Source organism: Tahibacter sp. (genome assembly GCF_032229445.1).
In the GTDB taxonomy this organism is placed as follows: Bacteria; Pseudomonadota; Gammaproteobacteria; order Xanthomonadales; family Rhodanobacteraceae; genus Tahibacter.
Map to the genome: position 1 here is coordinate 36,368 of NZ_JAVTWC010000005.1, position 54,173 is coordinate 90,540.

Below are 54,173 nucleotides of genomic sequence, written 5' to 3' on the forward strand. Positions count from 1 at the left end.
TTTCAGTGCCATGGGGGCCGGTCGGCCCGCAGCCACCGGCAAGGCGCCGGTAGCCGCGGGCCGCGGGTATCACTTCATTTCGACGAAGCGGTAGGTCGCACCGGAAGCGGCAAGCGCTTCCTGGACGCGCGCCTGGTCGGCGGCGGCGCCGACGAACAGCACGATCACGTCCTTGAACGCGCCGGCCTTGGCATCCTTGAACGAATCGACGATGAGATCGCCCGTGAGCTTGGAGTCTGGACCGCCGAAGGCCAGCATGTTGCCCGGCAGCACGGTGCGCGCGACGACGGTGCGTACGTTCTCGAGCTGGTTGATGCGCTCGTCCTGCGCGGCCTGGTCTTCACCGGCCGGCACGAAATACATGTAGGGACGGCTCGAGGTCACGCCGGCCATGTTGCGCTTGACCACGTCGACGAGATAGGCCTTCCAGCCGGCCCGATCGCCCGCGGTCGTCGGCATCTTCACTTCGACCGCAACCGGTGCGGCTGCTTCTTCTTCCTTCTTGTCGCAGGCGGACAGGACCAGGACGGAAAGGAGCCCGAGAAGGGCGGCTTGCATCAACTTGCGCATGAGGATCACCTGCGTGGGAAAGAAGGAACGGTCAATTGCTGCGCCAGCGTTGGCGCAATGCCTGCTGCACGGCCGGATGCACGAAGCCCGAGACGTCGCCGCCGAGCCGCGCGATCTCGCGGACCAGCGAAGACGAAATGAAGCTGTACTGCTCCGCCGGTGTAAGGAACAAGGTTTCCGCCTCGGGTATCAGATGCCGGTTCATGCTCGCGAGCTGAAACTCGTACTCGAAATCCGATACCGCGCGGAGTCCGCGCAGGATCACGCCGGCACCGATCTCGCGCACGAAATCGGCTAGCAGCACCGAAAAGCCGCGCACTTCGACGTTGGGCAGGCCTGCCAGCGCCAGGCGCGCCAGACCGATGCGCTCGTCGAGGCTGAAGCAGGGCCCCTTGCTGGTGCTGTCGGCCACGCCGACGACGATCCGCTCGAACAGCGGCGCCGCGCGGCTGACAAGGTCGATATGACCGTTGGTGATGGGATCGAAGGTGCCGGGATAAACCGCAACGCGGGCCATCGCAAAGATACCGTCTGGGCTGGGATTTAACCGCCCAAGCTTAAGCCAAGCCCGCGTCGCGGCGATAGAGCGCGGCGTGTACGTCACCGGCGCGCGTCTCGCGGTGCAATACCCAATTCGACGGCAGCGCCGGCGCGGCCCCCGACGGCGCTTCGACGTAGACCAGGCCGGTCGTTGCCAGCAGACTGCGTCGCTCCAGCAGTTCCGCCGCAGCGCTCCACAATCCGGCGGCGAACGGCGGATCGAGAAAGACCAGATCGAAGCTCGGATCCTGCGCGTCGAGTGCGCCCAGCGCATCGTCGTTGATCACCCGGCTGCGCCCGTCCTGCTTGAGCCGCAGCAGGTTGGCGCGCAACGCCGCCACGAGCCCTGCGTCGCGTTCGCAGAACACCGCTTCGCGCGCACCGCGCGATAGCGCTTCCAGACCGAGCGCGCCGGTGCCAGCGAACAGGTCCAGCACACGCGCGCCGCCGACGTGGGCCGCCAGCCAATTGAACAGGGTTTCGCGTACGCGTTGTGGAGTCGGGCGCAAGCCCGGCCGATCCGGCACATCGATGCGGGAATTGCGCAAGTGGCCGCCGATGATACGGATCTTGCCGGGCGCTGCTGGCACGTTGGGGGATTCCGGTCGCCGCCGCGGCGGGAGGCGCCGCGGGTCGGTGGTAGCATGGCCGGATATTCTCGATGAATTCCCTTGCCTCATGTTCAAGTTCTGGAAGAAGACGCCCAAGCCGGCCCAACCGCCGGTGCCGGCGGAGCCGGATGCAGTTGCCGACGCGAACGCCATCGATCAGTTGCCGGGCACTGCACCGGCCGGCCCGGCCGAAACTGCACCGGCCGTGCTCGAAGCCATCGACATGGCGCCTACAGTCGCCGAGCTTGCAGTTGCTGAGCTTGCAGCACCGGCCGCTGCGACCGAATCGCTGCTCGCCGAGCCTGTCGCCGAAGCCGCCGCAATCGCCGCCAGCGCTCCCGCGAAAAAGACCTGGCGCGAACGCCTCTCCGCCAGTTCCTTCGCGCGCAACCTCGGCAGCCTGTTCTCGCGCAAGCCCAAGCTCGACGAAGCGCTGCTAGAAGAACTCGAAACCGCGCTGATCACCGCCGACGTCGGCGTCGCCGCCAGTACCGAACTCGTCGAGAACCTGCGCAAGCGCCTAAACAAACGTGAATTCGCCGATGCCGACCAGTTGCTCGCCGCGTTGCGTCAGGCGCTGATCGATCTGGTCACGCCGATCGCGAAACCGCTCGTCGTCGATACCGCGCACAAGCCCTTCGTCGTGTTGACCGTTGGTGTCAACGGCGTCGGCAAGACCACGACCATCGGCAAGCTCGCCCGGCGCTACAAGCAGCAGGGCCTGGACCTGATGCTCGCTGCCGGCGATACCTTCCGCGCCGCCGCGGTGGAACAGCTCAAGACCTGGGGCGAGCGCAACGGTGTGCCCGTGGTCGCGCAGGGCTCGGGCTCGGATGCGGCCAGTGTGATCTTCGACGCTCTGCAATCGGCGCGCTCGCGCGGCATGGACCTGCTGATCGCCGATACCGCCGGCCGCCTGCATACGCAGAGCGGACTCATGGACGAACTCGGCAAGATCCGCCGCGTGCTCGCGAAGCTCGATCCTCAGGCGCCGCACGAAGTTCTGCTCGTCATCGACGGCACCACGGGGCAGAACGCGATCAACCAGTTGCGCCAGTTCCGCGCCGCGATCGGCGTGACTGGACTGGTCGTGACCAAGCTCGACGGCACTGCCAAGGGTGGCGTCATCTTCGCGCTGGCCAAGGAATTCGGGCTGCCGGTGCGCTTCGTCGGTCTCGGCGAGAGCCTGGAAGATCTGCGCGAGTTCGACGCGGCCGCGTTCGTCGACGGCCTGCTGCCGCCGGCGCTGGGCGCCTGAATGCAAAGGGATTCATACGAAGAAGGGGGGGGGGTGGGGGGCGGGGGGCCGCCCGCGGGGGGGGGCCGACTCTCCCCACGTTTTTACAGCCGAGTGGGGGGGGGGGGGGGGGCTTGGCCCCCCCCCACGTCCGCTCACGCTTTCCGCCAGGGGGGCCAGCTTGGGCGCGAGCAGTGCCGTCGGACGCTCCATCCTGGTTTGTACCGACGGCCGCCGCATTATGCCTGCTCCGTGAATATCCATCAATCCACTTTTTTGCATAGATGCGATTGCGCCGCCCGCTGAAGATTGCAGCTTTGTTGCTGCTGGCCATCGTTGTCCTGGCCGCGCTGGTGTTGCGCCACTACGCCCAACCCGAGCGCGTCGCCGCGCTGCTGGCCGAGCAGGCGCGCACGCGGCTGGGCCTGGAACTTAAGTTCGAGCCGCTCGCGCGCTATTCGCTGTGGCCACGCCTGCGCCTGCAACTGCAGCAGCCACGCTTCACGCTGCCCGGCGAGACCGCCCCGCTGCTGACGCTCGAGCGCCTCGACGTGAGCCTGCCGTGGAGCAGCCTGCGCGACTCGAGTCTGGTGATCGAAGAACTGCAGCTGGAAACACCGCAGCTGGAACTGAGCGCACTGCAGCGCTGGCTGGACGCGAGCGACGACAATGCCGCGCCGCCCGACCTGCGCGTGCACCTCGTCGTCAACGACGCGACCCTGCTGCGCGACGGCAAGGCGGTGGCGCGCGGCGTCGACTTCGCTGGCGACATACATGCGCAGGATCTGCAACGCTGGTGGCAAGAGCTCGTACAGGCCGTGCCGACTGCCAGCGCGCTGCCGCCGCTGCCGGGCCGGGCACAGATCGAGTCCATCGAACTCGACGGCGTCACGCTCAAGGGCGTGCGCATCGAATCGACCCCGGCACGCACGCAGTGAGCGCCGCGGGCACCGACAGCAGCGGCTTCGCACCCGCCCTGCTCGCCTGGTACGACCGGCACGGCCGCAAGAGCCTGCCGTGGCAATCGCCGCGCACGCCGTATCGCGTCTGGCTGTCGGAGATCATGCTGCAGCAGACCCAGGTCGCGACCGTGATTGGCTACTTCCAGCGCTTCGTCGATGCGTTGCCCGACCTGCGCGCGCTGGCCGAAGCACCCGTGGATCAGGTGCTGGGCCTGTGGTCGGGCCTGGGTTACTACAGCCGCGCGCGCAACCTGCACAAAGCTGCAAGAGTCTGCGTCGAACGGCATGGCGGCGAGTTGCCACAGGATTTCGACGCGCTTGCCGCACTGCCGGGCATCGGACGCTCCACCGCGGGCGCGATACTCGCGCAGGCCTGGGGCCTGCGCCACGCAATCCTCGACGGCAACGTCAAGCGCGTGCTGAGCCGCTATCACGGCGTCGAAGGCTGGCCCGGCAGTACCGCCACGGCACGCACCTTGTGGCAGCACGCCGAGGACAATACGCCGCACGTGCGTATCGCCGACTACACCCAGGCCATCATGGATCTCGGCGCGACGCTGTGCGTGCGCAGCCGGCCGCGTTGCGGTGTCTGTCCGGCCGCGAGCAACTGCGTGGCGTTGCGCGACAAGCTCACCGCCCAATTGCCGGCGCGCAAGCCCGCCAAGGCCAGCCCGACGCGCACAACCTGCATGCTGATCCTGCGCGACCGCAACGATCGCGTGCTGCTGCAGCGACGTCCCGCCACGGGCGTCTGGGCGGAATTGTGGAGCCTGCCCGAAGCAGCGACGCCGGCCGAAGCAGCCAAGGTCGCGCACGCTACCGGCACGCAGTTCGACGCAATCGCGCCGCTGGCATCGTTCGTCCACGTTTTCAGCCACTATCGTCTCGACATCACGCCGCTGCTGGCGCGCGCGAAGCCCCTGCCGCAGGTCGCCGACCGCGACGATCTGCGCTGGTGCGGTGCCACGGAATTCCTGCAACTGGGACTTCCCGCGCCGGTGCGCCGGCTGCTGCAATCCTTGCCCGAGACCGACTGACTTTCAGCTACGCGCACCACGCGCCGGAGAACGCCATGACCCGCACCGTCCACTGCATCAAGCTCGGCCGCGACGCCGAAGGCCTCGCCTTCGCTCCCTGGCCCGGCGAACTCGGCAAGCGCGTCTTCGAATCCGTCTCCAAGGAAGCCTGGAGCCAATGGCTTGCCCATCAGACAATGCTCATCAACGAGAACCGCCTGTCACCGCTGGATCCGAAACACCGCGCCTTTCTGCAGGGCGAGATGGAGAAATATTTCTTCGGCGAAGGCTCCGCCGCGCCGGCGGGCTATGTCGCGCCGGAGGCCTGAAGCGCGCGCGCCGCGAACGCGAATGATCATGCAACCTTCGACATGGCAGGCACGGCGCCGATCCATTCCGCGGCTGACCTGGCAAGCGCGCGCGGCGACAAAGCGCCGCGCAACGCGCTACTTCGCCGCGTCCTTCCCGGCCCGGCGCGCTTCGCGCAACGCCTTGTAGTCGACGGCCTGGATCGAGGCGATATTGCACCGGTCCTTGCCCGCGACCACATGATCGAACTTGGCGCTGACGCGGTGATTGGTGGAACTCAGACCCACCGCCTTGGCCCAGGGCAGGTCGGTGCACGGCGGCAGCACCTTGATGAGCCAGGCCTTGTTGACTGCGGTCCAGACCACGACCGCCTCGGTGCCCAGGGATTCATAGCTCTGCAGGCGCCAGAACGGCATTTCGCCGACGGGTTCGCCGGCAAAGCGCTCGAATTCAGCCAGGCGCTCGCGTTCGCTATCGGTCATGGCCTGGGCCGGAACAGCCACAGCCAGCAGCATCAACGCCGCGGCACTCAGGGAGCGGATCGACATGGGTTACTCCTTGGAGGTTCGTCTCGCACATGGGGACGGACCGCGGGGGCTCCAGGGTCGCAGGCAGTGTTGCAGAACTTGATGAAGAAAAGTTCAGGTTGACGCCACGAGGGCTGCAACGGCGCATCAGTGTCCGACAGAACCGTTGTTCCGTCGCGGTTCGGCCAGGCAACAAGCGAGCTAACTGCGACGACGACGAGATCCGGCACCCTGCTCCGACGCAATCCACGCATCACTATCGTCGCAGCGGAACAGTGTCATCGACGCACGACTGGCTACTCCCCTTCACCCCACCCTCTCCCCGGCGCGTAAGCGCGTCGGGGAGAGGGAGCTTTCAGCCGCGCACCACACCTGCGGCGTTCTCCACTTGTTCGCGCTCATGGCCCGACAACCGGCCGGCCAGTTGCAGCAGCCGCTCGCGCACCGCCGCGTCGCCGGACAGACGCCGGGCGACTTCCACCAGCACGGCGCTGCATTCGAAGTCCGAACCGATGCCCGATGCCGCATCCAGCACCGCCAGCGCACCATCGCGCTCGAGCGTGCCCGCGCGCACCAGCGCGACGAGCGCCTCGCGCCGTTCGAAATCCGAACCCAGGCGCTTGGCCGTCTTCGCGTAAGGCACGGCGATCGTGTTCGTGTCGCCGGCCTTGCGTGCCACATGGCTCAGCAATTCGCGCAACTCGAAATCCGAACCGATGCCGCTGCCCGCCTCGATGACCTCGATCAGCGCCGCATCGTCGCGCGATTCGTCGAGCAGCGCGTCCAGACTGCGGCGGCGTTCGAAATCCGAGCCAGTCTCGGTCGCGGCCTTGAGCCAGGCCGCGCGCAACTCGCCGTCATTGGCTACGCGACTGGCGCTGTCGACGAGCAATTGCGAACGTTCGAAATCCGAACCGATATCCGCGACCGTCGCCATCACGGCCAGCCACTGCGTCCGCCCCACCTGCTGGCTCGCGAGCACCGCCGACAGCACCTGGCGCTTCTCGTAATCCGAGCCCATCTTCGAGACCTGCTGCAAGGCACGGTCGAGTTCCGCGCCGGCGAGCTTGCGCGTGCGCAGCAACTCGGCCAGATAGCGGCCCTTGGCGAAATCCGAGCGGATCAGCGCGACCTCGGCCAGCACCGCATCGGTACCGCCGCGCGCATGCAATCGCGACACGCGGCCCTCGACGTCGATCGCTGCCTCGCGCAGCAGTTGCGGCACGATGCGCGCGATCCACGCCTGGCCGTCGGCGTCGAGCGCCTGCTCCGTGCCGTTATGCCAGTAACGCACCTGCAGCGCGGTGCCTGTGCCCGTGTACTCGACCTTGCGCGTCTCGCGGCCCGCGGTTTCTTCCCAGGACGCGCGCGCGCCGCTGCCGAGCGATTCCAGCGCCGTGTCCTGTGCGTTGAAACGCACCTGTCCCGTGGATTCGTAGCGCAGGCGTCGACCGGTTTCGCCGAGCGTGATCGTCATGTCGCCATCGTGGCTATGTATCGACGTGCAGCTTCCGATCAGCACGTCGCAGTCGCCCTTGCGGGGTTTTGACGGCGCGGCTGGTGTAGCGGGTGCAGCGGGTGTAGCCGGCGTGGCGGGACGCGCGTCCGGCACGACCTCGCGCCCGGCGGCGACCGACTCCTGCACGACGAACGCCGGCACGGCGAGCGCCGCGATCAGCACGGCGGCGAGCGGCGCAAGACGCGCGCGCAGCGGAAGCGAAACGGAAGACATGGGAACTCCTTCGAGCAGACGCTCGGCACGTTGCAACAGGGGCGATCGCGGCGCGGCCATGGCCGCGGCGAGTGCCAGAAAAGACGAATCGAGACGGCGCTCGAGGCATTGCGCGAGACAGGCCGCGAGCGCGTGGCCGTCGCCGGTCGCGCGCGCCGCTGCGGCATCGCACTGCAGTTCCGCCAGCGCATCGAGGCGGCGCAGCGCCAGCGTCGCCAGCGGCAGCGGACACAGCACGCCACGCCATACCGCCAGCGCCACGCGCCATTGCGGATCGCGCCGCGCCAGATGCGACAGCTCGTGCGCCAGCAGCGCGCGACGCTGCGCGCGCGGCAGCGCCAAGGCCCAGTCCGGCACGACGATCACGCCGCCCGGCGTGGCCAGCGGACTGTCGATCCGCGCGCTGCGGCGCAGCGCCGGCGCGCGTTTCAATCCGAGATTCGCTGCGAGATCGGCGTTATCGTCCTGCCATTGCGTCGAGGCGACCGGCGACGATCCACCCACCAGGTAGCCTAGCGCGCGCGCCGCAAGCGCCACGCGCAATCCCGCAACGACGATAGCGACTAACCATGCACCCAGTAGCCACGGCAGCGCGGCGAAGACCGCTGCGCGCAGCGTCGCCATGAACTCGGCGGCCGCCGTGCGATCGGTTCCGGATGCGAGCGTCATCACGAGCGCAACGTCAGTCGATCTCATCGCCAGTGCATCCGGAGCCCGCAGCGCATCGCCCGACGCGGCGTTCAGCGCGGGCTCCGCAAACGGCGACGAAACGGCGGCCGCCGAGCCAGCCGACTGTGCCGCACGAAGGTGCTCCGGCGCATCGGCAGGAACACTTGTGCGTGATATTTCGCTGCGATTGTTCGCCCGATCCCACGTGCTTCGAACCGGACCGCCTTCCGCGTGCGTCTCTGCGGCGCTTCCGTCGCGCGCCAACGATGCGTCGGCGCCCGCCGATTCCCGCGATGCCACGGCATTGCCCGTGCGCGCCATCGATACCGGCATGTCCGCGCCCGTACCTTGCACCATCGCGTTCGTCGCCACCGCGACGCGCAGCAACGGCAACGCCGCCGGTGCCAGCAACACCTGCAACAGCGCGCTCGCGACGCTGCCCAGCACTGCGCTGCGCCAGAGGTATTCCCGCGCCGCGACACTGCGCACCCAACCCAGCCGCTCGACACTCCATGCCACCGCCAGGAACACGCCCGCGTGCACCAACAGCGTCAACAGCACGATCGCCACGATCTCACTCATGGTCGCGTCCCCCGCGCGCCAGCTGCTTGCGCAGCTTCTCCAGATCACCGGGTGCAATCTCCGCCTCGTCCACCAGATGCGACACCAGCGCCCGCGCGTCGCCGCCGAACAGGCTGCCGAGCAGCTCCGACACCATCGACCGCCGCACCTCGGGCTCGCTGACCCGCGCCTGGTAATAGACCTGCCGCGCATCGCGCCGCAGCGACACCACGCCGCGCTTCTCCAGCCGCGTCAGCATCGTCGCCACCGTCGTGTGCTTGATGCCGCGCTCACCCGCCAGCACCTCGGCGACCTCCGCCGTACTGCTTTCGCCGCGCGCCCATAGCACGCGCATCAGCGCAATCTGCAGGTCGCTGAGCACCACATCCTGAGGTTTCGTCGTCATGCCCAGTCCGGATCTACATTTGTCGTACTACAGTTGTAGTAGACCACTGCGCATGGCGCAACGGGCCGGAAGTCATGGCGGGAGACAGAGAGGGGCGAGCAGCGGGAACGCCAGGCCCTGTCGATCGGCATGCTCGTAAGGCACAGCGGGGACCTCACGCTGGCAACTGAGCAGTTGGCGACAGCTCATACCCACGCGACGGCGCTATCAGGCACGGCATTCGTTGCCGGCCAAGACGTCTATCCGCGGACTGTCTGCGGAACGCAGACATACGGCGCCCGCCTGATCAATTTCTGCCCAACCAAAATCCGCGCTTGACTCCGCCTGCCCGCCCCGATTTAATACGCGGCCTTCCCGCTGCGACCGTTCTGGTCGCACGCAGCAACACCTCAGGCCGGGTAGCTCAGTTGGTAGAGCAGGGGATTGAAAATCCCCGTGTCGGCGGTTCGATTCCGTCCCCGGCCACCATTTAATCAAGCACTTGCGTCACGTCTCGCTGCCGAACCCGGGTTGTGGCTCCCCTGTGGTTCCCCAGCCATCGAGTAACGCGGCAAGTCGATCCATGCGATAGGCTTTGTTCCATGACGAGCCCTCCGTACACAGATCCACTTTTGTCGGCGGTTGCGGAGTTCCCGCGGCCGCTGCTTCTGACGGAGAAGGATGTGGCCGCACTGCTGCGCTGTTCGACGCGGCTGCTGCAGCAATGGCGCGCTGATGGCGTATCGCCACCGACGTGGATGGCACTGGGTCCGAAGCTCGTTCGTTATCCGGCCGCCGCGCTCATCGCGTGGATCAACGACGGTGCCGGAACGTCGAAAGCGCCGCGATCGACCGCTGCCGCTACGGTAGCCCCCGTGACGGATGGGTTGTTCGCGCCCGATTGGGCCGGCGCAGGCTTCAGCGAGCCGCCGTTCCGCGGCGGGCGGCAACCTAAGGTCCGCCACACGTCGTTCATGGGGCTGCTTAGCGCAGGGCTGCCCGACGACGAATGGTTGTTCGTCGTCCGCGGCGCTTCCGGCCGCCCGATTGAGTTCGTCGAATCGCTGCAGCATGACCGCAGCGACGACGACGAGGTGGTGTGGCTTCGGCTGGACGAATACCTCGTGGCGGCAAAGCGGGCAGCAGACGCCGCCGCCGCCAGCGTCGTGGCGGGTGAACTGGACCGTGCCGTGCCAAAAGCTGTTCAACGGAGTCGGAAAGATCCGCTCTGACGCCACCGGCCGTCTCACCCATCGCTTCCGCACCCTCCGGCGCAAGACCAGCGGGCTGCCCCAGAGCCAGGGACCGGAATCTGCAACCACTGGATCTACGATCTGAGCTTCTCGCGCGCTTGCTGCTGCTTACCTTCCTCTAACGCTGGAGGGGGTAGTGGCAGGAGGCCGGCCGTGTCCTAAGACGTCCCCCTGCGCGTCGACGCCGCCGCCCCCCCCCTTCGTCGGCCTTTCAAAAAAAAATCTCCTGGCGACCAGCATGAAACGGCCCCTCGAGCGTTCTGCGACCGCTGGGGAGATACGAGCCTTCAACGGCCGCCCCTTCTCAGTAGCCCGGCATCCACCGGGCTGGACAACAGAGGAGGTTCTATATGTTTTCGAACGGCGAGATGAAAACGGCGCGGACGGTCCTTCACGTGGTGGGCGAAATGGGCTACGAGGCGGGCGACCGTATCCATCTGGGCGAACTCAGAGCCCGGACACCGGCCGGGATCGACTTCAACCTTGCTTTTTTCGTGGTCGGTTATGAGCTGCGGTGGTATCGGCCGGCTTGCGTACCGGATCACGCGATGGGCTGGCACGACACTGTCCAGGACGACTGGTATTTCACTGAGAACGGCGAACTGGCTCTGTCCTAGCCAAGGCCGATCGTGATTCAGGCACGGGGCGTCGTTAGGCGCCTCGTGCTTGAACGGACTACGCCGTGCTGGGCTGCCGTCAGGACTCGCCGGGGCAGGCACACTGACGCACTGACGCGCCGGATCGTCTGGCCGTTAGCGTTGAACCGTTTTCGTGAGAGTTTTTTCCCTATTGCGGCAGAAGTGGCGTAGTTCAAACTGGCGCGGGAAATCCTCATGAAACGAGACGACGGCTCCAGCGCCCCGTTGCGCCGCCGCGCTTGGCCTGACGGCTGCACCGCTGGGCGCGAATCCTGCGGGAGCGGTCGTCGAAGCGTCGCCCGTGCAGCAGATCCTGAGTCTGTCGAACGACGGACAAGCGTGGTTCGGCAGGCGTGTAGGGAACGGCGCTGGCGATCTGTGTCACGTCCAACGAATAGCGGCATCAACCGGATCGCGCGCCACGGCATGGACGGCTTCCCCCGTGCGGCCCTCGCCGATGGACACGCAGACGTCCGGCCCGAGCAAAACGGCTTCGCACGGTGGGGCCGATCGATGACGTTGCACCCATTGCGGCAAGAAACCACGACCGGTCGACACGAGAAGGATCGATGCGAGTGAACGACCAACGGAAATCGAGGCGGCGTCTGAGCTACGTCCTTGCAGCGACAGCGGCCGGAGTCGTGGTCCTCGTGGTTGTCGCGCTGGTTCTTGTTCGAGTTTTCTTCATCAAGACCTACCACATTCCACAGAACGGCATGTATCCCGGCCTGCCGTCGGGGAGCTTTCTCTTCGCGTTGAAACGGCCTTACGCCTATCCCGAAAGCGTCCGACGGGGCGACATCGTAATTTTCCGTCGAGACGAAGAGACGGGTTCGTATCTGTACATCTGGCGGGTGATCGGCCTGCCGGGCGACACCATTCAAACGTCAGGCTGGGGCCTAAGGGTCAATGGCCACGTCGTCCAACGATGGCGCGACGGCGAAAGGGACGGCAAGTCCATTTTCTACGAACAAGTCGGCGAGGCGTCCTACAAGATCGCGCTCGATGAGTCGCCGACTCATGAGCCTCCCGATGTCTCTACCACCGTCCCTGCCGGACATTTTTTCGTGATGGGGGACAATCGATTCGAAGCGAAGGACAGCCGGTATTTTGGCGCCATCCCGTTCGACTCGATCGTAGGAAAGAAATTGCGATGATGCGTCACTCCGGCGGTGCAACCACCGCACCCTGAACGCACTCATCTGCGACCGATCGATCCTTGGCGGGCGGATCCTGGATGCCGCCGATCCGAGAAGAACGAGAGAGAGCTCGCAAGCCACGGTAAGCGGCTGTCGGCCGGCCGTTGCCCCACTGCCTGACGTCCTACATGAGGGTGCGAGCGGGGGTCGGTCATGAGCCAGAGAGGTGGTTTCGATGGACAAGTTCGTAGCTGGCATGACGGTCAACGAGCGCCTGGCGCACTTTGGGCTCGTTGAGGTCTTCGATGCCGCGCTCGGCTCGCGCGATTACTTGGCGGTTGTTTCCGTTTTGCAGCAGGCACAACTCACGGACGAGCAGGCGTTTGAGACGGCGACGGCCGTTCTAGCAAACTCGGCCTGAAATCATCCGCTCGAACCTGCCGCAGCGACCGAGTCGTTTCGTGGAACGAGCGCGGGAGGACCGTCGGCGTTCCATACGGCCGTCCTGGATGGTTGCAGGACGTTCGAAGCGCTACCACGGGCTCGGAAGAACGTCGCCAGGCGATCAGAAATAACAAGGCTGCGTACTTGGCAGCCGCGCTTCCGGTGAGGCGACCGGCCCGTGTCCCTTTCAGTCCTCGCCCGGTTCCATGATCGTGGCCACCGGCTCGCCTTGATCGCCCGGCCCGACGTGCAGGTCCAGCTGGGTTCGCGCCGGCAGCTCCCCTCCTCGCGGGACCACGAAGAGTTCGAAGGCGATTCGACCCCGCTCACCCTGCCGCGCAGCGGCCCGGGCAGCCACCCCGGCCATGAACACCAGATCCCACAGCCGTCCGCTCTCGTCCTGGATGGCCGCTTCGGTCTCCGGCCATTCGACGCATTCGGCCCAGGCCGCAGCCGTGACCGCAACGGGGATCCGGAAACCGGCTTCCCGGGCGCGTTCGGTGACGTCGATCAGCACGCCATCGTCGAGGGCCTCGCGGCGGGTGTAGGTGTGGATGACGTCGTGATCGGTGAACATGCTTCGCTCCTTCCTTCGTGGTCCGGTCCCCGGGCATCGGGGTCCCGATGACCCGGATGGGAACCACCCGCCCGGAGGGAGGCGCGGTCAGGGGAGCGGCGGCGGAACGCCGGCGCAGGGCCACGGCTGGCTCGGGCTGGAGCGAACGCAGAGAGCGACGACTCGGGCCGGGGGCCGGCCCTTGACCGGAGAAGCCGAGCGTGAGGGCTGCTTGTCCTTCAGCTTATTTGACGTATACTTATCAGCATGAACACATATGAAAAGCGTTTGGCTTCAAGAACCTGCCCCATCGGCGCAGACTTCGACGAGTGGGCGGCAAAGCTTATTCGGGAACACCATGCGCCTGATAGTCGGAAAATGTCGACGGAAGACAGCAGAGCGTTTGTGCAAGCACGCATCCAGCAAGCTGTTGCGGAGCTACCTCAAGTCGAGGTGACGCAAAAAATGGCCGCTAAGCCACTCAGGCCTTAGTAGCCGAGAACTCAACATGGAAGTGAGATGGAGTGATGAAGCGACTGAGACACTAGCTGCGCGTTGCGCGCACGCAGTCACGTATTATTTCTCGAAATCCGGCGACGTTGGATTCGCTCAAGCCCAGGCGGAGAGTCTTGACAAAGAGTTTAGAGTTTTTGCGGAGACATTAGTAAATATGCCGGGGAAATTTTTATTTTATGCGCATAAAGGCAACCCTGGCTGCCATAAAAGTCCAAGCTTCAAAGGCATGGTGTTTATCTATTCGATCGAAACTACTCCTTTCGGGGTAGAGTATATTTGGGTATGGGATTTGCTTTTGCCCCACCAGATTGAGCTTGTGTAGATCGTCGTTTCGGCGCACAACGTTAGACCCTGACTTGTCAGCCGATAGAACATGTCAACCTTCGTCAGCGCTTCTGAAAGAACCGCGTTTAGCTTTCGATTAGTTATAGCTGCTCGTGCCAATCAGGTTCGGAGTTAGCCTCAGCGGTAGATAAATTGGCACCCTGCGGCAGGCAGCGCTTTTCTATGCCTTGGACATTACGAAGCCTTTGGCTACGAGCTCGTCAATAGTGCGCGGTGACCAATGCCCACAGCAGTCCGCTCCATTCAGTTTGCGGTTTAGTCGCTCGATGACTTTTTCGTCATCCGCCTTTTCGAACTGAATAGATACCCCCAAAACAAAGTCAGTGGCCGCCCTGCAGAGGCGATCAGCGGCTACGGTCTAGCTTGATTGATCCGTGGGCAATCGCCCCTCGGGATCGAAGACGCCCAGCCGATCTGCAGACGTCAACGAATCCGTATACACCACGAGGTTCACACGCTCAGCGCGGCACGATGGGTAAAGCAGACCGACGCCGCCAGCATTCTGAACCCATCGCTCAGCACCCAACTGGCCGGCTCGCGCCCGGGGAAGCCGGGGCGGTTCACGCTTGCAGCCGCAGAGCTTCTTCACCACTGGTGAATACTTCTGCGTAAGCAATTTGGACTGGATCGGAATGCCCAGGATCAGCTTGAGCGGTGCTGGACGAATTGGTTCGGTCGCGTCAAACAGTCAACGCGCTTGCTCTGACGACTGCCCTTGTAGACATCGGCGTAGCTCTCGCCGAGAGTGCGGCGTATTTTTTCTGCTTTTGGATGAGGCCTATACAGGACAAATCCGCCCCCGGATCAAGCCAGGCATGGTTTCGCTGGCGAAGCTCTCTACAAACGTTCTGGCCTGGGTCGAGGGACCTTCCCCGGGGAGGGATTGACTGCGTCTATGCCTCGCGGCCCGGGAGCACCCTGCGGACCCTGGCTCCCTGCTGGGCCAGCTGGGCCTTGGGAGCCGGGCGGACCGCGGAGCAACTCTCGCAATTTCGCATTCGATTCGAGGGATTGTAGCAATGCCGTATCGCTTGACGCCGGCGGTACCAGAAACGTACTTGCTGCAGCCAGAAAGAACAGCGCACCCACGAAGTTCATTGCCGCGCGATGAGCGACTGCCATCGCCGTAACTTTGATGTTGGTAACAGTCACGTTGTGCTGCAGCGTACGCAACAAAGTGACGATGCGCTCCCGCAACCACGTCTCTTTCGAGCCTTCAAGACGTGGCAGGAAATCTTTCACCGTATCAGAGTAGTAACCTCTACGTGCCTGACCAATCAAGGCCCAGACAATCGCCACACAAAGCTGCAACACCAAGTAAAGAGCCGCTGCACCCACCACCCACCGCCCCACTCCCGCGAGCTTGAGCGTACCTGCTGCCTGACTCACGATCAGCCCGATCACGACGGTACCGGCAATTGAGGCCAAGCCAACCATGGTCGACAGCCGAGAATCCACGTTGCCGCGACGTCCTTCGTCAGCATTGAGCAACCCTACCAAGCCGGCAACCACGTGCTCCAGGGCCTCTGGTTCGGCGTGCTTGATTCGTTCTTCGACCACCTTCAGCTCTTGATCACGCCTGCGCTTTTCTTCATCCACGTCGTTCTTGCCCGAATAAGCAAACGGCACGATAAAATCGCCGAGCTCTTCTCTGAAAGCTTTCTTCGTCAACACGCGGAACAGAAGCAATCCCGCAACGATGATGAGAATTACAGACGTGTCCATTTCTAGTCCCTCGCAAGCCATGCGGCCACAGCCGACGAGATACCGAAATCCAGCTGGTCATCCAGCCACAGCCATTGGCCACTGGGATTGACCTCTAGAAAAACGTACTCGTTTGACGGAGTCAGGACGAGGTCGACACAGCCGAACGAAAGCCCCAGTCGCTCCATCAGATCCAGAACACGGTCCGATACTTCAACGGGCAGATCAAGTCGGGAGTGGGGCAACAGAGGGTTGTCCGTCCGTCGCCAATCAACTACTGCGGCTGGATCGGTCTGCGAGTGAATAGCCGCCGAGAACAGGCGCCTACCCACGCACGTGACGCGCACATCGTAGCGTTTAGGAACAAGCTCTTGATAGATGGAAGGTGTCCATTTCGCGGAGTCCAGCGTCGACAGATGCTCCTCGGCGATGAGCGAGGTGAAGATGGAGAACTCGTCATCGCCTTCCTTGAAGTACCCGGATCGAACCGGTTTGACAATCAGAGGGCCAAAATCAACGTACGCTTGCCGTATGGCAACTGGATCGTTGGACACAATCGTCCGGGGAATCCTAAAGCCAGCATCTTGGGCAACACGAAGTTGAAAGGGCTTGAGTTCTGCTTGCCAAACCGCGGAAGGATGACTCATCCATCTTACGCTTTGCCCGCAGAGCCCTCCGAGCAATGCTGCGCGATTCTCTCGAAGGCAAAAATCGTAGATACCAGCGTCCATGGATTCAGGCCGCGTAGGGGAACGCAGACGCCGATACCAAATTGATACCGGAGAAACGGCGGTCGCTCCAAAACTGAGGCCTTCGTTTCTAGCTGCTTGGTAGTCGAGCGTCAATGAGCGGTCGAACGGATAATCCTCCGTGTTCACCCGGTGATGGCGTATGCCGCGCTCGGCCAGTGAGTTCACGACGGCATCGGTCGCAACGTCGACGACCGTGCTGATGATGAGAACAGCCGGCTCAGGCATCGTCGGTTGTTTCTTGAGCCACTCTCGTAAATCGCGTACCAGCTTCGACTTGGCTAGAGGTCTCCGCGGCATCTATCCACGACACACCATCGAAAATCTGCGACACCTGGCGCTTCTCGTCATACCGAAGTATCTGGCCGCGGCCAGTTGGGATCGAACAAGCATATCTCATCAGGAACGGCCGTATCGGGGCTTCATGTGTCATCGGTGGTCTCTCTGGACACCTTGGTGACTCTTGTCTCGGACGACACCGGTTCACGATGCGAGCTGCGCTCCGCGGTGGCCGGCATATTGTCGGTGTCGTCGGCAAGTTCGTCCGTCAGGTAACCACGACCTGACCCGCTCGAAGCTCCGTGGCGTGCGGGAACAGCCCGCCCGTGTGCCATGATGAAAGGACGACCTGTCTGCGTTGTCTCAGGTGTCATCGGTGGTTTCTCGTTTCACCTCCGTAAGCTGAGTTTGTCGACCACGAAAATGCCCCATTGCATCGCGCTCGACAGCAGCAGGCAGTTCATCACCAACGGACTGTTGGTCGTCTCCCAACAAAGCCGTCGGTAAGACGAGCATCGCCTCTCTTGCAACCAACGGAACGATTTTCATCACTTCAGTTCCCCCTGCTTTCTACGAACATCGAACACAAAAGAACGGGCGCAATCTGCCTGCAATGGTCAACACATATGTCTTCTGTCCAGACCACCGCGACACCGTCGGTCGAAGATTCCGACAGGCCTAAAATACCAAGATTCTTGCTCGCAAGCTCACGCCTGGAAAAATATCAACAACGCCTTAATTCAGCAAAGTGAATTTCGTCCAAGCGCTCGCGTGTTGGAAGCCGCCACGCCGAGGCCTCGCCTCTCGCAAGCTACCATTGGCGCTACTGGGTTTTTGCACCGCTGAACGACTCACCTGGTCGCTCATCGAGCGAATGCTTTTGTTTTTCTGATGTTTCTGACGTCCTTGGTGGAGATTCAGCCCTGAACGGACCGTTCGACTGCCATTGATTGCCGGGCAACCTGTGAAAATGCGGCTCAGGATCAGTTCGTACAGATGGGCGAGAGCCGCGCCTCCACGAGTCTTTGCGAGAACTGCGACGCCACGATGGCCACCTGCGGACTATGTCTGAAACATGTGCCGAAGCTTGCGAGGTCGCACCTTTTTCCTCGCGCGCTCGGCACTGCTCTCTTAGCGGAAGGTCCGCTGGCCAAACTAGCAACCGGCCCGCAGGGCAGAATCAGCAAGTCGCCCGACCTCGGCTACGTACGTGTTGTCTGCAAGCAATGCGAGGCAAGTTCTCAGTTAGCCGACGAAGAACTAATTCGGTTTTCTCGCTACGTGGAGGCGGCACGGTCTGCGGCCGGTGAAGGCGTATCACACCAGATCATCGAAGTGCCGTCCGACACTTCGCTCCTGCACCGTGCTTGCGTGCAAATGCTCTTCCGAACGCACCTTTCCGACCGACCTGAGCATCGAGAGATTCGGCTCGATGGAAGGGCTGAGTCGATCCGACTGTGCCTTTTGGCGTCAGGTGACACATGGGCAACCGGAATCCAAGCCTGCATTATCAGCAGGGTCGACCTACTTGGGCAGGGCGTGCTCTCGCCGTTGAATGTATTCATTGACGACCGTCCGTTCTTTGCTTTCTTCGCGCCCGGGTTGGAAATCTACATGAGTAACGGACAGCTACGGCTCCCCTATGCCTTTCGAAAAGTTCGCCTTACTAAAAGCACAACCGTTACCGTTGTGCCCGCGACCACAGCATCATTTCAAATGGAGCGGATCGCGCGAGCCCTTGAAGACAGTGGAGGCATGTCAGCGTTGGACGGGTATTTTCAAGCGATGGGAAAGAAGAGTCGGTAGGTTAGCCACGTGCCCTGTTACTCATGCCAATCCAGGCGATCGGCGCTCTCGTCCTCGCGCCGCGCCTGATCGTCGTAGGTTTCGGCCATGCCCACGAGCAGCTTCGCCGTTCGCGGGTGCTCATCCTCTATACCCTTGGCCCAAGCCCGATACTTGGCAGCTTCCCGACGTTCCAAAGCACCACCGTCACGGGGCATCCGGGTCGTAACGCCCCGCCGGTTGTGCTTGCCGGTTAGGAAACCGCTGACAAGGCGGGCTATGGCGTGATCCCGCTCGAGGAGGTTCCTCACCGTTTCCGCCGGCCAGTGGCCGTCCGCGCCCATCGGCGAAGTCGACAGCACCAAACCGAAGCGACCGTTGGCCGCGTCTTCTCTACCCGCAACCTTGGCCATGGTTCTGACCTCGGCGATCCATGCATCAAGAGCGTGGCCATCGATGGTCCCGTCTTCCTTGCTGCCCGGGATTCGATTCCATATCTCGAACAGACGGTAGGCTTGATCCCTGATAGTTCTTGCGTGATCGAGGTCCGGTGGTTCGGGGTCAACAACCCCGCTCTCTTCGCTCGCCTTGAACGTCGCCGTTAAAAGCTCCACGAAGAAAGCAGGTTGTTCCGACAGTTTTTTCATCAGCGCACTCGGGGGCCGCTGGGAGTGTTCCAAAAGCGGCAGGTAGCGCCACTCCAGTCCAGCGATCACGTCCCGGCTCACGTCATCCCGGTGGTCCAGCGCTTTTAGAATCCGAACTACTCCGCCTTGAATCCGCGACAGATCGTTCCTCGCATCGTCCTCTTCCGGCAGCGGCGCCACCGCTGCGTTCAGGAGCTCTACGAGGAGATCGGAAGGCAACCTGACCTCATCGGCACATCGCGCGACGAGGATATGTCGTGCGAACCCCATGGCAATCGAGGTGCGAATAATGTGGGCAGCCTCGTCCGGGTCGTCGCTGCGCCACGAATAAGGAGCCTGCCGCCAGTAAGCGCGTTCCGGCTCCCCACCGACGTGTGCAGCCTGGTCCCAGACCCAGCGCTCCGTGGGAAGGGCGCACAAGACGATTACTAAGGCGCGGTCGTTCCAGCCTTCCGCCTGCGCGCGCACCAACAGGTCCATGGACCACGATTGTCCTCGTTCGCGATGCGACGTGAAGACCAAACCACGACCGACCAGCTGTTCCTTCGCGTCGTCACTTCGAACCGTGGCTTCGATCAGAGCCAAAACGTCGCGCTCCGGCAATCCGATTTCCGCAAGGGCCTTCCCCACGTAGGCAGGGACTTCCGTTCGCCTCGCCAGTTTGAGCAGCGCCTCAAGACCGCGCTGCGCATGGAGTGCGCGCGCCGCGTCCTGCCGGGCAGCGTCGATTGCGCGCCTCTCTACGTCCCAGCGGATTTCGGGATCGGCGTCGAACGTGGGTAGATGCGCGCCTTCGCTGAACAGCCATGCCAAGCGGTCGATAAGATCCTCTGGCGTGAACCGTCCGTAGACCCTATCCATCCTCACAAGGAACAATTCCGGGAGCGACCACTCCGCACCAGGGGATCGCCGGTGGTGGTGCAGCACCTCCCGTAGCTTGGCCCAGATGACCGAGCGTTCGGCAAGGTCATGAATCTGAGGCTCGGCCGCATCCAGCGCATCGAGCAACCCGTTCGGATCCGGCCACAGATCCGAAACGCGGTCGAGCAGTTGTGACCAGCGATCGGCTTGTAGCCCTACGTGAGTCAGCAGGCGACCACTGACCTCAGTGCACCCCTGCACGATCAGGTCGTCCGTGTTTTCCTCAGTTTCACCGGACGCGTCGCGCCAACGCAGCTTCGCTGTGGGACTGGCCATCGTCGAGGATCCGCGCGGCAGGATCCTGAGCATTAACTTCCACGCAGCGTCCGGCTGGCGCTCCGCCATTTTGTCCAGGATCTTCAGGCGCTGACTCAGCGGCGCTTCGGTATGCGGCAGCGGGATCAGATAAATGGTTCCCAGGCTGTGCCCAGGCCCATTCACCAGCCGTCGCGGCTGTATGTCGAGCGCGTCGAGGCGCGCCAGCACATGGCTCACTCGGGAGAGCCAGGCCGGCGACCACGCCAGAGATTCCAGCCCCCACATCAAAACCGAGAGGTGCTCGGTGCCGCCCAGAGCTTTCTTGTCGCGGCCGAAAAGTACGCCGACCGGTGGGTCATCCTGGTCCAGGCTGTGCTCGACGGCGTCCAGGAACGCCTCAGGCGCCGCCTCCGCCAACGGCCGAAAGTCTCCTGAGAGCGACCACCATCGCTTTGCGTCGGCGCCGTGCAGCAGTTTGCGGACGATGGTCCGAGGACGGCCAGCCGCGTCGGAAACGGTCGGGATGCGTGCACCCCAGACCGCAAGAGACACAAGGACATCGCCGATCCCTCGACGCATCAGGGCCGAATGAAGCGGTTGGATGTTATGCAGGGCTGCCTGCCAACGCTCATCGGGAGCCATCTCGAAGCGAGGGTCCATCGCCCCCAGCACGGCATACGTAGCGCTTTCGAATCGGTCGAGATCCGCCTTGGTTAGCCGAGGCGCAAGCAACGTCCACGCGTCGCGGGGCGACGCCACACGCCACAGTGAACCGATCCTCTGCAACGGCGCGTCCAACCCGTCGATGTAGGGGCTCAGCTCCGCAACGACGGCATCGTAGGGCGCGCCGGCCAGCGCGGCGAGGCACGCTCGGTCGGCTTCGTTCTCCTCGTGCCATCCGCCCACCAGCAGAGCGGCTAGCAACGCGCGGGGCGGTCGATCCGCCCATGAAGGCCGGCGCCCCGGCGCGCCGGGAAGTAAACGGCGCAGGACCGTCAGACTTCGAGCCGAATCCCGCGCCAAGTTTCGCGCTCGGTCGTAGGAAAAACCAGCGTCTTCTAAGGCGCTGGAAATGCCGTCGCGTGAGGGCCGGGCGAGAACTCGAGTTGTGTCCGTGCCCTCCCATCGCTCGTCGTGAGCCTGAAGGATGTAATGACCTCGCCGCGCCAAGGTTTGAGCCACTCCTGACTCGGGCTCCATCATCACCAGAATCAGAGGGGCCGGAGCCGTCCGGAGCTCCCGCGCAGCTTCGACCGTTGTCACCACCAGGCAACGCGTCCGGTAGGCCTCCTGAACTCCCTCCGGGAGCTCCTGGAGCGCGGCGTGGAAGAAGGCGACGACCTCTGCGGCAGTGGTCGCTTGAAGATTGAGGACGACCGGTGGACCACGAAGCCAACGGAGCACCGCTGCAGCATCCTGGTCTCGGTCGCTGAGCACCAGGTCCTCGGTCAACGGGGTGGCCGTCGCCTCGGACCATTCTTCCCATACCTCAACCAGTTCGAGCGTGCCTGGCGGACGCTTGCCGATCGCGCAGGCCAGCCAAAGACCGACTGCGTGCGTCTGCTCGATCCAGTGAATCAGATCCGTCGCGTCGTACGCCTGAACGTCCCGCCATTGGTTTTCCTGCCGGCGCGCCTTGACCCAGGCCTCTTTCGTCGTCCAGTGCCGAGGGGTCACGAACACGAATGTTGAGCTAGCCGGCTCCGGCGCTGCTGGCGGCTTGGTCCGCTTCTTGTAGTCCCCATTGGCCTTAGAAGTGATTCTGTCGCTCTGGGTGCCGATTTCCCATGCAGCCTCCCCCTTCGGCACGTAGTTGCTGCCCGTGTCTGTCGAGGTGTAGCCGTCCAAGCCGGGATGCCAGGTGGCCTCCTCGGACGGAAACCGAAGACGAACGGCCGCCCCATGGGTCGCCCGAACCAGAGACAGGATCAACTTGGGAAATCGACCTGTGCCTTCAGGGCCATCCGCCCACGAAGCAAGATCCTTGGCGGTCATCCATGCGTGCGGCATGCCGGGCTCGTCCGATCCCACCAACCCAGGGACCGGCGGGCCGACAACCGTTCCGTTGGCCAGAATCTCTATCCCAGCGTGTTCAAGCGCCTCCCACACTTTCCGGCCGCTGTCGCCGAGGCGCCCTCGCCCGCGCTCGAAGTCAGCGATCGCAGAAACGCGCAGGCCAGCGGCCTTCGCCAAGTCCTCCCGCGACCAGGCGAGCAGCGCCCGCGCGGTGCGGACAGCCCTCGGGATCAGGTTTGTCAGGTCAGGAACCTTGTCGCTCATGCAGCACAGACCTCATCGCATGCCGGCTCATTCATAGCCGAGGCACCGCAGACCGCCGGCTGAACCATCGGATGCAGCGCTAGCTTAGGGCGTGCCGAGCAGATCCGCCTCTGCCGCTGTTTGCTCCTCATGCCAGGTCTGCCAAACCGCTTGTTCGGCCTTGAAGGTTTCGGCACAAACCAAGCGAGGACGAATCAGATCAACGTCCTCTGTATCTCGAACGAAAATGTAGCGATCAGCGTGCTGGATGATGATCTTTCGCATCATTTGCGCCAATCCCGGATCCACCGTGGTGCCTCTCAGCGGCGATCGCTCTCCAACGGTGGCGAACAGAAGATGCTTTGGGCTGAGGGGCAACAAGAGGTTGCCGTTTTTGACGCCCCACCCACCGCGGAAGTCATAGCGGGCCGCATCGACGAAGCTGAGGCGCACAAAGGGGCTGTCGCTCGTAGGCCAGGAAACACCAGGCGGCGCGTGAAGAATCGTCCAGCGGTGGCGAGAGATTTTCTCGATGGTTTCCGTCAAGTGGTGCCTTATGGACCACAGCCACGACTTTCTGCCGACAATCGTTGTCGCCCTTATAGTGCCGCTGCCGTCCTCGTTCGTAGTGATCGAAACGTTCAACGGAAATGGATTGGCGGCGAGCGGGGAAGAAGTAGATGCCACCCGAACTCCGCGGCTGGCGGCGTCCGCCATCATGGTGACGGCTTCTTGAACCGCCTCGTCCAAGAGCGCTGGCAACGACTCTTTTTGTCGAGCGAGAAACTCCTTAAGCCGGGCAGGCGTTCGCACGTCCTGGGCCACGGCGAAGCGGACCAACCGTTCCCAGTGCTCCGGAGTCAACCGTTGTTCTCGGACGACTCGATCAAGTGCTTCTTCGGCGGGGCTTTCGAACTCATCGGCCAACCAGCGCTCGAACTCGTCCGTTTCACCACCGGCGGCGTAATAGGTGTAAAGATGCCGGTGGAACGCGATGCTCTTCGGCGAGTGCGCCTTCCACAACGGGTAGTTTTCGTGCGGGACCAGCAGCCGATAGGTGAGCACCTTGCCCTCGTGCCCCGCGTGAGCCCACCGCTTGAGGTAAAGCTGGGGAACGTAGTGGTTGTCTCGATGGATCTGCTGCATCGTGGCACCGGGATATGTCGAAGGAAGCCGATAAAAGCACCGGTGCAAGGAGACTTCGGCGATGGCACAAATCTACCCAGTGTCGCTGCGTCCCAGTGATGCCAGAAAACTACAGGATTACGGTCTGATCGAGCGCGACCTGGCTGAGTGCGTAGAGCTTTGCCAGATGGCTTCCGAGGCGCCTGGGGATCTGCTGTGGAAAGCGCTCTGGGTCGCGGCGATCGTTGCCTATTGCCGTTGCTTCTGTGGGCCTCGATCCACCAGCCTGGACCACCGTGAGGTGCTGCGAGAACCTGATGAGCGGGCGGCCCACCGGCGCATCAACCGCATGCGAAACAACTACGCCGCCCACGCCGGATACGACCTGACGGTCGGGCGGGCAACGGTGACGGTGATGCTGGAGGACGGAAAGCCGCCGCAAATCGCGCATGCTCGCCCAGTTTGGACGGGGCAATGGGCCGCAAGGCTTGGGAATGACGAAGTCGGCCGCCTCGCCCACCTAGCCGAAATGGCGCTCCATCACGTGCGCGGGCTGATGGAGGCGGAGGCGATCCGGCTGGAACCGATTGTTTTGGCCATGCCGGTGTCGATGCTGTTGCCGAATCGCATGCCGCAGATCGTTCCGATGACGGTTCGCGATCCTGGCGAAAGGAAAGATTGATCGGCGTCCATCCACAGAAATGACGTACGACTTCAAAGCAAGAAGATCGCGGCGTCGCCCTGCAGAAGTGCGTCCTATTTCTTTGCCTCCCTCAGCTTGGAGAGGATCCGATCCGTGTCCTCGTCGTTCCTGCGCTTGAGTTCGGGCGGTGCCGAGCCCTCAGACTGATGCTTCTTTCGGTAGCCGAGCGCATCGCGGAGGATTTCAATTTCTTCAGAGGTGAAGTCAATCAGCGGCATCGGACTCTCCTGATGTGGCGGGTAGCAATGTCTACCAGCGCTGGTTAAACATCCATGTCGATGGCTAGGATATTCCCCGGAACACGATCGCGGCCGTCGCGGCTGACTTGAGCGGGGGTTGACGTTGGATAAGTATAACCTTGCGTCGTGAAAGGTTTACTAAGAGGAAATGCCGTGCTTAAAGATCACGCTGCCAAGACAGCCGTCGGGATCGTCGTAGTGGCGTTCGTGGGCTTCCTGCTGGCCCTGTTGTGGCTGACGCGCAACACACCGTCCGTTCTGTGGAAGCATCACTTCACCCTTCAAGAACTGGGTGCTTTGGGTGATAGTTTTGCCCCCATCACGGCCGTGTTTGCGACCGCAGCTGCGGCGTTCAGCGTGCTGAGCTACTTCAAGCAGGTAAGAGCCGCTGAACGGCAAGCCGAGTGGGAAAAAAAGCAAGAGCGCCAATCAGTGGCAGCCAACGAACGGCAGTCAGCCTGGGAAAAAGAACAGCGGGATGCCGCCCTTGCCGCCGCCAGCCGCCAGGATGCCTGGGAACAGGACCAGCGGGACAAAGATAAACAAACCCGTTTTGATGTGTTGTTCTTCCGAGCGCTGGAAGAATACGACAGGGCCTTCGCCCGTATGGACGAAGCCACTGCGAGGAAGAATCCAGGCAGCACGGGACAGATGTTGCTCAACGAACTTCGGGAGATGGACGAAAGAGGCGACATTTTTCCCAAAGACAATTCGCGTGAGCTTTGGAGGGAAAAGTTGACGCCGGAACGGTTCCACCCGGTTCAACGGTTCGTGAACTCAGTATTTGCTGTGATTTTATGGCTGGACGAGGCGGCACTGCCGGGCCTAGTGCTCGGCCGCTGGATGCGTCTCTTCGAAGACCGTATGTCAGGGCCCGAGCAAAGCATACTGCGTGTGTTTGTCCAACACGTTGCGGGTCCTGACGTCAAAGCTGCAGCAGAACGGCTACGACTTTTTGAAACTGAAGGATCTTTCGTCTGCGAGCTCAGATAGGGAGGCAATGGCGCCGGTCCAAAACGGTTCGATGAGTCTCACTTCGATCTGCAGCACTGTCGCCGGCAAATACCTACATGCAGAGCTGCATCCATACCGACGCGGCGGGAAACCGGTGTAAGAATCTGCTTCGCCTATTGGATTCGTCGCGCCGCAGCCTAACCGCGCTTCCGGTTCGACGCGCCGCGCGCCGAGTAATGTCGCTCTCACCGACGTGACTGCAGCCCCCGCTCCACGACCGGTGGTTGCCGCTGGGCCAGCAGTGCCCTCGCCCGGTCCGCGTCTTTCCCGAGCCAAGCCCCAACGTCCCTGGGCTCGATCACGACCGGACCGTGGTGCCCGAAGCGCTCGTTGTCCTCCCGCCACGCCGTCACCAAACCGAAGGTGCGGACCACCTCACCTTGAGCGTTCTCGAACCGGCTGAACACGCCGGCCAGCGCCACCGGGTGAACCCCAGGCTTGCAGGCGGTCGGTCGGCCCTGTACCTCGGCGAGCCAGCCCGTCGCCGGCACGAGGCAACGCCAGGAACGTGCGGTGCTGGACCACAGGCTCTCCATCGGAGCTTGGGTGAGTCCCTTCACCGGCAAACCGATCCACCGCGCGGCCGTGGCCCGACGGGCTTCCCCTTTCGTTCCGGGCGGCACCAGGCCCCAGTGGGCGCGCACTACCGCCGGCCGCTGGGCCGCCCCAACGAGGACGAACGCTCCGGCCAACGGCCGGACGACGCGGCCGCCCGAGGGCAGCACCGAGCGCGCCACCGCCTCCCAGGAGCCTGCCGGCTCCGCCGCGCGCGTAGCCGCCGAGTTGGAGTCGGGATCGATCCAGAACGCGAGCACGCCGTGGCTCCGGCTCAGGTCCGCACGACGGGCAAGTCCGCCCACCGGGTCGTGTAGGCCGGCGACAGGGCGAGCCGGCGCATGTGCCACGACCGCTCGCCGGCCAGTCCGGCGGTGCCCGGGGCGATCGCGCCACGCCCCCACCGTTGGCTCGCTGCGTCGAGGACCTGGCTGAGCCGCTCCCGTTTGGTTTCCCGTTCCGGTGGCGCGTCGAACAGCCCGGCTTGCCGGGCGGCGCGCGGAGCCAGCTCCAGCAGCCGCACGCCCACTTTGTGGTAGCGGAAGCCGGGCCGGTGCATCGCTCGGACCAGCCGCGCCGCCACGCCGACCAAGTTCAGCACGTCGTCGGTCGCGGCCGGCAGGTTTTCGCTGCGCACCGGGTGGTGCTGCGGCTCGCCGGGCGTGAACGGGTTCGTTTCCAGGAACACCTCGATCCGGCCGCTGACGGCCCGCTCGCCGCGCAGCTTTTCCACGGCCCTAACCACGTGCGCGCGAGCGCTCTCCAGGACCGGTTCCAGCGCAGTCGTGGGCTCGCCGAACGAGCGCGCGGATTGGATCTGGGCCTTCGCCGGCGGTTGGTGCTCGACCTCAAGACAGGATTCGCCCCGGAGTTCGCGCACGATCCGTTCCACCACCACGGAAAACCGCTGACGGAGGCTAGCCGCGTCGGCGTCGCGGAGCTGTGCCACGGTGTGGATGCCGGCTTCCGACAGCTGAGGCACCAGCCGTCGACCGATGCCCCACACTTCACCCACCTCAATTTCGGCGAGCAACCCGCTCAGAGCGGCCGGCAGAATGCGGGTGAGGTCGCACACACCGTTCCACGCGGCCTGCCGTTTTGCGATGAAGTTGGCCAGCTTCGCCAGGGTCTTCGTCGGCCCAACGCCCACGCACACGGGCATGCCGCACCACGTCCGCACGCGGCCGCGGATGGCCTGGCCAAGCTCGGTCGCGTCGGCCTTCGGCTGGCCGCTCAGGTCAAGGAAGCATTCGTCGATCGAATAGACCTCCAGATCCGCACGGGGCACGAACTGCGAGAGCACGTCTACGACGCGGCGCGAAAGATCCCCGTAGAGGGGGTAGTTGCTGCTGAACGCCACAACGCTGCGCTGTTCTGCCAACGCTCGGTAGTGGTGCCAGGGCGCCGCCATCTTGATTCCCAGCGCCTTCGCTTCGTTCGAGCGCGAAACCACACAGCCGTCGTTGTTGCTCAGAACCACAACCGGCTTGCCTTCCAGCTCCGGCCGGAAGAGTTTTTCGCAGCTGACGTAGAAATTGTTAACGTCGACCAGCGCGATCCGTCGCATGCCCGCCTCCTCGACCGGCCTCGCCGACTACCTCAGAGCTTGTGCAGCACGCGCGTCGCCACGCCCCATATTTCCAGTGTTTCGTTCGGCGCAACAATCCGCTCCGGGAAATGCGGGTTTTCCGAAACAAGCACCGGCTTGCCGCCGCGGATCCGCAGCCGCTTGATGAGCAGTTCCCCATCGACTGCAGCGACGACCACAGCGCCGTCGGTCGGCTCCAGGGCACGGTCCACGACGATTTCATCCCCATCGTGGATGCCTGCACCGAACATGCTCCACCCCGACGCGCGGACGATGAAGGTCGCCGCCTCATGCCCCTTTCGGATCAGGTGCGCGTTGAGGTCGATCGTGTCTTCGAGGTAATCGTCCGCCGGCGAGGCGAAGCCGGCCGGCACCCGGTAGCCCATCAGGGGAATCGACACGTTCCGTCCTGGCTCCGTGCGACGCCAAACCTGAGCCCGGGTTCCCTCTTCTTCCACCGCTTTCTGTTCGCGCCAAGCGTCCAGGAAGGCCACGACCGCCGGCACCTGGCTCTCCGGCACGCGCACCGGTTGCGTGGGCTCACCGAAGGAGCCGGACCCGGGTTTGCGGCCGGCACCGGGGCGGGGGCCGCCGTGGGGAGGGGGCGTCATGGGTCGGGCTCGCTTGATTGCTGTGCGGCAATCAAGACTACCGCGTATCGAGGCAGCCGGCACGCATCGGCCCCGGTGAACAACCGTCACGCGACGGGCCACGACCGAATCTGATCGGCTTTCCCTCCCGAGGTGCGCGGCCCGGCGCTAGGATCGAGCATGGGCGAGATCCTCGTAGGAACGGCGAGCTGGACCGACGCGACGCTGATCAAGTGCGGTCGGTTCTACCCGCGCGGCTGCAGCTCCGCCGAGGCTCGATTGCGTCACTACGCGAACGTCTTCCCGCTGGTCGAGGTGGACTCGTCGTACTACGCCCTGCCCAGCATCCGCAACGCCGAGCTCTGGGCCGAGCGCACGCCGGACGACTTCGTGTTCAACGTGAAGGCGTTCCGCACCCTGACGGGTCATCAGACACCCCGCCGGGCGCTGCCCCAGGACATCCTGCGCGCCCTGAACCTCAGTGCCGACGGCGCACCGGTCTACGCCAACACCCTGCCTCCGGAAATCGTCGACGAACTGTGGCGGCGCTACCTTGAGGCCCTGCAGCCGTTGAAGGACGCGGGCAAGCTCAAGGCGCTGCATTTCCAGTTCCCGCCGTGGTTCACCGCCAAGCGCCAGAGCTACGACTACCTCGAGGAGGTGAGGCAGCGGCTGACCGGCTACCTGGTGGCCGTGGAGTTCCGGCACGAGAGCTGGATGACGGAAGATCGTCGCGACGCCACGCTGGCGTTCGAGGCACAACACGGCTTCGTCAACGTGGTCGTCGACGAGCCCCAAGGGGCGCGCAACTCCATCCCGTCGGTGTGGGCCATCACCAACCCGGAACTCGCGATCGTCCGGCTGCACGGGCGCAACGAAGCGACCTGGAACCTCAAGGACTCGACGTCGGCCAGCGATCGGTTCAACTACGACTACAACGCGGAGGAGCTGGCTGCCCTAGCGGAGCCCATCCAGCAGCTCGCGAGCTCGGTGGTCCAGGTGCATGCGATCTTCAACAACAACTTCGAAGATCAGGGCCAGCGCAACGGACAGACCCTGATGAAGCTGATCGGGGGCGTGAGGCGGCAAACACGGCTTTAAGTCGCGAGCCGACCTACCCCGACGCGAGAGCGATCCGACAAAACGTGGAACCGCCGATTACGTTGGGCTTCTCGGCGCCGCCAACGCGATGATCGCGCGACCGACGCCGCCGGCGACGATCAGCAACAGGCCCACCGCGACCGAACTGCCGAACGCCATCAGCGTCGCCCAGAACGGGTTGAGACCCGCCGCTCGCGTCAGCGGATCCGGTCCGTTGACCAGCAGGACGAACAGTTGGATCACCGCGACGACGACCGCGAGAAGGCCCACGACGCTCAGGCTGACTGCGGCGGCTGCGGCGATGCGGTAATGGGTGATGGCCATGGTTACTCCCAAGAAACGCACTCCAGAAACGCGACACCCCGCAGAACCAGGGGGATTCCGCGGGGTGCCTGACGTGGCGGAGTGTGGTGCCACAGAACGCTTACGCGCAGATCGGCATGCGGCCGGCTCACGGCAAGCAGTCGGCGCGCGTCCGTCCGCGAGATCGGCTGCGCTTTTACTCGGGGATGCCCTACCCCCTGAACTGCGGCCACGCGTTGCGCAGCACCCGCACGGCGGAACGCAGGAACACGAGCGCGATGAGCAAGCCCACCGCGATGTCCGGCCACCCGGCACCGAGCCACGCGACCGCGCCGGCCGCGACCAGCACGCCGGCGTTGGCGGCCACGTCGTTGCGCGAGCACTCGAAGGTGCTGCTCATGTTCACGTTGAGCTTTCGGAACCGCCACAGCAGCGCCAGGCACGTCAGGTTCGCCGCAAGCGCCAGCGATCCGAAGATCAGCATCAAGCGCGTCGACGGCGGTACGCCGTGCGCGATCTTGAGGGCGATGTCGCCGACGATGACGACGAAGAACACCAGGATCAGAACGCCTTTGGCCACCGCAGCACCCGCCTCCCAGCGGGTACCGCGACCGATCGCGAACAGGCTCAGCCCATACACCACGGCGTCGCCCAGCATGTCCACAGCGTCGGCCTGCAGCGCGGAGGAGCGCGCCACAAATCCCGCGGAGAACTCCGCAAGGAACATGACCGCGTTGATCACCAGTACAACGATCAGCACCCGGCGCTGATCGGCTTGGAGCGCCAGGGCCGCGAGTTCCTGGCCTTTGTGGGAACAGCAGTCGTCCATCTCACACCTCGGCGGAAACGTGGCGAGCGCCGTCGTGGCCGCAGCCGACACTCCGGATCGATGAACCGGCGGGTCGAACCCTTGACGATCGCTGGGACCGCCGTTATGAACCTTGGAGCGACTACAAGGTCAAGCGGCGACGCCCATGAACATCGGCCAGTTGGCCCGCACCACGGGCACCAAGGCGGAAACCATCCGCTACTACGAAAAGATTGGCCTGCTGACCGCACCCACGCGGTCGTCCGGCAATTACCGTTCTTACGGCCAAGCCGACCGGATCCGCTTGAGCTTCGTGCGGCGGGCGCGGGAGCTCGGGTTTCCCATCGACCACGTGCGCGAGCTGCTGGACTTGGCTGACCACCGCGAACACGACTGCTGCAAAGTCGACGAACTGACACGCCACCATCTCGATGCCGTCGACCGCAAGATAGCCGACCTATCCGCGCTCAAGCACGAGCTGGCCAGCATGCTCAGTGCCTGCCAAGGCGGCATCGTCGCCAACTGCCGGATTCTGGAAGCCTTGGGCACAACCCGCGCGAACCCGTAGTGCGTTTCGCGGTCCACAGAAGCGGCTTCGTTCCGACCCGCTAGACTGGACACCATGCCGCTGCATTCCCTCACCCGCTGGTCCCTGCGCGTCCTTCTGGCACTGTGCCTGATCGTCTCGGGTATGGCCGTGGGTGCTGGCGGGAACACCCTGAGTTCGGTGCGTGTTGCAGGAGAGGCACCGTCCTCGTCGGAGGCTGCGCCCGACATGCCTTGCCACGGCCTGGCGGCGGCGGCCGCCGACACCGACCAAGCCCCGTGCGACTGCTGCCCGCAGCGCAGTTGCGACACCGCCGTCTGCGCCATCCCGGGCTGCCTGCCGTCGCTGCCGTTTGTGGCCGCGTCGGCACCGCCGGCCACGGCCCCCAATTTGGGTTCGCTGGCCGCACCGCCGTCGGCGCCGCTCGAACCGCCGCTGAGACCTCCGATCGCCTGATCTCTCCGCCGTGTTCTTGAGCGCCACGCGCGCTCCCTGGCCGCTGCGCGGCCGTTGACGGAGAACCTCCATGAAAACCCGATTGCTGGCAGCGGCGACGCTGCTGGCCTGCGCGCACGTCGGTGCGTGGGCCAAACCCATTGCGTTCGCCCGCGGTACGACGGTGATGGCCGAATACGGGGCCGGCACCATGAACGAAATCCAAGCCTTCTACGCCCCCCGCTACTGGTGGTCGCTGGGTGCAAGCTGGCTCGAACTCAACAGCGAGGACGGCAGCACTCAGCGGCGCATCGAACTGGCCCGCGCCAACCTCTTGGCCAAACGCTGGAACCTGCCCGGCGCGCAAGCCAACGCGTTCGTCTGGGGCGGCCTGGGCCGCGCCACCGGCAACGACTTCGCCGGCAGCACCCTGGCGCGCAACGTCGGCTTCCAGGCCGACTACGAAACGCGCCGGGTGTACGGAGCGTTCCGCTCGGACCTCGAAGAAAGCCGCCACTACTCCCACCGCATCGACACCCTGCAGCTCGGCTGGGCGCCCTACGCGCACGACTACGACACGGTGGCGACCTGGTTTGTGGTGCAGGGACGCCGATACACCGGCGATCTCGTTCGCGGCACCGAGACCGCGCTCCTGCTGCGCTTTTTCAAGGGCGGCGTCTGGGTCGAGGCCGGCGCAACGCGCGACGGCAAACCTCAGGCCATGGCCATGTTCAACTTTTGAAGGAAGATACTCATGAACTTTTCCAAAATCAGCATCGTGCTGCTGGGGCTTCTGCTGTCGGTCGCCGCCTCCGCCACGACCATCGAAATGGAAGTGAACGGTTTGGTCTGCGCGTTCTGCGCCCAGGGCATCGAAAAAACGCTCAAAGGGTTCCCCGCCACGGACGCGGTCCTGATCAGCTTGGAACACCGCTTGGTGGCCGTCGCGCTCAAGGACGGCACGGACATCGGCGACGCCGAACTGCGCCGCGCCCTGACCGAAGCGGGCTACACCGTCGTGGGCATCCGGCGCACGGACGCCAGCCTGGAGACCTTGCGGGCGGGGGTGAAACCCCATGGCTGACGCCTTCGAATCGTCGTCGGCGCTGCGGCGCAACCTGGGGTTGAGCCTCGCGGCCTTGGTGGCCAGCGGCGGCACGCTGGTGTGCTGCGTGCTGCCGGCCGTCATGGTGGCGCTGGGGGCCGGTGCAGCCCTGGCCGGGCTGGTGTCGGCCGTGCCGGCGCTGGTCTGGCTGTCGGCGCACAAGGCCGGCGTGTTCACTGTGGCGGCCGCGATGCTCGCGGTGTCCGGCGTGGTGCTGTGGCACGCGCGCCGGCTGCCGTGCCCCGCCGACGCGACGCTGGCCCGGCATTGCACCCGACTGCGGCGGGCCAGCGTGGTGCTGTGGATGGTCGCGTTGGCCAGCACGGTGATCGGCGCGCTGTTCGCCTTTGTGCTGCCCGTGCTGCGCTGAAACGAAAACCGTGGCGGCGGTACGGACTGCCGCCACGATTTCTGCCGCTGGGCCTGCTCGGATCTTCGGTGCGTACGACGAACACAGCCAACGTTCAGGCGTTCATCGGAGTCATTCCCCATCCGGATGAATCCAGCCGCGCGCCTCCGCTCTACGTCGAACGGTCCGCATCGAGGATCGCGCGCAGGTTCGCCAGCACAGGCATTGGGTGCATCGCGCTGACGTTGGCACCACCGGTGTTGCCCTCCGGGGTCCACCGCCAGCAGCGCGGGCCTTCGACCGCTGCAGGCGCGCTCGCTTCCGACAGTGAACGCAGACGTACTGTAGCCAGCGGACTCGCGAGCAGGAAAGCCGGGGTTTCCTTCATGGCGGGAACTGTAATAGCCCGCAGATACAAGCCAGTGACCTGTTGAGGTCAGGCTATCGCGCACCTTGATTTAGATAGCACTGGGTGCTACATTTAACCATGCTCGATCCTGACGAAACCAGGCGGACGTTCAAGACTGCTTGGTTTTCCAAGGCGGCGCGCAAAGCGCGAATCAAGGATGAGGAGCTTTGCGAAGCGATTCAGGAAGTGATGAAGGGTCAAGCCGACGATTTGGGCGGCGGCGTCTTCAAGAAACGCCTGAACAATAACATGTACCGGAGCATCATCCTCGCCAAGGGCGGTCGATACTGGATTTACGAATATCTTTTCGCAAAGAAGGATCGAGACAACATTGAGGATGATGAACTGGAAGACTTTCGCACCCTCGCAAAGAGCTACGCCACGCTGACTGGGAAGCAGATCGCGCAGCTCCTGGGAGACAAAGACCTGACGGAGATTTGTCATGACTATGAAGAGCAAGTTTAAGAGTGAGATTTCCGAGGCTCTGCACTCGTCTGCGGCGATGCTTCAAAAGGTCGGGGCGCTCGACAAGGCAACGATGCGTGACTTCGACGCTCGCCATCTGGTTGTTCCGAGTGAAATCGAGCCCGAGCAGATCAAGCAACTCCGCGAGGTCAACAACATCAGTCAGCCGGTGTTTGCTCGTTACCTCAATACGAGCGAAAGCACCGTAGAAAAGTGGGAAACAGGCGCAAAGCGACCGAGTGGTATGGCGCTCAAGCTACTCATGATCGTCCGGAAGCACGGTCTGCAAGTCCTCGTCTAGCTGGACGCGACCGCGGCGCTGCGCCACGCGGCAATGACGTTCGTGGTGGACGGGCTTGAGGGCTACGTGCTGCAGCAACTCACGCCGGCTGCGCGATGCGTTCTGCTCCGGATGACGACGGATTCGCCGCGGCCGGTTCAGGCGCACATTTCCCCGTGGCAAAGCGAACGTTCATCCGTATAAGCCGTTAGCGCGCGGAACGGCACGCGAGCAATGCATCCGTTGCAGCTCGGCAGCAGAAACGGACGCGGACGCGATAAGGACCGATGCCCGCTATGCTGAGCGCCTCGGAGACGACCTTCTTGCTTCCGGCTTCCGTCTCGATGACCGTTCAGCACCTTTTGGTAAAGACATGCAAGCCCCCCTGGGACCTCGGGAGCGCCTCGAACTGGAGCCGACGCAGGGAATTCTCGGCGGCGTCCCTTCGCCGCCGCTGCGGCACGTGCTGCTCGTATCGTCCACAGAGGTCCGCGAATTCAAGCTAAGAACCTATCCGTAAACTACGTTGACCTTCAGAGGCACTTTGCGGAAGGCGATGATCGCGGCGGCGAGATGGTTGAGCGCCAAGAAGCTACGCGCCAGCTTCTCGTAGCGCACCAGAAGCTTGCGGAAGCGGTTGAACCAGCTGTGGCTAACCTCTACCACCCAGCGTCTGGCCTTCTTGCCGGGGTGATGCCGCTTGAAGTCCACTTCCTTGTGATGGACGGGGTGCTGTATCGGAATCAAAAGAGAATCGCCGACTGGAGCGACCCGGATGCGCACAGTTTGTTTATCGATCGACTGACTCAAGATAAAAACGGTGCCGACGATCCGGAGGAAAAGGCAGCGGAAGGGGAAGACGATGACACCGGCGACTTCGACGAATAAAACTCGTTGACGTGGGCCAACCGATGCTGTCGCCCCAGAACATCATCCCACTCCGGACCGAGTTCGGACAGGTCGTTACCCACCCAGTGAATGGCGTCCCTGGCCAACGCATCTGCCCGGAGGTTCAGCCGGTGGATTTCATCGGATACATCATCGTGTTCGCGCTGGCGGCGCTTTTCTTGTTCGGGGCTTAATTCAGAAAACGAGCGAAACTGGAGCTCCCGAAGAGAGGCAGCCCGCTCACAGATCAGCAGATAAGCTTCATTGATTTTCATGGGGTCGTCCTGCTTCAGTACGGGCGTTCGATCCGCCATCAAAGCAGAAATCGGTCGGTGCGCAAGGGGGCTCGTCCGCCCGAGTGCATCCTGAATCGGCCCTCACGCCCCCCCCAGTTCCCACGCCACGACTTCCTCATACCCCGGCATCCGATCACGACGCCGGAGCAGGACCAAGCGCCCCGCCGGCCACGTGCCCGGCTCGGGCAGCGCGTACGCCTTGATCCGATCCTCATAGGCGACGGTCACGTGCGCCGTGAACCGCCCAATGGCGCGATCTCCCAGCCCGAAGGCGGTCATCGCCTCCCGCAGCCTCCGGTTGAACCGCACGGCCTCATCGACGGACTCGCCGAGTAGGACAATCGGCATCTCACCCAGGTGCCGGCCGAACACATCCACGCGGTTCAAACTCGACCGTGAAAGATTCCTGGACCAGCGCGTCGCCGGCGGCCGTGGCGGCCTCCAACGCGAACGCCGCCTGCTCGTCCGACAAAGCGAGATCGCTGGCCGACTTGGGGTGGGTGAGGCTGTTTCGAAGCTTGACGAACTTCTTGAGCGACGCGTAGCCAACCCCGCCCAGCTCCGGCTCAAAGGCGAGCCCGTGCGCTTTGCCGAAGCAGCGCATGGAAAAAAGAATCGCCGGCAACGTGGACTGGAACGACTCCAGCTTCCTTGCCACGCCCCTGACGTTCAAGTACGCCTTCTGGTCCGGCAGAAGAACACGGTCCTCGGCGGTGAGGAGCGTTGTTCGCTCGCTGGCGATGGCCTCCGCCGCCCTGCGGAACTGCGTCGTAAGGCCTTCGATCTGCACGAAATACGTTCGAAAGAGACTGCGCCTGGCAAAACCGGTCGGCGTGCTGCGCCCATACGCCATCGCTTCCTCAACATCGGCCGCCAAGACGGCGAAAACCGACCGGAGTTGCAACAAAGCTGCTTGTGTCTTGATGGAACTCATGCGCACTCGGTGTTCCGAACAACGACGCCGACCGCCTGAAGACACGCCGGCATTCAGCGTGCCGCCTGGGCGGACGGATCCTACGCCGTGGCCACGCGCTCACGGCTTGGGCTTCAACTTTGACTTCTGGCCGAACCGCTTCCGGTGGGACGCCAAGTACGTCCGCTGTTGTCGGGCAATGGGCTTCCTCAACGAGCGCGGTATGTCCAAAACTTTTCGATCCGGACGCGAAAGCGACGGTGCGACGAGCATGGTGCCGTCGTTGCCGAAGGAGATGAGCGCTTTGTCGAACAGCGCATCGATGGACGCGACCAACAGAAGACCGTTGTTGGGATCCAACCGCTGCCTGTTCGATGAATCCCTCCAACTGAGGATGTGGGAAGCCCGAAGGGCATCGACCACCGTGCATCCGGTCACGGCGCACGCTGCTCCCCAGCGCTTCATCACGTCCCGCCGAAACCGACCTTGCCCGCAGCGCGCGTCGATGAGCTGCTTGCGCGTGGTTTTGTCCACCGTTCGGTCTTTCTTGATCGCATCAAGATCCGCAAGAAGCCCCGCGAGCGAACCGCCGATTGCTTCGCGAATCCGGTACCAAGCTGGCTTCCGCAACGGCTGTGGAATGGCATCCATGATCAGGTACGCCTCGTTGTCCTTGAGCGCGGTATACCCCGAGAACATGGTGAAGAACTTGCCGGTGTTGCGGATCTTCCTCGGATCCAGCTTGACAGGACGGTCCAACCACAGGAAGCAATCGCTGGGGCAGATCCACCGCGGCAGGTAGGGTTCATCGCCCTTCCAGCGTTTGGTGAGCCTGGATTCGTTGCGGACCGGCAAACGCCCGGCCCGGAGCAGGCGAAGAACGTCGTTGAAATGGCTCTTGATCGGGAGCTTGCGCCGGACCCTTGCCCTCTCCGCATCGCGGTCGGTCAGGTCGGTAGCGCGCGCTGCAACGCCGACCAATTTTTGCTCACGGCCATGCGAGGCATACATGAACACGACGGCGTTGCCTTCTTCGTCGTCAGCGCTCCTACCGGCTGGCTCTGTGTGGAAAGCCCGGTACGGCACCCCGTCCCGCACGAACTCCATGCCGTCAGCGTTGTTCCATTCCTCATGACCGAACCCCCACTTCGCGGGGTAACCGTCCGACGCTCGATGCCCCGCCGGTCCACGGTATCCCTCGGGGCTCCAATGAACGGGCTTCATGATCAGTCGGGTCATGGCGGTTCCTTCGATCGATACACAGCAACGATGAGCCGTGGCCAACGCAGCCCCTTGACGGACGCGGTAGGCTGCCTGTTCGCCGCCGTGCAGCGGGCACCAACGCCGCTACGGCGTCGCCTCCTTGGTCCCAAGCTGAGTCGATTTAACCAGCCAGTAAGAGCGGAGTAAGCACCCCGCACGCACAATGGCAGCACCGATCTTTACAAAAACGAACTCTTTTTACAAAGCTCTTTTTAGCCCGCCGCTCGCGAATCGATGGCCGGAACTGTGCAACTGACGCGGCGAACGTCGGCTCACGTCGAAGCAAAGTTCTGGCCACCGGGCAGCGGCATCGTTCGGCTTGTGCCTACCTTCACGCGACGACCACCGGGTGCGTCCGGCGCATTTCGTAACGCGCTTCAGCCGCAACGGGACGTGGGTAGGCCATCGCGCAGCTTGGGTGGCGTCGGCATCGACCCCCGCACGCCGCAGCGATCGACGATTTTTTACCCGCAACTGAGCAAGACACGCTCAGTGGACGGCGCCACGGAGAAACATATGAATCGAGCTGGAAGGTTGTCCCGCTGCCGTACCGTCGCCGCGATCGCTCCACGGGCCGCGAGCAACTTTCCGCTGCTCAACTGGACGCTGTGCGGTACAAAACTGACGGTGGTTACGGTAGCGGTCATCGTCGAATCGCTGCAACGCTGCACCAACGATGCCGCCAAGAAGATCGCGGAAGCAATTCAGGCGTTCGACGACGCGGCCACGAAACGCCTGGACGACGCGGTGCGGGTGGGTTTTCCACAAAAGCCCGATGCTGACAGCATCATCGATCGGCGGTACGGTGGGCAGTCGTTGGCCCGGGCGAACGAGGGGCAGGCCGAGAGCGACCTTGGCGATGCCTACGAAGCAGTCGCCGCGCCCGACCCTGCCGGCGGCCGGACGATCGAACAACGATTGGAAGCCGTACATCACCCAGTTTTGAATGTCGTTCTCAGTTGCCGCACACCACGTTCGAAACCGGAGGTTGAGAACGCTGCGGTCAAAAAATCTCTGGAGCGGAAGCCTCGACGGCCGGGCTAGAAACGCCGATGACGGGCTCGACGCCCCTGAACGGGACAACGTTGCCACCACGGTCGTGAACGCCTGAACCCACTGGGTTGACCGGTGGGGGCGGTTCCTTTGGAAGACTGCTGACCTGTACCGTGACGCGGCAGGCTGCGGTTTTTCTTAGTGCCACGTCTTCGAGCAGCTCCACCGCATCCGCTGCCAACGGAGCCGGACGACGAAGCTGGCAGCGAGCGCGGAACGCACCGAAAACCGCACGGTTGTTCAACGACAGGTCCTTGAGCTCGGACACGTCGACGCGAAACTTTAGGTGATGACCCATTGCATTGAGCAGCAACCGCGCCATCAACGAACGGTTACGGTGCGATTGAAGGATGTGGTGGAAGACATCGCCCGTATCCATCGTTACGGGATCTCCTGCTCAGCCCAAGCGATCGTTTCCAGAAAATGACCGGGCAGCAGCAAATCGTTGTCGGGGTAGAGGGACAGCGACCGATAGCCCGCATCGGGCGTTGCGGCGATCCCTTCCAAAAAGGCGAACGTGATGGCAAACGGGACGGCCGGCAGAGCAGCAACCTCGGATACATCGACCGAATAACGGTGACGGTCGTACAACGCGTTCAGGTAAACACGAGCCATGACCGACCTTCCGACAGGAGCGGCTTTCATAAAGTCCCGGAAATCGTAAGGCGAAATCATGCGTGATCGGGTATCCCGCCGCGTTGTCGGCCGAAGCGCTGCGCTCCTGCCGCAGCATCAAAGCAGAACGTCGGCGTCTGTCAACCGGGCGCGGGGCCGGTCGACCGAGAAGCCGGCGAGGACCAAAGCCGCCACAGCCCCCACCCACCCAGCGGCGCCAGAACGAACACCGTGACCATCCCGGGAAAGTAGCCGTAGCCATGACCCGTCAGCAGGGGGAAGACGAAGTGCGCCAACTCGCCGAGTGCCATCGACGCGAACAGCGTGTATGCGAGGTACGTGCCCAGGGCATGGCGCCGACCCATCAGCGAGGGCGCGAGCAGCCAAGCGCCAGCGGGCACGATCAGCATCGCGACGAACAACAGGGGCGTCGCCTCGGGCTCGGCGACACCGGTCACCTCCCGCGAGAGGGTTTCGAAGAACCGGGCGCGGTTTTCTTCGACCTTGTGCAGCACGAAGGCCGCAACCGTGAGCCAATAAGGCACCTTGATTCGCTCGAACGATGTGGCCGCGGGACGAACGAGCCACATCACCCAACCGCCGCCATACCCCACAAGAAAAATCGTTGCGACCAGGCTTCCCCCAGGTAAAGCAAGCCGGTGAACGGCACGAACAGCGTGAACACGAGGGCAGCCAGAACGGTTGGCGTGGAGCGGCGGGGTTCCATCGTCGTGCGCGGCGGTCGGGAAGCTCAGACTAGCGCCCCCGCCCTGAGCGAAACCAGCGCTGTGGCTCGGGACGTTGCCGCAGGCTTCCGAGATGCACCGCGGCGCCACCGTGGTGCGGCGCAGCGCGCCGATTTAACGAACCGGTAAGAGCGATGTAAGTACCCGAGCCGGACACTCGTGGCGCAGTTCTGTTCGGAGAAAAACGAGTGCCGTTCTTCGCGTATCCGCTCGAAGGCTTTGCGTCGACCGGTAGGTTCCGGGCGTGCGAACGACCCTCGGCGTTCACCGGTGCGTCGTGGCACCGCGGTCCGCTTCAAGAATGAGGCGCAGGTCGTCCGGAATCGGCATCGGCAGGGTCGCGCGGACGTTGGCGCCGCCCGTGTTGCCCTCGGGGACCCATATGCGCGAAAAAAGCGCCGCAGCCACGATGCGCGTTGTTTGCCCCACCATTTCCCTGGCATCTCGACGTTGCCACGCCAGAGCAAGCATCCCGACATGACTTCGCACGTGCAGCACCGTACGGCGCTGGCCCAGGATGTGCGCGCGCTCCAAATGGTGAACCGCGCGAGCGACATCCCCTGCCCGCCTCGCAGACTGAGCGTTGGCCCATTCGTGCGCGAAAGCCTCCGCAATGCTGACGATCATCCGAGTCTCGATGGCACCGCGCACGAACACGGCGACGTGCGTCGTCGTTCATTGTCGCGAGCGCCCCAGCGGGGCGCAACCAACCTGTTCGCTTTTGTCCGCTTCGCGTGGACTCGGGCGCGCAAGAAGACGTTTTGAACAGGAAGACACAGCGGGAAAATCCTTACCGCAACCCTAGCCACCGGAGGAACTCAGCTATGGACAGCGCCACGAAGGCCGAGAAGGACGATCACGGGATCGCTGCAGCACCCGAACGCTCGTTGCGGTGGGCTCTGTTCCTGACCGGAACTTTTCTGATTGCGGAAGTCGTCGGCGGTATCGCCACCAACAGCCTGGCGCTGTTGTCGGACGCCGCGCACATGTTCACGGATGTTGCAGCACTCGCCATCGCGCTGCTGGCGATCCGCGTCGGGAAACGACCCGCCGACCAGCAACGAACGTTCGGCTACGCGCGGTTCGAGATCCTGGCGGCCACGTTCAACGCCGTGCTGCTCTTTCTCGTTGCGCTTTACATCCTGTGGGAAGCGGTGGACCGCTTCCGCACCCCAGCTCCGGTGCAGTCCACCGCCATGATGGTGATCGCAGCGCTGGGGCTCATCGTCAACGTGATCTCGATGCGCCTGCTTCAGGCGGGCAGCAAAAAGAGCCTCAACGTCAAAGGCGCCTACCTGGAAGTGTGGAGCGACATGCTGGGATCGATCGGCGTGCTGGCCGCCGGCGCCATCATCCAGTTCACCGGATGGACCCTTGCCGATCCCATCATCGCCGTGCTCATCGGCTTCTGGGTGCTGCCGCGGACCTGGGCACTGCTCAAGGACAGCCTCAACGTCTTGCTGGAAGGTGTTCCCTCGGGGCTCGCGCTGAGCAAGGTCGAGTCGGAAGTCCGCGCGATTCCCGGCGTCGTTGCGGTGCACGATCTGCATGTGTGGACGGTTTCATCGGGCAAAGCCCTGCTGACCGCCCACGTGGTGCGCGACGGCACCACCGGCGTGAGCGACGCCGCACTCCTGACAGCCGTCCGTACCCGCCTGAAGGATCTCTTCGACGTGCACCACGCCACGCTGGAACTGGAGCGCGTCGGTGCGATCACGCCGGCCGACTCCGTGGACGAAACCATCGATCATTCCTGACCGGCACGGACGCATCGTCCCGAACGCCGTCAACGCCCGCATTGCAGCGCTGGTGTGCTTGGCTTGGCGCGGCGCACGGCCGGTAAGCATGCCGTTGCGGTCCCGCGCGCACCGATTCGCCGCGGACCGCTCCAAAGTTTTGGCGACGGTAAATCGTTCAACAGAAAACGCTCAGAGGACAACCTCGCTGTTTGCAACTATCTAACGTTTTATGCGGAGGACGGGAAAATGGACAAACGGTACGTCCGGCCGCTGTCAAACGCCAACAACTGTGCGTAGACTGACGCCATGAAGACCTCCGCGCCTGCTTTGCTCACGCGCCTGCGCCGCCACCTGGTGGTGCTCAGCTGGGTCTTCGCGATACTGGCCTTGTCGCGCGCGGGTTTCTCGTCCGCCTGCTTTACCGACGGCGTGGTCGCACCCGAAACGGCTAAAGCCGTCCTCGTTGCCGTCGATCCCGACGGCGGCACGGATTTTCGCGACGGTGCTGGCGTTTGCTGGCACGGTCGGTCCGCAGGTTGCCATTGTTCCTGTTTCCACATCTGCGCCATAGCGCCAGAACTGCCGCTGCTTTCGGCCAAGGCGATCACCGAGGAGGATTTTGCTCCGGTGCCCGCTCCTCCGCTGCTCGTCAGCCGCGACGACCATCTGCGCCCCCCCATCGCCTGACAGATTCGACCGCGCTCCTGTGAGCGCCCGAGCGGACGCCTCCCGTGCGTCTCGCGTCAATCTGTTGGAGCCCCACCATGTCGTGGTCCTTTATGGCCCGCACCTGCCGCATTTTGTGGGCGGCGCTGGCGTGCATTTTTGTCGTACCCGTGATGGCGCAACAGGAGAACGGCACCCGTCTCCCCCGCGACGTCCTGGACCAGGCCCCGCCCGCGGTTCAGCAGGCGGTTCAAACAGCGTGGTCCAAAAGTCCCGCGTTGCGTGCTGCGCAGGCTCGTTTGCAGGCCGCTCAGGCGCGATCGCGGGCCGCAGCCCGGCCGCTCTACAACCCGGAGATGGAACTCACCGCCGAACGGGCGGACGTGGACACCCGCAGCGTCGGCCTGAGCCAGACGCTCGACTGGTCGGGTAAGCGCCGGGCTCGTGCCGACGTGGGCACGGCCGAACTGCGGGCGGCTGAAGCCGGCTTCGATCTGATGCGGCTCGAAATCGGTCTGCAGTGGCTTGGGGGGTACGCGGCGTTTCAGGTCGCTGGCGAACAAGTGGCTCTTGGCGGAGAGCGCGTGCGCATCCTCACGCAGTTCGAGTCGTTGGCGCAGCGTCGTTTCGCGGCCGGCGACATCCCGTCGCTCGAACGCGACCTGGCGACGTTGGCGCTGCAGGAATCCCGCGCGCAGCAAGCGGAACTGGTCGCCGATTGGGCGCAGGCGCAGCGGAGGTTGACCGCGATCGGCGGGGACGTGGAACGCTTGCCCGACTTGCCGCGCAACCTGCCGTTGCCCGCCGCACTGCCCGTGGCCGACGCGTTGATCGATACGCTGCCGGCGGTGCGGCAGAGCCGCGCCGAGACGGACGTTGCGGCCGCGAGCGTCACCGTGGCGCAACGGCAACGGCGGGCCGACCCCACCGTCAGCGTGAGCACAGGGCGTGTCACGCAGGGTGTGTTCCGCGACAACCTCATCGGGGTCACGGTGCGGATACCGCTGTTCGTCCGCAACACCTACCGCGACGAAGTCTCAGCCGCACTGGCCGACGCCGACGAGGCGCAAGCAGCTCTGAGCGATCAGCGCTTGCGCGCCGTGGCACAGGCCAACGAAGCGGGCACCGCCTACAACGCCTTGCGCGAGGCATGGATGACCTGGGAAAGCAGTCGGGCGAGTCGCTTCGGCGAACGCGCAGCCCTGCTGCAGCGTCTTTGGGAGGCGGGCGAACTCAGCACCGCGGACTACGTGGTTCAGCTCAAACAGAGCATCGATACGGAACTCACGGCGGCGAGCCTGCGCGCGCGCGTCTGGCAAGCCTGGGCCGACTGGCTAGGGGCAAGCGGACAACTCGTGGCGTGGCTGACCCCCGCTGCCGCACCGACCGACCAAGGAACGAATCCATGAAACGAGAATGGCTTCTGCCGCTGCTGCTGACCGGCCTGTGCGCTGCAGCCCTAGCGGAAACACCGCCGAGCAGCAGCCCCGCTGCGCCAACCGCAGAAGGCGTGGCCGCGAAAGGCCCGCTGGACATGGACGCTGCAACCCGCGCGCAGTTGGGCATCGCTACAGCACCGGTCGAATTACGCACGTTGGAGGACGAGCTCAAGGCTCCGGGCGAAGTGAAGGCCAACGCGTACGCCACGTCCCTGGTGTCTCCCCGCATTCCCGCGCAAATCGTCCGACGGCACCGCAAACTCGGTGATGACGTGAAGGTTGGCGACACGCTCGTCACCTTGTCGAGCGTCGACGTCGCCGAAGCACAAGGTTCCTACCTGGTCGCTGAGCGGGAGTGGCAGCGCGTTCAGTCCCTGGGCGTTGAGGCCGTGTCCGGCAAGCGGTTCACCGAATCTCAGGTGGCGCGCGATTCCTCGCGCGCCAAGCTGCGCGCCTACGGCGTGGGCGACGGCGAGATCTCCGCCGTGCTCAAGCAAGGGTCGTCCAAAGCGACCGGTGAGTTTTCGCTGGCAGCACCGCAAGCGGGCAGGATCACCTTCGACGACTTCATCGTTGGCGAGCGCGTGGAGCCGGGGAAAATACTTTTCACCGTCGTGGACGAATCAACCGTGTGGGTTGAGGCACAGCTGCCCCCTGCGGCGGCCGAGCAGGTCGTCGCCGGTTCCACCGTTCGCGTGCTCGCGCACGGCCAAACACTGCCCGGCACCGTGGTCCAGCTATCGCACCGCACTCAGGAAGGCTCCCGCACGATGCCCGCCCGCATCGAAGTTGCGAACGAAGGGGATCTGCTGCACACCGGTGAGTTCGTCGAAACCTACATCGCAACACGCACAAAAAAGCAGCTGATAGCCGTTCCGAGCGAGGCCATCGTGCAGCTGCAGGGCCAGCCGAGCGTCTTCGTCGTCGATGCGCGGGGGAGCTTCGATACCGCCTCCATCACCGCGGGGGAAGTCCGCGGTGCATGGACCGTCGTGACCAACGGTCTTGACGTTGGGACCGTGATCGCCGTGAAAGGCGCTTACGCCCTCAAAGCGCGCCTCCTCAAATCGCAGTTGGGAGAAGGCGATGGCCACTGAAACGCACGCACGGCAGGAGAGCCGGCCATGTTGAACGGACTCGTCCAACTTTCTTTGCGCTACAAAGTGCTGGTGCTGATTGGCTTTGTGCTGCTGGCGTTTCTGGGCTACCGCGCGGTACGGAACGTTCCGATAGACGCGTTTCCGGACGTCACGCCCACACAGGTCAACATCTACACCGAATCGCCGGGGCTCGCAGCGGAAGACGTGGAGCAACTGCTCACCTTCCCCGTCGAGTCGGCCATGGCCGGCTTGCCGAAGGTCCAGGAGATCCGTTCCGTCAGCCTGTTCGGGCTCTCCTACGTGTCGGTCTATTTCTCGGACGACATGGAAATCTACTTCGCGCGCCAACTGGTGAACGAGCGCCTCCAGGAAGTCGGCGATCGACTTCCTGCCGGCTACGGGCGCCCGGAAATGGGGCCCAACGCCTCCGGGCTCGGCCAGGTCATGTGGTACACCATCGAGCGGTCGGATGCGAAGCTGAGCGATCGCATTTCGGACATGGATCTGCGCACGTTGCAGGACTGGACGGTGCGTCTGATCCTGCGGACCGCGCCGGGCGTGGACGACGTCACGTCGTGGGGCGGTGGGGAACGGCAGTTTCAGGTTCGCATCGACCCCCTGAAGCTGATCAAGCACCAGCTGGGGTTCAAGGAAGTGATCGCAGCGCTGGCCGCCAACAACGGCCAGGTGGGCGGCAACTTCATCGACGTCGGCCGCGAACAGTATCTGGTCCGCGGGCTGGGACTGGTCAAGAACGTCGAGGACATCGGCAACATCGTTCTCAAAAGCGAAGACGGGACGCCGGTGTACGTGCGCGACGTCGCCACGGTGGTTGCCGCTGCAGCGCCACGCTTCGGGGCGGTAACGCGGGACGGCGAGGAAGTGGTGCTCGGCATGGCGCTGGCCCGCATCGGCGAGAACGCGAAGAACGTCGTCGAGGCCGTGAGTTCCCGCCTCGACACCGTCCGCGGCGCTCTGCCCGAGGGGGTGGTGCTCAAACCGATTTACGCCCGAACGGAGCTGGTCAACAAGGCCGTGGGACCGGCCGTGCGCGCGCTGGTTGAAGGCTCCATCCTGGTTGCCGTGATTCTGTTTCTGTTTCTGGGTGAACTGCGTTCCGCCCTGGTCGTCATCGTCGCCTTGCCGATGGCCATGCTCATCGCCTTCATCTGCATGGGCCAGGTCGGCATGTCGGCCAACCTCATGTCGCTGGCCGGTTTGGCGATCGGCATCGGCATGATGGTCGATGGCGCGGTCGTCATGGTCGAGAACGTGTTCCGCCTCATGGCCGAACGGCACGCGCACGGTGAACGCGTCGACAAGACCGCAACGGTTCTGACGGCGGCGCGCGAGGTAGCCAACCCCATCGCGTTCGCGATCGGCATCATCGTCGTCGTCTTTCTCCCGCTGTTCAGCCTCGAAGGTCTGGAAGGAAAGCTCTTCAAGCCGATGGCCATCACCATCAGCTTCGCGATGGTGGGCTCCCTGCTCCTGTCGCTGACGCTCATCCCGGTCCTGGCTTCGATGATCCTCAAGCCCAAGGAAGAAAAGGACACCTGGCTGGTCGCGCGCCTGAAGCGCGTTTATGCGCCGGTTCTCGGTTGGGCGCTGGCCCGCAAACGCACAACGCTCGGCATCGCTGCCGCCGCCCTGCTCGGCAGCCTGATGCTCTTTCCGTTTCTCGGAAAAGAGTTCATGCCGCAGTTGCAGGAGGGATCCATCATGTGGCGCGTGACCTCCATACCATCGACCTCGCTCGATGAGTCGCTGTCCGTCTCCAAGACCATCGCCGAGGCGTTCAAGAAGTTTCCCGAGGTGGAGACCACGCTCGCGATGATCGGCAGAGCGGAAAAGGGAGAAACCGCGGACGTCAACTACATGGAGATCTACACGGCGCTGCGGCCCGTGTCGGAGTGGACCACCGGACGCGACATCGCGAAGCTGGAATCCGACATGCAAGAGACGCTCGAAGCCGTCGTACCCAACACGGTGCCGAGCTTCACCCAACCCATCCAGATGCGCGTCGAGGAACTCATTTCCGGCGTGCGTGCAACCCTAGCGCTGAAGCTGTACGGAGAAGACCTCGGCGAACTGGACCGACAAAGCCAGCAGATCAAGGCGGTGCTGTCCTCGGTTCCGGGTGTTGCGGATTTGTCGGTTGAGGCCAACGCCGGCAAGCCGCAGATCCGGGTCAGCGTCGATCGACAAGCCCTCGCGCGCTACGGGCTGAACGCCGAAGACGTCCTGACCATCGTCCGCAACGGGATCGGCGGCGAACCGGTTTCGACGCTGCTCGATGGCGTCAAGCGCTTCGACATTTCGGTACGGCTGGACGACGCGTCCAAAAACTCCGTGTCCGCGATCGAACAAATCCCCATACGCACGCCTGCCGGGGCCATCGTTGCGCTGGGCCAAGTGGCCAACGTAACGACGGGCGAAGGCTATTCGTTCGTGCGCAGGGAGCAGCTGCAGCGGTACGCCGTGATTCAGATGGACGTTCGCGGACGCGACATCGACGGATTCGTCCAGGAAGCAAACGCCGCGATCGCGCAGAAAATCAAGATGCCCACGGGCTATTGGATGGAATGGGGCGGCGCGTTCGCCAACCAACAACGAGCGCTGGCGAAGTTGGCGCTGATTGTTCCGGCCACCATCTTCTTCATCTTTGTCTTGTTGTATACGGCCTTCAACTCCGTTCGCTACGCGGGTTTGATTCTGGCCAACGTACCCTTCGCGACCATCGGCGGCATCCTCGCCTTGGCACTGACGCAACAATACCTGTCGGTGCCGTCGGCCATCGGCTTCATCGCGGTCTTCGGTGTGGCGATGTTGAACGGCATCGTGCTGGTGAGCTTTCTCAACGAACAACGGGAACGCGGCCTGTCGATCCGGGAGGCGGTGGTTCAAGGCACCGCGTTGCGCCTGCGCCCCGTCATGATGACGGCCAGTGTGGCGGTGCTCGGCCTCGTTCCCATGCTGCTCTCCACCGGGGTGGGCGCCGAAACCCAACGGCCTCTCGCCGCCGTCGTCATCGGCGGATTGATCACATCGACCTTGCTGACCCTGGTGCTCCTGCCCGTCCTCTACGAGTGGATCGAGGTCCGTGCCGAGCGCCGCGCTGCGGAGAACACCCCATGAAACAGATCAAAGCGTTCGTGCATCGCGGCCGCGTCGCCGACATCGTGCACGCCCTGGAAGCCGCCGGCCATCGGCAGCTGAGCATCCTGGACGTGAAAGGCCTGCTCCGCGCGCTGAGCGAGCGTGAGCTGGAGTACTCCGTCGCGCTGGGCGAGAAGGTGACCTCGCAGGTTCAACTCGAACTGGTGTGCGCCGACGAAGACGTGGAACGCGCCCTGCAGGTCATCCGGACCTTGGGGCGAACCGGCCAAGCCATCGCAGGCTGGGTCTACGTCAGCCCGATCGAGCTGGGTTTCCCCATCGAGAGCAGCGACCCGCGCACATCGTCCCAGTAGGTGTTGGGCGCCGGGGCAATCCATTCGCGCAGGGACGCGCTTCACGGGAGGAGGAGTGAACATGAAGGCCGTATTTGCTTATGTGGATCGCGACTGCGTGGGGCCCATCGTTGCCGCGTTGCGCAAGAAGAACGCCGGAGGTTTGACGGTCGTAACGCTGGGCGGCGCGTTGTGGCCGATGACGTCAGCGGGGCGGTCCCACCTGCCCGAACTCGGGCGGGCCAGCCATTCGGACGTCAAGCTGGAAATCATCTGCGCCGACGAGGATCTTCAGAACGTCATCCCGGTCATCCGGGAGCATGCCAACCCGTGGAGCGAAGGCACGGCCTGCGCCTACGTGGTTGCGGTTGAAGCGACCATTCCGCTGCACGCCGAACCGGTTCCGCGGCCCGTGGATCCACGGGCGACGACCAGCGCATGACCGGTCGGGGCGACGCCACCGCGTGCCGCTCATGAACACCAGGGCACCCGATTGGGTCGGCGAACTGCTCGTTGGGCGCGGCTGGGCGCGGTTCGTGGGGCGGGTGGGCGGCGAACCCAGCCAAGCCTGCTCATCGGTGCGGCTGGTTGGGGCGGTGTGCTGCTGGAATCGGTTGACGATCCACAACGCTGAGCCACGCCGCTTCGCCGGTGCCGTCGTTGCGAACCGTGTCGCGGTGTCGATCGGGCCAGAACGGGACTACGCCGTTGTGCTTTTTGTGGATGCCCGGCTGCCGGTAGGACGTGCACTGACCCCGTTGCGGGAAGCAGCGTGGTCGCCGCTTTCCGCTCCCCGGGCAAAAGCCTGGCGGCGCGCCATCTATGGCCTGAGCGCATCGTCCAACCTGGACGAGGTTGCGGAACTCCTCACCGACCGGAGTCGCTCGCTTCCCGGCGCCAGAACACAGGCGATCCTGAAGTCCTGGGAGCACCTCACCACGGCGCTCGAAGCACGCCGACGACACAGAGCCGAGGCCGCAGGCAGCGGTGCAGATTTTTCGATGCCTCGCCACGACGACAGGGTTTTCCAGCGCTTGCTGGGCTTGCCGGCATCCAGGATCCACGGCTACCGCTAGCGCTCCGGTTGGCCTCAGACGTTCAGACGGGCGCGCGCTCGCGATGGAAATCGCGCAAACCAACGGCCGACATCAGGTGACCACGATGTGCACGCACAGCGTCGCGCCGATGGTCTTCGGGTTGGCCTTGCAACTGGAAAAGTTGCGGCACAACTCCTTGTCGCCGACGCTCAGCTTGATCATCGAGTTGGCGCGCCCCACGGGGCAGACGATGTCGGCGGACAATGCGTAGTAGCCCGGGCGAGGAAACTGGATAGGTATAGAAATTCTCCCACCGGCGGCGGCAAAGGCATCGTTGTCGAACTCATCACCGTTCCGGTCCACCGTGGCGGCCCGCGTCAACCGGTAGCCTCCCACGGCGGGACCGCATTCGATGGCCAGCGTCAAGCACAGCTCGTCGCTGCGGTGGAGGACGATCTGGGGTGCCATTCGAGAGCCAATTCGTTCGCCGCGTTCTATCGCCATTCCTCGTTTCCTGCGCTGGAACCACCGCTGCGTCTGCTGCTCGTTCAACATGCCGATCCCACGCGATGCGTCCCATGCCGTTGCCCTGACAACGACCGAGCCCTGACGCGAGGCTCTTGCCGCAAGCGCCACTGGGTCGTGTGCACGATGCAAAATCAGTCTACGGGCGGAGGCCATACAGCGGATTTACGACACGCATTAACCGCTGGGAGCGTCGTGAACGGGCGCTCTCACACGACGTCCAGAACGAGCGCGATCGAGGCGCCACTGCGTTTGCTGGAGCCTTTGAGGCTGACGTACTGGCGGTAAACTTCTACGGGTCCCGCCGTGATCTTGATCATCGAACCGGACGTCGCGCCCACGCACACGACGTCGGCCGACAAGCAGTGCTCGCCCTTTTGATGGAACCGCAGCGGTACCGCCACCCTGCCACCGGCCTCCACGAAGTGCGACCCATCGAACTCCAGCGTGCGCCGGTGGCCCGTTGCTGCGCAGGTGAGCCGGTAGCCGCCCACCGCGGAGCCGCTTTGAACGGCCAAGATCAGAATCACGTGCTCGCTCAACGACACCGTCAACCGCGGCGCGGTAGTTGATGCCGTTCGCTCGGTGCGAAAGATCGTCATGCAAAGCATCCTTGCAGCGGCACCTGCAGCCGCGTTCTTCGGAGCAACCGGGCGGCCACCACCGGCGACGCAACGCGCTGCCTGGACTCCGCTACGCATGGTTGCAGGCGTTTCGTCCACGCTAGCCCACATGGCAATACCTTCGGCTTACAGCCCGCGTAACCCTGGAGGGCCATCCGTGGATCGGGGGCGACGATGCGAGCACGGCTGCATCGCGCTCGTCCAAGGCCACTGAGCTTCCTGCCGTTCATCCGGTCACCGGCGGTGGTGCCGAACGCCGTCGTCGGACAACGCGAGAAGCTCTGTGGCCGACAGACCGAACAACCGTCGGAACAGCATCTGGCACTGACGTGCGGAACCGATGCCGCTTTCGCGTGCAGCGTCGCTCAAGGCGACACCGGCGCGGCACGAACGGGCCACCTGCCCGACCCGCGCCCAATCGCGCAACGCCGCCGCGTTCGCGCTTTCCGCCTCCAGGGATTCCTCCGGCGTCGTTTCGCGCTGGCCCGGAAGCAGGGCTTGCACGACGTCGTGGATGCTGCTCTCTGGCCTGATGGCGTAAATGGCCCGTCGCCAGAGCGCAGCCCTGTCGCGTCCCAATGCTTCCATCGATGCGGTGCGGCGGGGGTGTAGGCGGTACGCAGCGGCCAACCGGGCGTCCAGAAACAGCACCTGGGCGTACGGCCTGAGGCGGTCGATGGCGAGCGGCGCGTCCGAAGCCACGACGGCGCCGGCAAACCGGCGCGCGTCCGCCCCGTCGGTGCTCGATGCAACGACCCAGCTGCACATCGCCACCACTACGCGCGAACAGGCGCAGGCCACGGAAGGCGCGGAGCCAGCGTTGCCCACGAACCGCGCCCAGCCGGCGCCGACCAGCAGATCACCCGACCAGTGCGTCCCGGCGCGCGTGCTCATGCGGTCCTCCGCCGCAACGACCGACGCCCCGGAAACAGGCTCTGCAGCCGCATCGAAAACGCGCGCGTCTTCACGAGCGTCTCCCCCGGCGCGCAGCCGAAGGTTCGACGCTCGCCCGCTGCCTGGGAAAATGGAGCGCGAACACGGTTTCCGTCGCGTTGCGCTCCACGTCAACGGAGCCGCCGTGCGCGTCCATGATCTCCTTCACCAGCGACAGCCCCAGACCCATGCCGTCCTGGACGGACGACCCCTTCCAGAACCGTTCGAACAGTTGGGACGTGGCCACCGCGGGCAGACCCGGACCGTTGTCCATCACGCGGACGCAGCGGCTTTCCACGTGAATGCGCACGCCCTGCCCGGGCGCGCTGAACTTGATGGCGTTCTCCACCACGTTGCGCACCGCGATCACGACCGCCGAGGGGTCCGCATCGATCGATTCTTCGGACGGCTTGAACTCGGTCCCTATCTGCACGCAGCGCAAATCGGCGAAGCTGGCCAAGGCCGCGACGGCCTGTCGGACAAGGTCCGACAACTGCACGTGCTGAAAGCGGTAAGCATCGGCGTGGGACAGCTCGGCCAGTTGGGAGAGTTGGGTGATACCGCGCGTCATGCAGTCGATCTCGCGCAGCGCGTGGGCCTGCTGCGCTGGCGGTACGTGCAGCTCGACCGTGGCGCGCAGCACCGTGAGCGGCGTCTTGAGCTCGTGCACCGCGTTGGCAAGCAGCCGCTGCTCGCCGAGGTGAGCACGCTCCACGCGCGACAGCGCGTCGTTGAACGCACGCAGCAGCAACGCGAACTCCGGCGGCACTCGGGACAACGTCAGGCGTCCGATGCGATCGCGCGGGTTGATTCGGCGGGCGTCGTCAACCGCGCGCTGAAGCGGCAGGAATGCTCGGCGCAAATACAGTGCGACGGCGACGGAGACGAACAGCAACGCCAGCAGTCCCACGCCGATGGCCGACTCCATGCGAACGGGAACCGTCGCCTGGCGCATCAGTTCGTCCCATCGATGACTTCGCGCCACCTGCACCCAGACGTCGGCGCCGTTGACGCGCGCCGGCTGCGTCAGCACGTGCAGCGGCTCACCGTTGTCGGTCCACAGCGAAAACCGGGCAGCGGGCCGCTCGGGTACTCCGGGCTCGCCCATCCCCGTTCGACCGGCATCGGAAGCCATCAGCACGCGGCCGTGCGCATCGAGCAGCCGAAACTTCAGGTTGTCGGGGTAGGCCTCGTAGGACCACCCGCGCAGTGCCTCCCGGTCGATGGCGATGCCGCCTCCATCGACCGGCCGCAACGCACGCTCGACCGCGGCGGCCTGCCCGCGCAACGCGTCGCGTCCGAGCGATTCATCGGACGCGGAAGGGCCCCATGCGACGGCGAGCACGTAGCACAGCACCGCGAAGGCTGTGGCGACCGTGATGTCGCGCAGCAACCCAAGGCGGAGGCTACGCATCGGCATGCAGGCTCAGGCGGTAGCCCACGTTCGGCTGGTTTGTCACGCAAACCTTCGCGTCGGCCTCGATCAACTTTCGCCGCAAACGGTGCAGCGTGACATCGAGGCCGCCCTTGCCCACGTCGGAGCAGTGGCCGTAGACCTGGTCGAAGAGACGCTGACGGGTAACCAGCTGTCCTTGCGCTTCAGCCAGCAATCGGAGCACGTGAAACTCGCGCGCCGTCAGCACGAGGCGACGGCCAGCCAGGGTCGCCGTCATCACCTCGACGTCGATCACCAGCTCGCCCACCACGTGGAGCCGCTGAGCCAGTTGAGGCGGACGCCGCAACAGCGCGCGCACGCGCGCCAGCAACTCATCGACGGCGAAAGGCTTGGTCAGGTAATCGTCCGCCCCAGCTTCCAGACCGTCGACGCGGTCGTGCACCGTGTCGCGGCCCGTGAGTACCAGGCACGGAACGGGGTTTCCGGCGCAGCGCCAGCGACGAATCAACGACAAGCCATCGCCGTCGGGCAACTGCCGGTCCAAAATGACACCGTGGTAGTGCTGCAAGCTCAGTGCGTAGCTGCCCTGCGCCATGGTGGGAAACACATCCGCATCGAGCTGCGCGCGCGCCAGCGCTTCGCCCACGATGCGGCCGACTCGGGCATCGTCTTCAATCACCAGTATCCGCATGGAGTGGGCCTGTGGGCTCGCTGATACGCGTAGGGAAGCGCCGGTAGTACGACGACTTGGAAGGGCATGTGCCGGAGGCAACGCGCAGAGCGCGGGGGCGATCGCGGCGAGGCGCCGCGACCGCCGGACGCGTCATGGACGGGCCATCGTCTCTTCCTGTTCCTCATCGCGCCGCGCCGCTCGGCCGTGGGCCATCCGGAACAGGCCGGGCAGCACCAGCAACGTGAGCAACGTCGAGGACACGATGCCGCCGATGACGACGGTGGCCAGCGGACGCTGCACCTCCGCACCCGTGCCGGTGTTGAGCGCCATCGGCACAAAGCCAAGACTGGCCACGAGGGCCGTCATGAGCACCGGCCGCAACCGCGTCAGCGCGCCTTCGGTGATGGCCTCGTCCAGGCTTCGGCCCGCCTGCATGAGGCTTCGGATGAAGCTCACCATGACCAGGCCGTTGAGCACGGCGACGCCCGACAGCGCGATGAAGCCCACCCCGGCGGAAATCGACAGAGGGATGTCGCGCAACCACAGGGCGAGCACGCCGCCGGTCAGCGCCAACGGCACCCCGCTGAA

General features: G+C 64.2%; 63 protein-coding genes and 1 tRNA gene (1 of these 64 cut by a window edge). 30 read left to right on the plus strand and 34 right to left on the minus strand.

All coding sequences use genetic code 11. The features are described from left to right. Positions 1-69: 69 nt before the first annotated feature. From RUU78_RS00760 to rsmD, 3 genes are read right to left on the minus strand one after another with little or no spacing between them, the layout of a single operon-like run. Positions 70-570, minus strand: coding sequence for a hypothetical protein (locus RUU78_RS00760; RefSeq protein WP_313912688.1), 501 nt, complete (start codon positions 568-570; stop codon positions 70-72). Positions 571-601: 31 nt separating this feature from the next. After that, the gene (gene coaD, locus RUU78_RS00765; RefSeq protein ID WP_313912690.1) at positions 602-1,087 is read right to left on the minus strand and encodes a pantetheine-phosphate adenylyltransferase; all 486 of its coding nucleotides are present in this window, start codon (positions 1,085-1,087) and stop codon (positions 602-604) included. Between the two features lie 40 nt (positions 1,088-1,127). Next, positions 1,128-1,700, minus strand: a complete 573-nt coding sequence (rsmD, locus tag RUU78_RS00770; RefSeq protein WP_313912692.1) for a 16S rRNA (guanine(966)-N(2))-methyltransferase RsmD — start codon at positions 1,698-1,700, stop codon at positions 1,128-1,130. A gap of 88 nt (positions 1,701-1,788) precedes the next feature. Between rsmD and ftsY the strand changes: the two genes are divergently transcribed. From ftsY to RUU78_RS00790, 4 genes are all read left to right on the plus strand, one after another. Then, complete coding sequence (gene ftsY, locus RUU78_RS00775) at positions 1,789-2,979, plus strand: signal recognition particle-docking protein FtsY (RefSeq protein WP_313912693.1); 1,191 nt, start codon at positions 1,789-1,791, stop codon at positions 2,977-2,979. 263 nt (positions 2,980-3,242) lie between these two features. Continuing rightward, a complete protein-coding gene (locus RUU78_RS00780) occupies positions 3,243-3,896 on the plus strand; it encodes an AsmA family protein (protein WP_313912695.1) in 654 nt (217 codons plus the stop codon). Continuing rightward, positions 3,893-4,957 (plus strand): A/G-specific adenine glycosylase, encoded by a 1,065-nt coding sequence (gene mutY / locus RUU78_RS00785; RefSeq protein WP_313912697.1) that lies wholly within the window; start codon positions 3,893-3,895, stop codon positions 4,955-4,957. The genes RUU78_RS00780 and mutY overlap by 4 nt, the downstream gene beginning before the upstream one ends. A gap of 35 nt (positions 4,958-4,992) precedes the next feature. Next, positions 4,993-5,265 (plus strand): oxidative damage protection protein, encoded by a 273-nt coding sequence (locus tag RUU78_RS00790; protein ID WP_313912698.1) that lies wholly within the window; start codon positions 4,993-4,995, stop codon positions 5,263-5,265. 117 nt (positions 5,266-5,382) lie between these two features. Here the strand turns inward: RUU78_RS00790 and RUU78_RS00795 are convergent, their stop codons facing one another. The 3 genes from RUU78_RS00795 to RUU78_RS00805 form a co-directional block, all read right to left on the minus strand. After that, positions 5,383-5,793, minus strand: a complete 411-nt coding sequence (locus RUU78_RS00795) for a DUF6491 family protein (protein WP_313912700.1) — start codon at positions 5,791-5,793, stop codon at positions 5,383-5,385. A gap of 334 nt (positions 5,794-6,127) precedes the next feature. Then, the gene (locus tag RUU78_RS00800) at positions 6,128-8,755 is read right to left on the minus strand and encodes a M56 family metallopeptidase (protein WP_313912702.1); all 2,628 of its coding nucleotides are present in this window, start codon (positions 8,753-8,755) and stop codon (positions 6,128-6,130) included. Further along, on the minus strand, positions 8,748-9,116 hold the full coding sequence (locus RUU78_RS00805) for a BlaI/MecI/CopY family transcriptional regulator (RefSeq protein WP_313912704.1): 369 nt from the start codon (positions 9,114-9,116) through the stop codon (positions 8,748-8,750). The genes RUU78_RS00800 and RUU78_RS00805 overlap by 8 nt, the downstream gene beginning before the upstream one ends. Before the next feature lie 416 nt (positions 9,117-9,532). Between RUU78_RS00805 and RUU78_RS00810 the strand changes: the two genes are divergently transcribed. The 5 genes from RUU78_RS00810 to RUU78_RS00830 all read left to right on the plus strand — a co-directional run bounded on the left by RUU78_RS00810 (position 9,533) and on the right by RUU78_RS00830 (position 12,570). Further along, positions 9,533-9,608: transfer RNA gene (locus RUU78_RS00810), tRNA-Phe, on the plus strand. A gap of 194 nt (positions 9,609-9,802) precedes the next feature. After that, a complete protein-coding gene (locus RUU78_RS00815; RefSeq protein WP_313912706.1) occupies positions 9,803-10,351 on the plus strand; it encodes a hypothetical protein in 549 nt (182 codons plus the stop codon). A 371-nt stretch (positions 10,352-10,722) separates the two neighbouring features. Continuing rightward, positions 10,723-10,989 carry a hypothetical protein gene (locus tag RUU78_RS00820; RefSeq protein ID WP_313912708.1) on the plus strand — a complete coding sequence of 89 codons (267 nt, stop codon included), beginning with the start codon at positions 10,723-10,725 and terminating at the stop codon, positions 10,987-10,989. A gap of 596 nt (positions 10,990-11,585) precedes the next feature. After that, positions 11,586-12,167, plus strand: coding sequence for a signal peptidase I (lepB, locus tag RUU78_RS00825; RefSeq protein WP_313912710.1), 582 nt, complete (start codon positions 11,586-11,588; stop codon positions 12,165-12,167). 217 nt (positions 12,168-12,384) lie between these two features. After that, on the plus strand, positions 12,385-12,570 hold the full coding sequence (locus RUU78_RS00830; RefSeq protein WP_313912712.1) for a hypothetical protein: 186 nt from the start codon (positions 12,385-12,387) through the stop codon (positions 12,568-12,570). Between the two features lie 210 nt (positions 12,571-12,780). Here RUU78_RS00830 and RUU78_RS00835 read toward each other — a convergent pair whose 3' ends face one another. Then, a complete protein-coding gene (locus tag RUU78_RS00835) occupies positions 12,781-13,170 on the minus strand; it encodes a DUF6573 family protein (protein WP_313912714.1) in 390 nt (129 codons plus the stop codon). A 487-nt stretch (positions 13,171-13,657) separates the two neighbouring features. Here RUU78_RS00835 and RUU78_RS00840 point away from each other — a divergent pair, with 487 nt between their 5' ends. Beyond that, entirely contained in the window at positions 13,658-13,987 is a 330-nt protein-coding gene (locus RUU78_RS00840; RefSeq protein WP_313912716.1) for a hypothetical protein, read from the plus strand. Positions 13,988-14,847: 860 nt separating this feature from the next. Here the strand turns inward: RUU78_RS00840 and RUU78_RS00845 are convergent. The 3 genes from RUU78_RS00845 to RUU78_RS00855 all read right to left on the minus strand — a co-directional run bounded on the left by RUU78_RS00845 (position 14,848) and on the right by RUU78_RS00855 (position 17,291). Further along, a complete protein-coding gene (locus tag RUU78_RS00845; RefSeq protein WP_313912718.1) occupies positions 14,848-15,735 on the minus strand; it encodes a collagen-like protein in 888 nt (295 codons plus the stop codon). Between the two features lie 2 nt (positions 15,736-15,737). Further along, on the minus strand, positions 15,738-16,691 hold the full coding sequence (locus tag RUU78_RS00850; RefSeq protein WP_313912720.1) for an MvdC/MvdD family ATP grasp protein: 954 nt from the start codon (positions 16,689-16,691) through the stop codon (positions 15,738-15,740). A gap of 414 nt (positions 16,692-17,105) precedes the next feature. Continuing rightward, complete coding sequence (locus RUU78_RS00855; RefSeq protein WP_313912722.1) at positions 17,106-17,291, minus strand: hypothetical protein; 186 nt, start codon at positions 17,289-17,291, stop codon at positions 17,106-17,108. Between the two features lie 447 nt (positions 17,292-17,738). On the opposite strand from RUU78_RS00855, the gene RUU78_RS00860 reads away from it, so the two are divergent. Continuing rightward, complete coding sequence (locus RUU78_RS00860; RefSeq protein WP_313912725.1) at positions 17,739-18,548, plus strand: hypothetical protein; 810 nt, start codon at positions 17,739-17,741, stop codon at positions 18,546-18,548. Between the two features lie 17 nt (positions 18,549-18,565). On the opposite strand, the gene RUU78_RS00865 is transcribed toward RUU78_RS00860, so the two are convergent. Together RUU78_RS00865 and RUU78_RS00870 are read right to left on the minus strand one after the other, a co-directional pair. Next, positions 18,566-22,633 carry a hypothetical protein gene (locus tag RUU78_RS00865; protein ID WP_313912727.1) on the minus strand — a complete coding sequence of 1,356 codons (4,068 nt, stop codon included), beginning with the start codon at positions 22,631-22,633 and terminating at the stop codon, positions 18,566-18,568. Between the two features lie 84 nt (positions 22,634-22,717). Further along, entirely contained in the window at positions 22,718-23,758 is a 1,041-nt protein-coding gene (locus tag RUU78_RS00870; protein WP_313912729.1) for a DUF4238 domain-containing protein, read from the minus strand. Between the two features lie 61 nt (positions 23,759-23,819). Here RUU78_RS00870 and RUU78_RS00875 point away from each other — a divergent pair, with 61 nt between their 5' ends. Further along, positions 23,820-24,419 carry a hypothetical protein gene (locus RUU78_RS00875; protein ID WP_313912731.1) on the plus strand — a complete coding sequence of 200 codons (600 nt, stop codon included), beginning with the start codon at positions 23,820-23,822 and terminating at the stop codon, positions 24,417-24,419. A gap of 74 nt (positions 24,420-24,493) precedes the next feature. On the opposite strand, the gene RUU78_RS00880 is transcribed toward RUU78_RS00875, so the two are convergent. Beyond that, positions 24,494-24,658, minus strand: a complete 165-nt coding sequence (locus tag RUU78_RS00880) for a hypothetical protein (protein ID WP_313912733.1) — start codon at positions 24,656-24,658, stop codon at positions 24,494-24,496. A 174-nt stretch (positions 24,659-24,832) separates the two neighbouring features. Here RUU78_RS00880 and RUU78_RS00885 point away from each other — a divergent pair, with 174 nt between their 5' ends. After that, positions 24,833-25,672, plus strand: a complete 840-nt coding sequence (locus RUU78_RS00885) for a hypothetical protein (protein ID WP_313912735.1) — start codon at positions 24,833-24,835, stop codon at positions 25,670-25,672. A gap of 206 nt (positions 25,673-25,878) precedes the next feature. Here the strand turns inward: RUU78_RS00885 and RUU78_RS00890 are convergent, their stop codons facing one another. From RUU78_RS00890 to umuD, 3 genes are read right to left on the minus strand one after another with little or no spacing between them, the layout of a single operon-like run. Continuing rightward, positions 25,879-26,508 (minus strand): SOS response-associated peptidase family protein, encoded by a 630-nt coding sequence (locus RUU78_RS00890; RefSeq protein WP_313912736.1) that lies wholly within the window; start codon positions 26,506-26,508, stop codon positions 25,879-25,881. A gap of 14 nt (positions 26,509-26,522) precedes the next feature. Continuing rightward, on the minus strand, positions 26,523-27,815 hold the full coding sequence (locus RUU78_RS00895) for a Y-family DNA polymerase (RefSeq protein WP_313912738.1): 1,293 nt from the start codon (positions 27,813-27,815) through the stop codon (positions 26,523-26,525). Positions 27,816-27,847: 32 nt separating this feature from the next. Continuing rightward, on the minus strand, positions 27,848-28,447 hold the full coding sequence (gene umuD / locus RUU78_RS00900) for a translesion error-prone DNA polymerase V autoproteolytic subunit (RefSeq protein ID WP_313912740.1): 600 nt from the start codon (positions 28,445-28,447) through the stop codon (positions 27,848-27,850). A gap of 159 nt (positions 28,448-28,606) precedes the next feature. On the opposite strand from umuD, the gene RUU78_RS00905 reads away from it, so the two are divergent. Continuing rightward, on the plus strand, positions 28,607-29,527 hold the full coding sequence (locus RUU78_RS00905; RefSeq protein ID WP_313912742.1) for a DUF72 domain-containing protein: 921 nt from the start codon (positions 28,607-28,609) through the stop codon (positions 29,525-29,527). A gap of 57 nt (positions 29,528-29,584) precedes the next feature. On the opposite strand, the gene RUU78_RS00910 is transcribed toward RUU78_RS00905, so the two are convergent. Both RUU78_RS00910 and RUU78_RS00915 read right to left on the minus strand, forming a co-directional pair. Further along, positions 29,585-29,851 carry a hypothetical protein gene (locus RUU78_RS00910; protein ID WP_313912744.1) on the minus strand — a complete coding sequence of 89 codons (267 nt, stop codon included), beginning with the start codon at positions 29,849-29,851 and terminating at the stop codon, positions 29,585-29,587. 190 nt (positions 29,852-30,041) lie between these two features. Next, positions 30,042-30,710, minus strand: a complete 669-nt coding sequence (locus RUU78_RS00915) for a cation transporter (protein WP_313912746.1) — start codon at positions 30,708-30,710, stop codon at positions 30,042-30,044. Positions 30,711-30,804: 94 nt separating this feature from the next. Between RUU78_RS00915 and RUU78_RS00920 the strand changes: the two genes are divergently transcribed. From RUU78_RS00920 to RUU78_RS00940, 5 genes are all read left to right on the plus strand, one after another. After that, positions 30,805-31,206, plus strand: coding sequence for a helix-turn-helix domain-containing protein (locus RUU78_RS00920; RefSeq protein ID WP_313912748.1), 402 nt, complete (start codon positions 30,805-30,807; stop codon positions 31,204-31,206). A gap of 54 nt (positions 31,207-31,260) precedes the next feature. Further along, a complete protein-coding gene (locus RUU78_RS00925) occupies positions 31,261-31,641 on the plus strand; it encodes a CopL family metal-binding regulatory protein (protein WP_313912750.1) in 381 nt (126 codons plus the stop codon). 70 nt (positions 31,642-31,711) lie between these two features. Continuing rightward, the gene (locus RUU78_RS00930) at positions 31,712-32,362 is read left to right on the plus strand and encodes a hypothetical protein (protein WP_313912752.1); all 651 of its coding nucleotides are present in this window, start codon (positions 31,712-31,714) and stop codon (positions 32,360-32,362) included. A 12-nt stretch (positions 32,363-32,374) separates the two neighbouring features. After that, a complete protein-coding gene (locus RUU78_RS00935) occupies positions 32,375-32,704 on the plus strand; it encodes a heavy-metal-associated domain-containing protein (RefSeq protein WP_313912754.1) in 330 nt (109 codons plus the stop codon). Beyond that, positions 32,697-33,095, plus strand: coding sequence for a hypothetical protein (locus RUU78_RS00940; RefSeq protein WP_313912756.1), 399 nt, complete (start codon positions 32,697-32,699; stop codon positions 33,093-33,095). The genes RUU78_RS00935 and RUU78_RS00940 overlap by 8 nt, the downstream gene beginning before the upstream one ends. Positions 33,096-33,246: 151 nt before the next feature. On the opposite strand, the gene RUU78_RS00945 is transcribed toward RUU78_RS00940, so the two are convergent. Then, a complete protein-coding gene (locus tag RUU78_RS00945) occupies positions 33,247-33,462 on the minus strand; it encodes a DUF3703 domain-containing protein (protein WP_313912757.1) in 216 nt (71 codons plus the stop codon). Positions 33,463-33,561: 99 nt separating this feature from the next. Here RUU78_RS00945 and RUU78_RS00950 point away from each other — a divergent pair, with 99 nt between their 5' ends. Together RUU78_RS00950 and RUU78_RS00955 are read left to right on the plus strand one after the other, a co-directional pair. Further along, complete coding sequence (locus tag RUU78_RS00950) at positions 33,562-33,948, plus strand: type II toxin-antitoxin system RelE/ParE family toxin (protein WP_313912760.1); 387 nt, start codon at positions 33,562-33,564, stop codon at positions 33,946-33,948. Continuing rightward, entirely contained in the window at positions 33,926-34,249 is a 324-nt protein-coding gene (locus RUU78_RS00955; RefSeq protein WP_313912762.1) for a DNA-binding transcriptional regulator, read from the plus strand. Before RUU78_RS00950 ends, RUU78_RS00955 begins: the two co-directional genes overlap by 23 nt. 489 nt (positions 34,250-34,738) lie before the next feature. Here RUU78_RS00955 and RUU78_RS00960 read toward each other — a convergent pair whose 3' ends face one another. From RUU78_RS00960 to RUU78_RS00980, 5 genes are all read right to left on the minus strand, one after another. Then, positions 34,739-35,005, minus strand: a complete 267-nt coding sequence (locus RUU78_RS00960) for a transposase (protein WP_313912851.1) — start codon at positions 35,003-35,005, stop codon at positions 34,739-34,741. A gap of 29 nt (positions 35,006-35,034) precedes the next feature. Further along, positions 35,035-35,391 carry a hypothetical protein gene (locus tag RUU78_RS00965; RefSeq protein ID WP_313912763.1) on the minus strand — a complete coding sequence of 119 codons (357 nt, stop codon included), beginning with the start codon at positions 35,389-35,391 and terminating at the stop codon, positions 35,035-35,037. A gap of 102 nt (positions 35,392-35,493) precedes the next feature. Continuing rightward, a complete protein-coding gene (locus tag RUU78_RS00970; protein ID WP_313912765.1) occupies positions 35,494-35,790 on the minus strand; it encodes a hypothetical protein in 297 nt (98 codons plus the stop codon). Beyond that, positions 35,762-36,346 carry a hypothetical protein gene (locus RUU78_RS00975; RefSeq protein WP_313912767.1) on the minus strand — a complete coding sequence of 195 codons (585 nt, stop codon included), beginning with the start codon at positions 36,344-36,346 and terminating at the stop codon, positions 35,762-35,764. The genes RUU78_RS00970 and RUU78_RS00975 overlap by 29 nt, the downstream gene beginning before the upstream one ends. Positions 36,347-36,445: 99 nt before the next feature. Next, entirely contained in the window at positions 36,446-37,564 is a 1,119-nt protein-coding gene (locus RUU78_RS00980; protein ID WP_313912769.1) for an HNH endonuclease, read from the minus strand. Positions 37,565-38,104: 540 nt separating this feature from the next. Here RUU78_RS00980 and RUU78_RS00985 point away from each other — a divergent pair. After that, complete coding sequence (locus RUU78_RS00985; RefSeq protein ID WP_313912771.1) at positions 38,105-38,632, plus strand: hypothetical protein; 528 nt, start codon at positions 38,105-38,107, stop codon at positions 38,630-38,632. Here the strand turns inward: RUU78_RS00985 and RUU78_RS00990 are convergent. The 4 genes from RUU78_RS00990 to RUU78_RS01005 all read right to left on the minus strand — a co-directional run bounded on the left by RUU78_RS00990 (position 38,592) and on the right by RUU78_RS01005 (position 40,629). After that, positions 38,592-39,020, minus strand: a complete 429-nt coding sequence (locus RUU78_RS00990; protein ID WP_313912773.1) for a hypothetical protein — start codon at positions 39,018-39,020, stop codon at positions 38,592-38,594. The two genes, RUU78_RS00985 and RUU78_RS00990, sit on opposite strands and share 41 nt — an antisense overlap. 2 nt (positions 39,021-39,022) lie before the next feature. Further along, the gene (locus tag RUU78_RS00995) at positions 39,023-39,316 is read right to left on the minus strand and encodes a hypothetical protein (RefSeq protein WP_313912775.1); all 294 of its coding nucleotides are present in this window, start codon (positions 39,314-39,316) and stop codon (positions 39,023-39,025) included. An 80-nt stretch (positions 39,317-39,396) separates the two neighbouring features. Further along, on the minus strand, positions 39,397-39,846 hold the full coding sequence (locus RUU78_RS01000) for an HXXEE domain-containing protein (RefSeq protein ID WP_313912777.1): 450 nt from the start codon (positions 39,844-39,846) through the stop codon (positions 39,397-39,399). A gap of 420 nt (positions 39,847-40,266) precedes the next feature. Further along, positions 40,267-40,629: a DUF3703 domain-containing protein gene (locus tag RUU78_RS01005; RefSeq protein WP_313912779.1), complete on the minus strand. Its 363-nt coding sequence runs from the start codon at positions 40,627-40,629 to the stop codon at positions 40,267-40,269. A 197-nt stretch (positions 40,630-40,826) separates the two neighbouring features. On the opposite strand from RUU78_RS01005, the gene RUU78_RS01010 reads away from it, so the two are divergent. From RUU78_RS01010 to RUU78_RS01045, 8 genes are all read left to right on the plus strand, one after another. Then, positions 40,827-41,759, plus strand: a complete 933-nt coding sequence (locus tag RUU78_RS01010) for a cation diffusion facilitator family transporter (RefSeq protein ID WP_313912781.1) — start codon at positions 40,827-40,829, stop codon at positions 41,757-41,759. A gap of 288 nt (positions 41,760-42,047) precedes the next feature. Next, complete coding sequence (locus tag RUU78_RS01015; protein WP_313912783.1) at positions 42,048-42,428, plus strand: hypothetical protein; 381 nt, start codon at positions 42,048-42,050, stop codon at positions 42,426-42,428. 77 nt (positions 42,429-42,505) lie between these two features. Further along, positions 42,506-43,816, plus strand: a complete 1,311-nt coding sequence (locus RUU78_RS01020; protein ID WP_313912785.1) for a TolC family protein — start codon at positions 42,506-42,508, stop codon at positions 43,814-43,816. Beyond that, positions 43,813-44,943 carry an efflux RND transporter periplasmic adaptor subunit gene (locus RUU78_RS01025; protein ID WP_313912786.1) on the plus strand — a complete coding sequence of 377 codons (1,131 nt, stop codon included), beginning with the start codon at positions 43,813-43,815 and terminating at the stop codon, positions 44,941-44,943. The genes RUU78_RS01020 and RUU78_RS01025 overlap by 4 nt, the downstream gene beginning before the upstream one ends. Positions 44,944-44,970: 27 nt before the next feature. Continuing rightward, positions 44,971-48,084 carry a CusA/CzcA family heavy metal efflux RND transporter gene (locus RUU78_RS01030; RefSeq protein WP_313912788.1) on the plus strand — a complete coding sequence of 1,038 codons (3,114 nt, stop codon included), beginning with the start codon at positions 44,971-44,973 and terminating at the stop codon, positions 48,082-48,084. Continuing rightward, positions 48,081-48,419 carry a P-II family nitrogen regulator gene (locus RUU78_RS01035; RefSeq protein ID WP_313912790.1) on the plus strand — a complete coding sequence of 113 codons (339 nt, stop codon included), beginning with the start codon at positions 48,081-48,083 and terminating at the stop codon, positions 48,417-48,419. The genes RUU78_RS01030 and RUU78_RS01035 overlap by 4 nt, the downstream gene beginning before the upstream one ends. Before the next feature lie 55 nt (positions 48,420-48,474). After that, on the plus strand, positions 48,475-48,840 hold the full coding sequence (locus RUU78_RS01040; RefSeq protein WP_313912793.1) for a hypothetical protein: 366 nt from the start codon (positions 48,475-48,477) through the stop codon (positions 48,838-48,840). Positions 48,841-48,871: 31 nt separating this feature from the next. Then, positions 48,872-49,474, plus strand: a complete 603-nt coding sequence (locus RUU78_RS01045; RefSeq protein WP_313912795.1) for a hypothetical protein — start codon at positions 48,872-48,874, stop codon at positions 49,472-49,474. A gap of 72 nt (positions 49,475-49,546) precedes the next feature. Here RUU78_RS01045 and RUU78_RS01050 read toward each other — a convergent pair whose 3' ends face one another. The 6 genes from RUU78_RS01050 to RUU78_RS01075 form a co-directional block, all read right to left on the minus strand. Then, a complete protein-coding gene (locus RUU78_RS01050; RefSeq protein WP_313912797.1) occupies positions 49,547-49,939 on the minus strand; it encodes a hypothetical protein in 393 nt (130 codons plus the stop codon). Between the two features lie 230 nt (positions 49,940-50,169). Further along, the gene (locus tag RUU78_RS01055; RefSeq protein ID WP_313912798.1) at positions 50,170-50,562 is read right to left on the minus strand and encodes a hypothetical protein; all 393 of its coding nucleotides are present in this window, start codon (positions 50,560-50,562) and stop codon (positions 50,170-50,172) included. A 255-nt stretch (positions 50,563-50,817) separates the two neighbouring features. Beyond that, complete coding sequence (locus tag RUU78_RS01060; protein ID WP_313912800.1) at positions 50,818-51,477, minus strand: hypothetical protein; 660 nt, start codon at positions 51,475-51,477, stop codon at positions 50,818-50,820. 70 nt (positions 51,478-51,547) lie between these two features. Next, the gene (locus RUU78_RS01065) at positions 51,548-52,936 is read right to left on the minus strand and encodes a HAMP domain-containing sensor histidine kinase (protein WP_313912803.1); all 1,389 of its coding nucleotides are present in this window, start codon (positions 52,934-52,936) and stop codon (positions 51,548-51,550) included. Then, positions 52,923-53,603, minus strand: coding sequence for a response regulator transcription factor (locus RUU78_RS01070; RefSeq protein ID WP_313912805.1), 681 nt, complete (start codon positions 53,601-53,603; stop codon positions 52,923-52,925). Before RUU78_RS01070 ends, RUU78_RS01065 begins: the two co-directional genes overlap by 14 nt. Positions 53,604-53,735: 132 nt before the next feature. Next, a protein-coding gene (locus RUU78_RS01075) for a CusA/CzcA family heavy metal efflux RND transporter (RefSeq protein WP_313912807.1) crosses the window boundary here: on the minus strand, positions 53,736-54,173 show its end. 2,706 nt of this gene lie beyond the right edge of the window; the window shows 438 of its 3,144 coding nt (coding positions 2,707-3,144); its start codon lies off the right edge, out of view; the stop codon is at positions 53,736-53,738.

Bases quoted from the DNA above. Each gene is read 5' to 3' on its own strand.
- RUU78_RS01050 (WP_313912797.1), bottom strand. From the start codon at position 49,939: ATGGCGATAGAACGCGGCGAACGAATTGGCTCTCGAATGGCACCCCAG.
- RUU78_RS00895 (WP_313912738.1), bottom strand. From the start codon at position 27,815: ATGCGACGGATCGCGCTGGTCGACGTTAACAATTTCTACGTCAGCTGC.
- RUU78_RS01060 (WP_313912800.1), bottom strand. From the start codon at position 51,477: ATGAGCACGCGCGCCGGGACGCACTGGTCGGGTGATCTGCTGGTCGGC.
- RUU78_RS01055 (WP_313912798.1), bottom strand. From the start codon at position 50,562: ATGACGATCTTTCGCACCGAGCGAACGGCATCAACTACCGCGCCGCGG.
- RUU78_RS00835 (WP_313912714.1), bottom strand. From the start codon at position 13,170: ATGTTCACCGATCACGACGTCATCCACACCTACACCCGCCGCGAGGCC.
- ftsY (WP_313912693.1), top strand. From the start codon at position 1,789: ATGTTCAAGTTCTGGAAGAAGACGCCCAAGCCGGCCCAACCGCCGGTG.
- RUU78_RS00980 (WP_313912769.1), bottom strand. From the start codon at position 37,564: ATGACCCGACTGATCATGAAGCCCGTTCATTGGAGCCCCGAGGGATAC.
- RUU78_RS01045 (WP_313912795.1), top strand. From the start codon at position 48,872: ATGAACACCAGGGCACCCGATTGGGTCGGCGAACTGCTCGTTGGGCGC.
- coaD (WP_313912690.1), bottom strand. From the start codon at position 1,087: ATGGCCCGCGTTGCGGTTTATCCCGGCACCTTCGATCCCATCACCAAC.
- RUU78_RS01005 (WP_313912779.1), bottom strand. From the start codon at position 40,629: ATGATCGTCAGCATTGCGGAGGCTTTCGCGCACGAATGGGCCAACGCT.
- RUU78_RS00965 (WP_313912763.1), bottom strand. From the start codon at position 35,391: ATGAAAATCAATGAAGCTTATCTGCTGATCTGTGAGCGGGCTGCCTCT.
- RUU78_RS01020 (WP_313912785.1), top strand. From the start codon at position 42,506: ATGTCGTGGTCCTTTATGGCCCGCACCTGCCGCATTTTGTGGGCGGCG.
- RUU78_RS00935 (WP_313912754.1), top strand. From the start codon at position 32,375: ATGAACTTTTCCAAAATCAGCATCGTGCTGCTGGGGCTTCTGCTGTCG.
- RUU78_RS01015 (WP_313912783.1), top strand. From the start codon at position 42,048: ATGAAGACCTCCGCGCCTGCTTTGCTCACGCGCCTGCGCCGCCACCTG.
- RUU78_RS01025 (WP_313912786.1), top strand. From the start codon at position 43,813: ATGAAACGAGAATGGCTTCTGCCGCTGCTGCTGACCGGCCTGTGCGCT.
- RUU78_RS00790 (WP_313912698.1), top strand. From the start codon at position 4,993: ATGACCCGCACCGTCCACTGCATCAAGCTCGGCCGCGACGCCGAAGGC.
- RUU78_RS00945 (WP_313912757.1), bottom strand. From the start codon at position 33,462: ATGAAGGAAACCCCGGCTTTCCTGCTCGCGAGTCCGCTGGCTACAGTA.
- RUU78_RS00875 (WP_313912731.1), top strand. From the start codon at position 23,820: ATGGCACAAATCTACCCAGTGTCGCTGCGTCCCAGTGATGCCAGAAAA.
- RUU78_RS00780 (WP_313912695.1), top strand. From the start codon at position 3,243: ATGCGATTGCGCCGCCCGCTGAAGATTGCAGCTTTGTTGCTGCTGGCC.
- RUU78_RS01010 (WP_313912781.1), top strand. From the start codon at position 40,827: ATGGACAGCGCCACGAAGGCCGAGAAGGACGATCACGGGATCGCTGCA.
- RUU78_RS00840 (WP_313912716.1), top strand. From the start codon at position 13,658: ATGGAAGTGAGATGGAGTGATGAAGCGACTGAGACACTAGCTGCGCGT.
- RUU78_RS00940 (WP_313912756.1), top strand. From the start codon at position 32,697: ATGGCTGACGCCTTCGAATCGTCGTCGGCGCTGCGGCGCAACCTGGGG.
- RUU78_RS00760 (WP_313912688.1), bottom strand. From the start codon at position 570: ATGCGCAAGTTGATGCAAGCCGCCCTTCTCGGGCTCCTTTCCGTCCTG.
- RUU78_RS00865 (WP_313912727.1), bottom strand. From the start codon at position 22,633: ATGAGCGACAAGGTTCCTGACCTGACAAACCTGATCCCGAGGGCTGTC.
- RUU78_RS00955 (WP_313912762.1), top strand. From the start codon at position 33,926: ATGACTATGAAGAGCAAGTTTAAGAGTGAGATTTCCGAGGCTCTGCAC.
- RUU78_RS00830 (WP_313912712.1), top strand. From the start codon at position 12,385: ATGGACAAGTTCGTAGCTGGCATGACGGTCAACGAGCGCCTGGCGCAC.
- RUU78_RS01065 (WP_313912803.1), bottom strand. From the start codon at position 52,936: ATGCCGATGCGTAGCCTCCGCCTTGGGTTGCTGCGCGACATCACGGTC.
- RUU78_RS00800 (WP_313912702.1), bottom strand. From the start codon at position 8,755: ATGAGTGAGATCGTGGCGATCGTGCTGTTGACGCTGTTGGTGCACGCG.
- RUU78_RS00990 (WP_313912773.1), bottom strand. From the start codon at position 39,020: ATGGATACGGGCGATGTCTTCCACCACATCCTTCAATCGCACCGTAAC.
- RUU78_RS00995 (WP_313912775.1), bottom strand. From the start codon at position 39,316: ATGATTTCGCCTTACGATTTCCGGGACTTTATGAAAGCCGCTCCTGTC.
- RUU78_RS00855 (WP_313912722.1), bottom strand. From the start codon at position 17,291: ATGAAAATCGTTCCGTTGGTTGCAAGAGAGGCGATGCTCGTCTTACCG.
- RUU78_RS00905 (WP_313912742.1), top strand. From the start codon at position 28,607: ATGGGCGAGATCCTCGTAGGAACGGCGAGCTGGACCGACGCGACGCTG.
- RUU78_RS00925 (WP_313912750.1), top strand. From the start codon at position 31,261: ATGCCGCTGCATTCCCTCACCCGCTGGTCCCTGCGCGTCCTTCTGGCA.
- RUU78_RS00975 (WP_313912767.1), bottom strand. From the start codon at position 36,346: ATGAGTTCCATCAAGACACAAGCAGCTTTGTTGCAACTCCGGTCGGTT.
- RUU78_RS00820 (WP_313912708.1), top strand. From the start codon at position 10,723: ATGTTTTCGAACGGCGAGATGAAAACGGCGCGGACGGTCCTTCACGTG.
- RUU78_RS01030 (WP_313912788.1), top strand. From the start codon at position 44,971: ATGTTGAACGGACTCGTCCAACTTTCTTTGCGCTACAAAGTGCTGGTG.
- RUU78_RS00845 (WP_313912718.1), bottom strand. From the start codon at position 15,735: ATGGACACGTCTGTAATTCTCATCATCGTTGCGGGATTGCTTCTGTTC.
- RUU78_RS00880 (WP_313912733.1), bottom strand. From the start codon at position 24,658: ATGCCGCTGATTGACTTCACCTCTGAAGAAATTGAAATCCTCCGCGAT.
- RUU78_RS00910 (WP_313912744.1), bottom strand. From the start codon at position 29,851: ATGGCCATCACCCATTACCGCATCGCCGCAGCCGCCGCAGTCAGCCTG.
- RUU78_RS01035 (WP_313912790.1), top strand. From the start codon at position 48,081: ATGAAACAGATCAAAGCGTTCGTGCATCGCGGCCGCGTCGCCGACATC.
- RUU78_RS00870 (WP_313912729.1), bottom strand. From the start codon at position 23,758: ATGCAGCAGATCCATCGAGACAACCACTACGTTCCCCAGCTTTACCTC.
- RUU78_RS00920 (WP_313912748.1), top strand. From the start codon at position 30,805: ATGAACATCGGCCAGTTGGCCCGCACCACGGGCACCAAGGCGGAAACC.
- umuD (WP_313912740.1), bottom strand. From the start codon at position 28,447: ATGACGCCCCCTCCCCACGGCGGCCCCCGCCCCGGTGCCGGCCGCAAA.
- RUU78_RS00850 (WP_313912720.1), bottom strand. From the start codon at position 16,691: ATGCCTGAGCCGGCTGTTCTCATCATCAGCACGGTCGTCGACGTTGCG.
- RUU78_RS00860 (WP_313912725.1), top strand. From the start codon at position 17,739: ATGGGCGAGAGCCGCGCCTCCACGAGTCTTTGCGAGAACTGCGACGCC.
- RUU78_RS01000 (WP_313912777.1), bottom strand. From the start codon at position 39,846: ATGTGGCTCGTTCGTCCCGCGGCCACATCGTTCGAGCGAATCAAGGTG.
- RUU78_RS01070 (WP_313912805.1), bottom strand. From the start codon at position 53,603: ATGCGGATACTGGTGATTGAAGACGATGCCCGAGTCGGCCGCATCGTG.
- RUU78_RS00985 (WP_313912771.1), top strand. From the start codon at position 38,105: ATGAATCGAGCTGGAAGGTTGTCCCGCTGCCGTACCGTCGCCGCGATC.
- RUU78_RS00795 (WP_313912700.1), bottom strand. From the start codon at position 5,793: ATGTCGATCCGCTCCCTGAGTGCCGCGGCGTTGATGCTGCTGGCTGTG.
- RUU78_RS00930 (WP_313912752.1), top strand. From the start codon at position 31,712: ATGAAAACCCGATTGCTGGCAGCGGCGACGCTGCTGGCCTGCGCGCAC.
- RUU78_RS00950 (WP_313912760.1), top strand. From the start codon at position 33,562: ATGCTCGATCCTGACGAAACCAGGCGGACGTTCAAGACTGCTTGGTTT.